At 65.7% G+C, this 55974-nt stretch carries 58 protein-coding genes and 1 pseudogene (1 of these 59 only partly in view); 26 read left to right on the forward strand and 33 right to left on the reverse strand.

Annotated elements, in window-relative coordinates; translation table 11 throughout:
• Nucleotides 1-45 precede the first annotated feature (45 nt).
• A complete protein-coding gene (locus A5651_RS20825; RefSeq protein ID WP_066985359.1) occupies nt 46-927 on the reverse strand; it encodes a LysR family transcriptional regulator in 882 nt (293 codons plus the stop codon).
• Nucleotides 928-1023: 96 nt separating this feature from the next.
• Here A5651_RS20825 and A5651_RS25545 point away from each other — a divergent pair, with 96 nt between their 5' ends.
• From A5651_RS25545 to A5651_RS25550, 3 genes are read left to right on the forward strand one after another with little or no spacing between them, the layout of a single operon-like run.
• Nucleotides 1024-1182: a hypothetical protein gene (locus tag A5651_RS25545; RefSeq protein WP_156663092.1), complete on the forward strand. Its 159-nt coding sequence runs from the start codon at nt 1024-1026 to the stop codon at nt 1180-1182.
• A 2-nt stretch (nt 1183-1184) separates the two neighbouring features.
• Nucleotides 1185-2066 carry an acyl-CoA thioesterase II gene (locus A5651_RS20830; protein WP_066985362.1) on the forward strand — a complete coding sequence of 294 codons (882 nt, stop codon included), beginning with the start codon at nt 1185-1187 and terminating at the stop codon, nt 2064-2066.
• Nucleotides 2053-2205 (forward strand): hypothetical protein, encoded by a 153-nt coding sequence (locus tag A5651_RS25550; RefSeq protein ID WP_156663093.1) that lies wholly within the window; start codon nt 2053-2055, stop codon nt 2203-2205. Before A5651_RS20830 ends, A5651_RS25550 begins: the two co-directional genes overlap by 14 nt.
• Nucleotides 2206-2244: 39 nt before the next feature.
• Here A5651_RS25550 and A5651_RS20835 read toward each other — a convergent pair whose 3' ends face one another.
• Entirely contained in the window at nt 2245-3780 is a 1536-nt protein-coding gene (locus A5651_RS20835) for an FAD-binding protein (RefSeq protein WP_066985365.1), read from the reverse strand.
• Entirely contained in the window at nt 3777-4628 is an 852-nt protein-coding gene (locus tag A5651_RS20840; protein WP_066985368.1) for an SDR family NAD(P)-dependent oxidoreductase, read from the reverse strand. The genes A5651_RS20835 and A5651_RS20840 overlap by 4 nt, the downstream gene beginning before the upstream one ends.
• A gap of 42 nt (nt 4629-4670) precedes the next feature.
• Here A5651_RS20840 and A5651_RS20845 point away from each other — a divergent pair, with 42 nt between their 5' ends.
• Nucleotides 4671-5399: a TVP38/TMEM64 family protein gene (locus tag A5651_RS20845; RefSeq protein ID WP_066985371.1), complete on the forward strand. Its 729-nt coding sequence runs from the start codon at nt 4671-4673 to the stop codon at nt 5397-5399.
• Nucleotides 5400-5426: 27 nt separating this feature from the next.
• A complete protein-coding gene (locus tag A5651_RS20850; protein ID WP_066985374.1) occupies nt 5427-6185 on the forward strand; it encodes an SDR family oxidoreductase in 759 nt (252 codons plus the stop codon).
• Nucleotides 6186-6198: 13 nt separating this feature from the next.
• Here A5651_RS20850 and A5651_RS20855 read toward each other — a convergent pair whose 3' ends face one another.
• The 10 genes from A5651_RS20855 to A5651_RS20900 form a co-directional block, all read right to left on the reverse strand.
• A complete protein-coding gene (locus A5651_RS20855) occupies nt 6199-6510 on the reverse strand; it encodes an STAS domain-containing protein (protein WP_066985377.1) in 312 nt (103 codons plus the stop codon).
• Nucleotides 6510-10670, reverse strand: coding sequence for a SpoIIE family protein phosphatase (locus A5651_RS20860; RefSeq protein ID WP_066985380.1), 4161 nt, complete (start codon nt 10668-10670; stop codon nt 6510-6512). The genes A5651_RS20855 and A5651_RS20860 overlap by 1 nt, the downstream gene beginning before the upstream one ends.
• Nucleotides 10667-11032 (reverse strand): STAS domain-containing protein, encoded by a 366-nt coding sequence (locus A5651_RS20865; RefSeq protein ID WP_082943884.1) that lies wholly within the window; start codon nt 11030-11032, stop codon nt 10667-10669. Before A5651_RS20865 ends, A5651_RS20860 begins: the two co-directional genes overlap by 4 nt.
• Before the next feature lie 99 nt (nt 11033-11131).
• A complete protein-coding gene (locus tag A5651_RS20870; RefSeq protein WP_082943885.1) occupies nt 11132-11812 on the reverse strand; it encodes an ANTAR domain-containing protein in 681 nt (226 codons plus the stop codon).
• Nucleotides 11813-11828: 16 nt separating this feature from the next.
• Nucleotides 11829-12797 (reverse strand): DUF808 domain-containing protein, encoded by a 969-nt coding sequence (locus A5651_RS20875; RefSeq protein ID WP_066985386.1) that lies wholly within the window; start codon nt 12795-12797, stop codon nt 11829-11831.
• A gap of 39 nt (nt 12798-12836) precedes the next feature.
• Nucleotides 12837-13661 (reverse strand): PHB depolymerase family esterase, encoded by an 825-nt coding sequence (locus A5651_RS20880; RefSeq protein WP_231988771.1) that lies wholly within the window; start codon nt 13659-13661, stop codon nt 12837-12839.
• 308 nt (nt 13662-13969) lie between these two features.
• On the reverse strand, nt 13970-15028 hold the full coding sequence (locus A5651_RS20885) for an NAD(P)/FAD-dependent oxidoreductase (protein ID WP_231988772.1): 1059 nt from the start codon (nt 15026-15028) through the stop codon (nt 13970-13972).
• On the reverse strand, nt 15029-16105 hold the full coding sequence (locus A5651_RS20890) for an NAD-dependent epimerase/dehydratase family protein (protein ID WP_066985390.1): 1077 nt from the start codon (nt 16103-16105) through the stop codon (nt 15029-15031).
• Nucleotides 16105-17223, reverse strand: coding sequence for an alpha/beta hydrolase (locus A5651_RS20895; protein ID WP_066985393.1), 1119 nt, complete (start codon nt 17221-17223; stop codon nt 16105-16107). The genes A5651_RS20890 and A5651_RS20895 overlap by 1 nt, the downstream gene beginning before the upstream one ends.
• Before the next feature lie 257 nt (nt 17224-17480).
• Nucleotides 17481-18449 carry a tocopherol cyclase family protein gene (locus tag A5651_RS20900; RefSeq protein WP_066985396.1) on the reverse strand — a complete coding sequence of 323 codons (969 nt, stop codon included), beginning with the start codon at nt 18447-18449 and terminating at the stop codon, nt 17481-17483.
• 136 nt (nt 18450-18585) lie between these two features.
• On the opposite strand from A5651_RS20900, the gene A5651_RS20905 reads away from it, so the two are divergent.
• On the forward strand, nt 18586-18849 hold the full coding sequence (locus A5651_RS20905) for a hypothetical protein (RefSeq protein WP_066985399.1): 264 nt from the start codon (nt 18586-18588) through the stop codon (nt 18847-18849).
• Nucleotides 18850-18902: 53 nt separating this feature from the next.
• On the opposite strand, the gene A5651_RS20910 is transcribed toward A5651_RS20905, so the two are convergent.
• On the reverse strand, nt 18903-19352 hold the full coding sequence (locus tag A5651_RS20910; protein WP_066985402.1) for an STAS domain-containing protein: 450 nt from the start codon (nt 19350-19352) through the stop codon (nt 18903-18905).
• A gap of 167 nt (nt 19353-19519) precedes the next feature.
• A complete protein-coding gene (locus tag A5651_RS20915) occupies nt 19520-19942 on the reverse strand; it encodes a Zn-ribbon domain-containing OB-fold protein (protein ID WP_066985404.1) in 423 nt (140 codons plus the stop codon).
• Nucleotides 19943-20000: 58 nt separating this feature from the next.
• On the opposite strand from A5651_RS20915, the gene A5651_RS20920 reads away from it, so the two are divergent.
• The 3 genes from A5651_RS20920 (at nt 20001) to A5651_RS20930 (ending at nt 22870) form a co-directional block, all read left to right on the forward strand.
• On the forward strand, nt 20001-21191 hold the full coding sequence (locus A5651_RS20920) for a thiolase family protein (protein WP_066985407.1): 1191 nt from the start codon (nt 20001-20003) through the stop codon (nt 21189-21191).
• Nucleotides 21192-21254: 63 nt separating this feature from the next.
• Complete coding sequence (locus A5651_RS20925) at nt 21255-21929, forward strand: TetR/AcrR family transcriptional regulator (protein WP_066985411.1); 675 nt, start codon at nt 21255-21257, stop codon at nt 21927-21929.
• Nucleotides 21930-21931: 2 nt separating this feature from the next.
• The gene (locus A5651_RS20930; RefSeq protein WP_066985547.1) at nt 21932-22870 is read left to right on the forward strand and encodes a R2-like ligand-binding oxidase; all 939 of its coding nucleotides are present in this window, start codon (nt 21932-21934) and stop codon (nt 22868-22870) included.
• Here A5651_RS20930 and A5651_RS20935 read toward each other — a convergent pair.
• Genes A5651_RS20935 through A5651_RS20945 form a run of 3 tightly spaced genes read right to left on the reverse strand, consistent with a single transcriptional unit; the run spans nt 22867 to nt 26127 of the window.
• Complete coding sequence (locus A5651_RS20935) at nt 22867-24201, reverse strand: APC family permease (protein WP_066985414.1); 1335 nt, start codon at nt 24199-24201, stop codon at nt 22867-22869. The genes A5651_RS20930 and A5651_RS20935 overlap by 4 nt on opposite strands.
• A 49-nt stretch (nt 24202-24250) precedes the next feature.
• On the reverse strand, nt 24251-25630 hold the full coding sequence (locus tag A5651_RS20940; protein ID WP_066985416.1) for an MFS transporter: 1380 nt from the start codon (nt 25628-25630) through the stop codon (nt 24251-24253).
• Complete coding sequence (locus tag A5651_RS20945) at nt 25627-26127, reverse strand: DUF2505 domain-containing protein (RefSeq protein WP_066985419.1); 501 nt, start codon at nt 26125-26127, stop codon at nt 25627-25629. The genes A5651_RS20940 and A5651_RS20945 overlap by 4 nt, the downstream gene beginning before the upstream one ends.
• Before the next feature lie 169 nt (nt 26128-26296).
• Between A5651_RS20945 and A5651_RS20950 the strand changes: the two genes are divergently transcribed.
• Nucleotides 26297-26563 (forward strand): YdeI/OmpD-associated family protein, encoded by a 267-nt coding sequence (locus A5651_RS20950; RefSeq protein ID WP_066985423.1) that lies wholly within the window; start codon nt 26297-26299, stop codon nt 26561-26563.
• 70 nt (nt 26564-26633) lie between these two features.
• Entirely contained in the window at nt 26634-27389 is a 756-nt protein-coding gene (locus A5651_RS26460) for an FHA domain-containing protein (RefSeq protein WP_082943887.1), read from the forward strand.
• On the opposite strand, the gene A5651_RS25760 is transcribed toward A5651_RS26460, so the two are convergent.
• A complete protein-coding gene (locus tag A5651_RS25760; protein ID WP_066985430.1) occupies nt 27278-27553 on the reverse strand; it encodes a hypothetical protein in 276 nt (91 codons plus the stop codon). The two genes, A5651_RS26460 and A5651_RS25760, sit on opposite strands and share 112 nt — an antisense overlap.
• Nucleotides 27554-27703: 150 nt before the next feature.
• Between A5651_RS25760 and A5651_RS20965 the strand changes: the two genes are divergently transcribed.
• Entirely contained in the window at nt 27704-28192 is a 489-nt protein-coding gene (locus tag A5651_RS20965; protein WP_066985433.1) for a universal stress protein, read from the forward strand.
• 39 nt (nt 28193-28231) lie between these two features.
• Here A5651_RS20965 and A5651_RS20970 read toward each other — a convergent pair whose 3' ends face one another.
• Entirely contained in the window at nt 28232-29539 is a 1308-nt protein-coding gene (locus A5651_RS20970; protein WP_066985436.1) for a hydroxyacid-oxoacid transhydrogenase, read from the reverse strand.
• 200 nt (nt 29540-29739) lie between these two features.
• Between A5651_RS20970 and A5651_RS20975 the strand changes: the two genes are divergently transcribed.
• Genes A5651_RS20975 through A5651_RS20990 form a run of 4 tightly spaced genes read left to right on the forward strand, consistent with a single transcriptional unit; the run spans nt 29740 to nt 31950 of the window.
• Nucleotides 29740-30192, forward strand: coding sequence for a VOC family protein (locus A5651_RS20975; protein WP_066985439.1), 453 nt, complete (start codon nt 29740-29742; stop codon nt 30190-30192).
• A gap of 10 nt (nt 30193-30202) precedes the next feature.
• Entirely contained in the window at nt 30203-30727 is a 525-nt protein-coding gene (locus A5651_RS20980) for a nuclear transport factor 2 family protein (protein ID WP_066985442.1), read from the forward strand.
• Complete coding sequence (locus A5651_RS20985) at nt 30724-31653, forward strand: NAD(P)-dependent oxidoreductase (protein ID WP_066985446.1); 930 nt, start codon at nt 30724-30726, stop codon at nt 31651-31653. Before A5651_RS20980 ends, A5651_RS20985 begins: the two co-directional genes overlap by 4 nt.
• 6 nt (nt 31654-31659) lie before the next feature.
• Nucleotides 31660-31950 carry a putative quinol monooxygenase gene (locus tag A5651_RS20990; RefSeq protein WP_066985449.1) on the forward strand — a complete coding sequence of 97 codons (291 nt, stop codon included), beginning with the start codon at nt 31660-31662 and terminating at the stop codon, nt 31948-31950.
• A gap of 11 nt (nt 31951-31961) precedes the next feature.
• On the opposite strand, the gene A5651_RS20995 is transcribed toward A5651_RS20990, so the two are convergent.
• Nucleotides 31962-33401 carry a phospholipase D-like domain-containing protein gene (locus A5651_RS20995; RefSeq protein ID WP_066985452.1) on the reverse strand — a complete coding sequence of 480 codons (1440 nt, stop codon included), beginning with the start codon at nt 33399-33401 and terminating at the stop codon, nt 31962-31964.
• 44 nt (nt 33402-33445) lie between these two features.
• Complete coding sequence (locus A5651_RS21000; protein ID WP_066985455.1) at nt 33446-34039, reverse strand: TetR/AcrR family transcriptional regulator; 594 nt, start codon at nt 34037-34039, stop codon at nt 33446-33448.
• A gap of 213 nt (nt 34040-34252) precedes the next feature.
• Here A5651_RS21000 and A5651_RS21005 point away from each other — a divergent pair, with 213 nt between their 5' ends.
• Together A5651_RS21005 and A5651_RS21010 are read left to right on the forward strand one after the other, a co-directional pair.
• Nucleotides 34253-34696 (forward strand): MmpS family protein, encoded by a 444-nt coding sequence (locus tag A5651_RS21005; RefSeq protein ID WP_066985457.1) that lies wholly within the window; start codon nt 34253-34255, stop codon nt 34694-34696.
• Nucleotides 34693-37599, forward strand: a complete 2907-nt coding sequence (locus A5651_RS21010; RefSeq protein ID WP_066985459.1) for an RND family transporter — start codon at nt 34693-34695, stop codon at nt 37597-37599. The genes A5651_RS21005 and A5651_RS21010 overlap by 4 nt, the downstream gene beginning before the upstream one ends.
• On the opposite strand, the gene A5651_RS21015 is transcribed toward A5651_RS21010, so the two are convergent.
• Nucleotides 37584-38162, reverse strand: coding sequence for a TetR family transcriptional regulator (locus A5651_RS21015; protein ID WP_066985461.1), 579 nt, complete (start codon nt 38160-38162; stop codon nt 37584-37586). The two genes, A5651_RS21010 and A5651_RS21015, sit on opposite strands and share 16 nt — an antisense overlap.
• A 222-nt stretch (nt 38163-38384) precedes the next feature.
• On the opposite strand from A5651_RS21015, the gene A5651_RS21020 reads away from it, so the two are divergent.
• Genes A5651_RS21020 through A5651_RS21035 form a run of 4 tightly spaced genes read left to right on the forward strand, consistent with a single transcriptional unit; the run spans nt 38385 to nt 42988 of the window.
• Nucleotides 38385-39251, forward strand: a complete 867-nt coding sequence (locus A5651_RS21020) for an amidohydrolase family protein (protein ID WP_066985550.1) — start codon at nt 38385-38387, stop codon at nt 39249-39251.
• 6 nt (nt 39252-39257) lie between these two features.
• Complete coding sequence (locus A5651_RS21025) at nt 39258-41483, forward strand: acyl-CoA dehydrogenase (protein WP_066985464.1); 2226 nt, start codon at nt 39258-39260, stop codon at nt 41481-41483.
• Nucleotides 41484-41499: 16 nt separating this feature from the next.
• The gene (locus A5651_RS21030) at nt 41500-42693 is read left to right on the forward strand and encodes an amidohydrolase family protein (RefSeq protein ID WP_066985553.1); all 1194 of its coding nucleotides are present in this window, start codon (nt 41500-41502) and stop codon (nt 42691-42693) included.
• A 10-nt stretch (nt 42694-42703) separates the two neighbouring features.
• The gene (locus tag A5651_RS21035) at nt 42704-42988 is read left to right on the forward strand and encodes a hypothetical protein (protein WP_066985467.1); all 285 of its coding nucleotides are present in this window, start codon (nt 42704-42706) and stop codon (nt 42986-42988) included.
• Nucleotides 42989-42997: 9 nt separating this feature from the next.
• Here the strand turns inward: A5651_RS21035 and A5651_RS21040 are convergent, their stop codons facing one another.
• Both A5651_RS21040 and A5651_RS21045 read right to left on the reverse strand, forming a co-directional pair.
• The gene (locus A5651_RS21040; RefSeq protein ID WP_156663095.1) at nt 42998-43414 is read right to left on the reverse strand and encodes a hypothetical protein; all 417 of its coding nucleotides are present in this window, start codon (nt 43412-43414) and stop codon (nt 42998-43000) included.
• Nucleotides 43415-43490: 76 nt separating this feature from the next.
• Entirely contained in the window at nt 43491-44081 is a 591-nt protein-coding gene (locus A5651_RS21045) for a rhodanese-like domain-containing protein (RefSeq protein WP_231988774.1), read from the reverse strand.
• A 200-nt stretch (nt 44082-44281) separates the two neighbouring features.
• On the opposite strand from A5651_RS21045, the pseudogene A5651_RS21050 reads away from it, so the two are divergent.
• A pseudogene (locus A5651_RS21050) lies at nt 44282-44924 on the forward strand (LLM class flavin-dependent oxidoreductase).
• A gap of 46 nt (nt 44925-44970) precedes the next feature.
• On the opposite strand, the gene A5651_RS21055 reads toward A5651_RS21050, so the two are convergent.
• Together A5651_RS21055 and A5651_RS21060 are read right to left on the reverse strand one after the other, a co-directional pair.
• Nucleotides 44971-45705 carry a TIGR02206 family membrane protein gene (locus A5651_RS21055; protein ID WP_066985556.1) on the reverse strand — a complete coding sequence of 245 codons (735 nt, stop codon included), beginning with the start codon at nt 45703-45705 and terminating at the stop codon, nt 44971-44973.
• Between the two features lie 5 nt (nt 45706-45710).
• Nucleotides 45711-47084, reverse strand: coding sequence for a wax ester/triacylglycerol synthase family O-acyltransferase (locus A5651_RS21060; protein WP_066985474.1), 1374 nt, complete (start codon nt 47082-47084; stop codon nt 45711-45713).
• Nucleotides 47085-47240: 156 nt separating this feature from the next.
• On the opposite strand from A5651_RS21060, the gene A5651_RS21065 reads away from it, so the two are divergent.
• Both A5651_RS21065 and A5651_RS21070 read left to right on the forward strand, forming a co-directional pair.
• Complete coding sequence (locus A5651_RS21065; protein WP_066985477.1) at nt 47241-48026, forward strand: SigB/SigF/SigG family RNA polymerase sigma factor; 786 nt, start codon at nt 47241-47243, stop codon at nt 48024-48026.
• 341 nt (nt 48027-48367) lie between these two features.
• Nucleotides 48368-49066 (forward strand): PAS and ANTAR domain-containing protein, encoded by a 699-nt coding sequence (locus A5651_RS21070; RefSeq protein WP_082943889.1) that lies wholly within the window; start codon nt 48368-48370, stop codon nt 49064-49066.
• Between the two features lie 41 nt (nt 49067-49107).
• Here A5651_RS21070 and A5651_RS25050 read toward each other — a convergent pair whose 3' ends face one another.
• The gene (locus A5651_RS25050) at nt 49108-49305 is read right to left on the reverse strand and encodes a hypothetical protein (RefSeq protein WP_156663096.1); all 198 of its coding nucleotides are present in this window, start codon (nt 49303-49305) and stop codon (nt 49108-49110) included.
• Between the two features lie 91 nt (nt 49306-49396).
• On the opposite strand from A5651_RS25050, the gene ponA2 reads away from it, so the two are divergent.
• Nucleotides 49397-51853, forward strand: coding sequence for a transglycosylase/D,D-transpeptidase PonA2 (gene ponA2 / locus A5651_RS21080; RefSeq protein WP_066985483.1), 2457 nt, complete (start codon nt 49397-49399; stop codon nt 51851-51853).
• A 28-nt stretch (nt 51854-51881) separates the two neighbouring features.
• Here the strand turns inward: ponA2 and A5651_RS21085 are convergent, their stop codons facing one another.
• From A5651_RS21085 to A5651_RS21105, 5 genes are all read right to left on the reverse strand, one after another.
• Nucleotides 51882-52538, reverse strand: coding sequence for a L,D-transpeptidase (locus A5651_RS21085; protein WP_231988775.1), 657 nt, complete (start codon nt 52536-52538; stop codon nt 51882-51884).
• 14 nt (nt 52539-52552) lie between these two features.
• Nucleotides 52553-52846 (reverse strand): ANTAR domain-containing protein, encoded by a 294-nt coding sequence (locus A5651_RS21090; RefSeq protein WP_066985486.1) that lies wholly within the window; start codon nt 52844-52846, stop codon nt 52553-52555.
• A 173-nt stretch (nt 52847-53019) separates the two neighbouring features.
• A complete protein-coding gene (locus A5651_RS21095; RefSeq protein WP_082943892.1) occupies nt 53020-54633 on the reverse strand; it encodes a DHA2 family efflux MFS transporter permease subunit in 1614 nt (537 codons plus the stop codon).
• A gap of 68 nt (nt 54634-54701) precedes the next feature.
• Nucleotides 54702-55028, reverse strand: coding sequence for an STAS domain-containing protein (locus tag A5651_RS21100; protein WP_066985491.1), 327 nt, complete (start codon nt 55026-55028; stop codon nt 54702-54704).
• Nucleotides 55028-55974, reverse strand: partial view of a SpoIIE family protein phosphatase gene (locus tag A5651_RS21105; protein WP_082943893.1) — the 3' portion only. It continues 1561 nt past the right edge of the window; only the last 947 of its 2508 coding nucleotides appear in the window; its start codon lies beyond the right edge, outside the window — the gene reads right to left on this strand; its stop codon occupies nt 55028-55030. The genes A5651_RS21100 and A5651_RS21105 overlap by 1 nt, the downstream gene beginning before the upstream one ends.

A 55974-nucleotide genomic window follows, 5' to 3' on the forward strand; every position in this document is an offset into this window, starting at 1 on the left:
TAAGACCGCTCTTCTAATGTGTCCAATGCATGATGTTGGGGTGTTTTATGCGTGTCGTGCATCGCTGAGCAGGAAGGCCGCGAACCGATCGGCGGGCGGGGACAGGGTCCGGCTGCGGTCCCACACCAATCCCACTTCCCGCTTGGCACCGGCGTTAGACAATGGGACATGGACGGTCTTCGCTTGGCGGCCGTCACGCGGAACGGGGATGACGGCCACCCCGAAGCCGGCCGCGACCAGACCTTCGACGGTAGGGATCTCGGTGGCCTCGAACACGATGTCCGGACGGACCCCGTCGTCGGCCAGCAGTTGATCGGTGAGCTGACGCAGACCGGCTTGTTCGGCTAGTGCGATGAACGGCTCCCCCGCCGCCGCTGATAGACGCACCCTGGCCCGGTCTGCGAGGCGGTGACCGCGCGGTACGGCTAAGCACAATTGGTCGACATAGAGCCTGCGCCAGCCGATCCCCGCCATCGCGGGACGTGGCGCGGTGATCGCGACATCGGCCTGTCCGTCGAGTAGTCGACGTGTGATCTCACCAGCAGGACCCTGAAACAAGGAGAACCCGATGGCGGGTGCCGTTTCACGGAAACGTCGAAGCAATTCGGGCACATACCAATTCGCCAACGAGTGCAGAAAGGCGAACCGCACCTGCCCGTTGTCGGGGTCACGCAGAGCGGCGATGCGGTCGGTGGCGGTTTGCATTTCCGCGAGACTGCGCTTGGCGTGCTCCAGCATGATCTGGCCGTAGGCGTTGAGTCGGAGCCTGCGGTGGACTCGATCGAACAGCGGCGTACCGGCTTCGCGTTCGAAACGGGCGAGCGCCCGAGACAACGTCGGCTGGCTGACCGCCAGCTCGGTCGCGGCATCGGTGACGTGTTCGGTCTCAGCGAGCACGACGAACCAGCGCAGTTCCTCGAGGTTCACGGTTCGACCATAACCAAACCGCATGAACTCTCCAGCGGTCCTTGCAATCCAAGCATGACGGCTGCTGACGGTGATCGCGTCGCTACACTTCACTGCATGCTCGCGCGCCGGTTCCCCGATCTGGCCATGTGGATCGAGGGCGCCTACTACCAGGGGATCGACCAGATCGACGACACCGAGGCGCTGATCCGCTACTGGCAGGCCCTTACCAGCGAGCAGCGCAGCGAGAGTTTCCGACTTCGGCGCATCTGGTGAGCATGCCCGACGATCTCGACGGCGCAATTCTGCGCGCGCTCGACAGCCTGCTGCGGTTGCTGCAGCCGGAGCCCTTGGGCCAGGACCGTTTTCGCGTGCACAGCGAGGCCAACCGGTTCGGGCGGGTCTTCGGCGGGCAGATGATCGCCCAGGCCATGCAGGCCGCGGCGGGCACCGTCGTCGACAAACCGCCGCATTCACTGCACGCGTACTTCGTGAAATCGGGCGACCCCGAGCATCCGCTCGACGTGTCGGTCGAGCGGGTCCGAGACGGCCGGTCGATGGCCGCACGCCGCGTCACCGTCACCCAGGCGACAGACACCTTGCTGATCGCAATGGTGTCGTTCCACGACAACCCGCTCGAGCCCGGCCTGGCCGGAGTCGCACCAGCCGGACCGCATCCCGAGCGGCTACCACGCCTGCAGGACTGGGTGGCCAGCGCGCCGCCCGACCTGATCGACCGGGCACGCACCTGGATCAGCAGGCCTCCCCCACTCGACATGCGCATCGCCGAGCCGACGTACTTCTTCGGCGGATCCAGCGCCGACGGACCGCGCTCACATTGGATGCGGTTGCCGCGCAGCATCGGTGACGATCCCGTGCTGCACAGCGTGCTCCTGGCATACGCCAGCGACTACCTCCTGCTCGACATCGCCATGCGTTCGCACCCCGACGACGTCACCGTGGAGTCGTCGATGGCGTTCAGCCTCGACCACACCATCTGGTTGCACCGACCGGTGCGGTTCGAGCAATGGCACAGCCACACAGCCGAATTGGTGTCGATCTCGGGCCACCGCGGGCTGGTGCGCGGTGCGATCCACGACATCGACGGCCACCTCGTGGCCAACACGACCCAGGAGGTGCTCATCCGTGCCAAGTCATGAACCAGCTGGGTATCCGCTGTTCCAGCAGCCGTGGCCGGAGGGCGAATATCGGATATTCCAACTGGGCTTCGTCGTCGACGATCTGCTGGCCGCGGCCTGCCGCCATGCCACTGTGCCGATTTCTGCGTCAGGGTCGTGATTGCCGGCAATGCACTGCCCTGGTGCAGAAGTCGACGAGTTAGGCATGCGCCATGTGCAGGGCTGCGCGATGGCTGAACAGCAGCGAGGCGCCGATCGGGTTGCCCCCGCCGGGATACGACGTACCCGACACCGCGGCCATCGTGTTGCCCGCGGCATAGAGCCCCGGGATCGGCTGATCGTCGGCGTCGAGCACCCGGGCATCGACATCGGTCCGCAGCCCGCCCTTGGTGCCGAGATCCGACAGGCCGAACGCCGCCGCGCGGTAGGGCGGGGTGTCGATAGGCACCAGCGGTGACCCTCCGCCGGTGAACGCGCGGTCGAACGACTCGCGCCCGCGGCCGAAGTCCTCGTCGTCGCCGCGCTGAGCGAAACCGTTGAAACGGCGCACGGTAACCTCCAGATTGGCTGCCGGAACACCGATTTCGGTGGCGAGCCCGGCCAGCGTGTCGGCCTGCCGCCACAGCCCGGCCGACACATAAGAGTCCGTCGGCCAGAACGAGACGTTGGTCGCCATGACCGGCGGTTGTTCGCCGCTGCGGCTGTCGTACACCATCCAGTACCGCCGCCCGACCGTGCCTTCCGCAATCGCGCGGATGATTTCGCGGCCCGCGCGGTCGTAGGCCGCGGACTCGTTGACGAACCGTTGCCCCTCACCATCGACGAAGATGCCTCCGGTGAAGCACAGCGCGAACGTGGCCCGGCCGTCGGGATGGACTAGTCCCGGCGACCACCATGCCTGGTCCATCAGATCGGTGCTCGCGCCGACGGCAATCGCCGCCCGATGCGCCAGGCCGAGGTTGCGCGGCGCCCCCATGGTGTCCAAAGCCGTTCCCGCAACGCCGTATTCGGCCCGCATCTGGTCGTTCTGTTCGAAGCCGCCCGCCGCCAGCAGGACACCACGGCGCGCCCTGATCGATCGCCGATGGCCCTCGCTGTCGACCACCGCGCCGACCACCCGGCCGCCGTCGGTGAGCAGCTCGACGACGCTGGTGTTCAAATGAGCGGTGACCGCCGGATTGTCGGCCATCGCCGAGAGGAACCTGCCGATCAGCGCGCGGCCGCCGGTGAGCAGCTCAGGTTGCGGAGCGCCAAGGCGTTCATGATCCAGCGGTCCGCGCACCAGCCCCTGGAAGCGCCCAAGCCTGTTGTCGGGCACCGCCTTCGACACGATGTGGCGCATACCGTCATTGCGTGCGCCCGGCGCCGAGCTGTAGTAGTCGGGCCACGGCAGGATCTTGAACGCGAAATGCTCGTCACGTTCCAGGTATTCGATCAGCGCCGCGCCGCCGCGCACATAAGTCTCCTGCAGCTGCGCCGGGGTGCGGTCGCCGACGACGGCGCGGTAGTAGCGCAGCGCGTCATCGATCGTGTCGTCGACACCGGCTCGCACCAGGACGGGATTGCAGGGGTACCACATTCCGCCGCCGCCGGAGTAGGCGAACGTGCCGCCGAACTGGCCGGTGGCCTCGACGAGGGCGACCGTAAGGCCCTCCCGCGCTGCGGTATACGCACCTGCGATGCCGCCGCCGCTGCCCGCGACGATGACGTCCACCGTCTCGGAGGGCGCGCTCACAGGTGCTTCGACCTGTTGACGAAACGGCCCTCTCGAGGCGAAAATAGCCAGCCGCCACCGGCTTTCGTGCCGCCGTCGACGGGGATGTTGTGGCCGGTGACGAACGCTGACTGGTCGGACGCGAGAAACAGCGCGACGCGCGCCTGGTCTTCGGGCCAGCCCACCCGGCCGACGGGCGCCCACGACGCCCACAACTCGTCGACGTCGTCGTAGCCGGTCAGATAGTCGACCTGCGGCGTCTGCGCCAGATCGGTGCCGATGCCGTTGACCCGGATGCCGTGCCTTCCGAGGTCGACGGCCAGGCAAGTGGTGAAGTGCGCGGCGGCGGCCTTCATCGCGCCGTAGACAGGGTCTTTGGGGTATCCGCGCATCCCCTCCACCGAATGCACGGTCACGATACTGCCGCGCCGCGCGCTCATCATCGACGGCACGAACGCCCTCGTGACCGCGAAGACGTGACGCAGGTTGATGTCGTACATCTGCTGCCACGATTCGGGTGTCGACTGATGAAAGGCGACCAACGGCCGGTAATCACCGACATTGTTGACAAGCACATCGATACGGCCGTGCTCGCCGAGCACCGCATGCGCCAAGCGCGCCACGTCTTTGTCGGCGGTGACGTCGACGACATGGCAGCGGATCCGTCCGCCTGCGCCGGTCACCTCGTCGCGAATACGGCGGGCGCGGTCCTGATCGATTTCGGCGACTTCGACGAGCGCGCCGTGCTGGGCGAACAGCCGGGCGATGCCTGCGCCGATGCCGTCGCCTCCGCCGGTGATCACCGCCACGCGACCGTCGAGCAGGCGGTTCCAATCACCGATGGGTGGGACGCCCTGCTCAACGGTCATAGCGACGAACGCTACAAGGCGTACGGAAGAATCGGCATTGACATGACCGAAAGCCAGGCCGTGCCCGCCGAGTCGCGACGGCACCACGTCGTGCGGCTCGCCCTGTTCGCCGCGTTTTTGGTGGGGCTGTTCTATCTGGTCGCGGTCACGCGGGTGGTAGACGTTGAGGACGTTCGAAGTACGGTCGCCGCCACGGGACCCGTCGCGCCGCTGACCTATGTGGCGGTCTCGTCGGTGTTCGGCGCCATCTTCGTGCCGGGACCGATCCTTGCGGCCGGCAGCGGCGTGTTGTTCGGGCCCGTGCTCGGGCTGTTCGTGACGCTGGGCGCGACGGTCGGAACAGCGGTCATCACCAGCCTGATCGGACGCCGTGCGGGCCGGCAGAGTGCACGGGGCCTGCTCGGAGCCGACCGCGCCGACCGCCTGGACCAGCTGATCGCACGCCGCGGACTGTGGGCGGTCGTCGGCCAGCGCTTCGTCCCCGGCATTTCCGACGCGCTGGCGTCATACACCTTCGGCGCGTTCGGCGTCCCGGTGTGGCAGATGGCGGTCGGGGCCTTCATCGGGTCGGTGCCGCGGGCGTTCGTGTACACCGCGCTTGGCGCGTCGATCGGGAATCTGTCGTCACCGCTGGCGTACGTCGCCGTGGCGGTCTGGTGCGTGACGGCGGTCGTCGGCGCCTTCGCTACTCACCGGGGTTACCGCCATTGGCGTGGGCGTCGTCGGCATGCGAGTAGCGGACCAGGTACTGTCCCACCAAACGAAGGGTGACCTAACCCCACGGAAGGGCAGTAACCAATGAGTGGTCGATCGACTGGTGCCGAAGGGCTGCGCCTCCTGGTGGTCGGCGCCTCCTCCGGCATAGGCCACGCGGTGGCGGAGGGTGCCGCCGAGCTAGGCGCCAAGGTGGCGGTGGCCGCGCGGCGTACGGACCTGCTGACCAAGCTGGCCGACGCCATCGGTGGTACCGCCTTCGAACTGGACGTCGAGGACACCGCGGCGATCGACAAGGTGGTCGGCGAAGCGGCCGAATCGCTCGGCGGCCTCGACGCCGTGGTCTTCACGAGCACGGTCGTGCCCTTCGCGCACATCGAGGACACCGACGTGACGACGTGGGTGCACGCCTTCGCCGTCAACGCGGTGGGTGCGAACAATGTGCTTCGCGCCGCGCGGCCTCATCTGTCCGAGAACGGCGTGGTGCTGATCGCCTCGAGCCACGACGTCGGTCGCCCCCGGGCGGGGGTCTCGGCATACAGCGCGAGCAAGGCCGCTTTGGACGAGATCCTGCACTCGTGGCGAAGTGAACACCCCGAGCTGTCCATCGTGCGGGTAGGGATCGGGCCGACGGCCGACACCGAGATCCTGCGCGGCGCCGACCGGGATCTGCTGTCGATGCTTTTCAAGTCGTGGGTGGAGCATGGCCAACTGCCAGCACAGATGTCGACGCTGAACGACGTCGCCAATACGTTGGTGTCGCTGGTGATCACCGCTCATGCGAACCCGAGCGTGGTGCCGGAGATCGTCCAGCTGTCACCGCGCATCAGGAAAACTTCCTGAGCCGCATTAGGCTTCAGCCCGCGGGTTCGACGACGGCCATTTCGGTGAGGCCGCTGATCGTCAAGACCGGGATCAGGATCGGGTTGACGATCAAGCGGATGCCCCCGGTGTGGTTGAACAGCGCGTTGATCGCGCAGCTGTCCAGGTAAGCGATGTCGGTGAGGTCGACGGTGAGGCGCGCCCCGTCGGCATCCACATACGCCCATCCCTCGTCGAGCGCACCGGCGAACGAGTCGATGTTGCTGAGGTCGACCTCTCCTGCGGCCGTCAGCACGAACGTGCCGTCATCGCGCCGGTCGGTGGTGATGCTCAGCGGCGTCGCCATCAGGCGATCCTGGCGTGCATGTGAACTGTGGTCCCGGAGTCTCGCGGCAGAATGGTGACATCTTGCATCAGCGCGCGCATGAGCGCGATACCCCGGCCGCGGTGGGTGGCCGCCACCGGCGTTTTCCAGCTCCCGCCATCGCTGACGGTGACGTGCAGCCGATCGGCATAGGCCCTGGCGCGCAGCCTGATGGTGCCCTCCACGAGACGGTGCCCATGCTCGATCGCATTGGAGAGCGCCTCACCGGTGGCGATGAGCACCTTGAGCGATTGATCCGCATCCACCCCCGCTAGGGTCAACCAGCCTTTGAGAGCGGCCCGGGTCGACGCGAGATGACTCGGGTCGGCGGGCAGTTCGAGCTCCAGCGGACCCGGTTGGCGGTACAGCAGAACAGCAACGTCGTCCTGGTAGCCGTCGCCCGGCGCCAGCCCCGACATCACGTGCACGGCAACGTCCTCGAGCCCGCTGTCGCGGTTCTCCTGCACGACGCCTGCGGCGCGAGTGATGCCGATGTCCAACGGCTCGCGCCGGCGCTCGACCAGGCCGTCGGTGTAGAGCAGCAAGGTGGCCCGAGGCGGCAAGATCTCCCGATGCTCCGGCCGGGGCCTGTTCTTGATGGACACGCCGAGAGGGGTGGCGCGGGCCCTGTCGAGGAGGCGCATGGTGCCGTCAGCCAGCACCATGATCGGGGGCGGGTGACCGGCGCTGGAGTACACCAGCTCTCCGCTGTCCGGTGTGAGCACCGCGCAGAAGGCGGTGGTGCATCGCGCGCCTGCCAACCGCTGGGCGAACTGGTCCACAGCGGTCAACGCTGCACTCGGGCTGGGGATGTCCAAAAGCAGTGCCCGGCAAGCGCTTCGGAGCTGACCCATGACCGTTGCAGCCGACAGCCCGTGGCCGACACAGTCGCCGACGATGAGCGCGATGCGGCCGTCGTCGAGGTCGACCACGTCATACCAGTCGCCACCCACCGCAAGCGGACGGGAGGCGGGCTGGTAGCGCACCGCAAAGCCACTGGGCAGTGTCGCTGGACCGAGGATCGCGTTCTGCAGCGCCAGCGCCGTCTCACGCTGCTGGTCGATCTGATGAAGCCGCTGTAGGCCCTGGCTGAGGCGCCCCGCCAAAACGGTGAGCAGCATGCCGTCTTCGGAGGTGAAGGGTCGCTTCTCGGCCAGCTCGATGTTAATCACCATGACCCCGCCGGGATGCTGCAACGCGATACCCGCGAAACCCGGCCGCGTGGCCTCGACTGCCAGCAGGTCACCCTCACTCAACGATCTGATCATCCGCTGCGTGGCCACGGGCAGATCGGCCCATTGCGACGGCTCACCGACGCAAACCATATGCGGCGCAACGGTTTCGGTGCCGCCGTGCGGCAATATGACGGCGATCACCCGGTGCGCCTGCCACAGCCTGTGCAGCTCCTGTGCTGCAGCGCGCACCGCGGCGTCGACGCTGTCGGCTTGCACGAGCCGCTGGCCGAGGGAGGCGAGCGCCGTTTCGCGTTGCACGGTGTAATGCTCGGCGGTCACATCGCGGAATGTGCCGACCGTGACACGGCGACCGGTGTCGGGGTCCTGGGTGTGGTTGAACGTGACCGCAGCCCAAATACGGTGGCCGTCATGGTGATTCATCGGGATCGTATACGTCCCGTGGTCGTCGTTCAGCAACGTCTCGAACGCCGATTCGATCTGCCGGCGCGCCTGCGGGTCGACATCGGCGGACGGCCACCACGGGAACGGCGGCTCGTATGGCAACCCGTCGGGACCGTACCCGATGATTTCGGCGAACGCGGCGTTGATCTCGACGATCGCGCCCTGCTCGTCACACGCGAAGAACGCTTCCTGCAGGGAATCGACAAGCGCTGCGCGCCAACGCGAGTGATGAGTGCGCAGCCGGGCCAGCTCAATGATCGCGCGCGCGCGGGCCAGCAGTTCTGCGGCGGCGAACGGCTTGACCAGGTAGTCGTCGGCGCCGGCTTCCAGCCCTTCGATCGACGCCTCCTGCCCGGCGCGCGCCGACAGCAGCAGCACCGGGACCGCCGCGGTACGGGCATCGGAGCGCAGCGCCGCAACCAACGCCAGCCCGTCCAGACGCGGCATCATCACGTCGCTGATGACCAGGTCGGGGATGTCGGCGCGGACGGCGTCCAACGCCTGCTGGCCATCGGTGGCCGAATCGACGCGGTACCCGGCCGCGCTCAACAGACGTCCGAGGTATTCACGCATATCGGCGTTGTCGTCGGCGATCAGCACCCGCGTCGTCGAATCGGCCGATGCAGCGGCGTTGACCGCGGCGTCGGGCAGCCGGTCCACCGCGACGTGCTGGTTGTCCGCCGCCGGGTCGGCGGGCATCCAGCGCAGCGCCTCCTGGACGAACGGTTCAGCGATGTCTGAAGGGGCGCGGCGGGCTCGCGTCGGGGCGACAGCGTCGGCAGGCAGATGCTCGGCCCCGAACCGCAGTCGAATAGTGAAAGTGGTTCCCTGCCCCTCGACGCTGTCGGCCGTGATGGTGCCGCCGTGCAGACGGACCAGCTCTTCCACTAGGGCCAGGCCGATTCCGCTGCCCTCGTGGGAACGCGCATACGACGACTCGATGCGATGGAACCTCTCGAAGAGCCGGGGCATCTCCTCGGCGGGCACACCGATCCCCGTGTCGGTGACGGTCACCACCGCTTCGTCGCGGTCGCGCCTTACCCGTATGGAGATGGCGCCCTCGAAGGTGAATTTCAGCGCGTTCGACAACAGGTTGAGGACGACCTTCTCCCACATGTCGCGGTCCACGTACACGGGTTCTTCCAGCGCGGGGCAGTCGACGTAGAACTCCAGCCCGGCGCGGTCCACAGCGGACCGGAAAACGCTGGCCAGGTCGGCGGTGACGGCAGCGAGGTCGACCGGCTCGTAGTGCGCCTGCGCACGCCCGGCCTCGATGCGGGAGAAGTCCAGCAGCGTGTTCACCAGCTTGGTCAGCCGCAACCCGTTTCGCCAGACGACGTCGAGGTTCTCGCGCGCCTCATCGTCCATGCCTGCGGTCCTGCCGCGAAGCTCGGCGACCGGGTCGAGGATCAAGGTCAACGGGGTGCGGAACTCGTGGCTGATGTTGGAGAAGAAAATGGTCTTGGCGCGGTCGAGCTCGGCCAGCTCCTCGGCTCGTCTCTGCTGAGCGCGAAAGCTCCTGGCGCTGCCGATCCCGGCGGCGATGTGGGCGGCGACCAGCGTCACCAAGCCGGTGTTTCTCTCGTTGATCGGCCGATACCGGTTCAGCGCGGCGACCAGGAAACCACTGGAGATACCGCCCTGCTCGATCAGCGGCACGACCAGTGCCTTGACGGGCGGTTCGGGCCACGCGCCGGTTGGGAGGTCGGTATATGGGGCGCCCGCAAGGTCCACGAGCACCGATTCACCCCGTGCGGCCCTCGCCACCGGCCACCCTGTCGAGTCGTCAGCGCGCAGGACAGCCGGTGCTGCGGGATGACCAGGGGCGATGCCGCTCATCCCCGCAAGCCGTGCGTCGCCGGCTTCGTCGAAGAGGTACGTCATCGTGAACGGCATGTCGCGCGGGTTCTTCGCGAGCTGACGGTGGGCGAACGCCAGGCTTTCTTCCTCGGTGCGCGCGACGCTGCGGTCGGAGCCGAGGTCGCGCAGCGTCGCCATCCGCCGCTCGCCGATCACCCTCTGCGTGTCCTCGCTGACGACGCACAGCATGCCGACGACGTGACCCTCGTCGTCGCGCAATGGGCTGTATGAGAACGTGTGGTAGGTCTCTTCGGGATAACCGGAGCGCTCGAGAAACAGGAGCAGACCCTCGTCCCAGGTGGCTTGCCCGGTGGAGAGCACCCGATCGATCCGCGGACCGATGTCATCCCAGATCTCCGACCAGACCTCGTTGGCCGGCCGACCGAGGGCCCACGGGTACTTGCGGCCAAGGGTGTCCCGGCGGTAGGCCGCGTTGCAGAAAAACGTGAGTTCCGGTCCCCATGCCATCCACATGGGGAAGCGGGACGACAGCAGGATGCTGACGGTGGTCTGCAGGCTCTGCGGCCAGCCCGACGGGGAACCGAGTGGCGTACCGCCCCAGTCGACCTGCACGAGATCGCGACCGACGTCGGGGTCGGCGCTGAAGACGGCGGCGTGCGAACCGGGTCCGCCGTCGCCGATCATGTTTTGTCGTCAGTTCGGTCGAGCGCCTCGTTCAAGGTCTGGTACGGCCGCAGAACCTTGTCGAGCTTGGTGACCTCGATCGGCATGAGCACCTCGGCGTTACTGGCGACCACGCGGACGGCGACTCCGTCGGCCATCCCCTTCTCGTAACAGCCCAGCACGGCGTTCAGTCCGGCGCTGCCGAAGTACCTCACGGCGCTCAGTTCGAGCACCAGCAGTCGGGCCGGATGTGCAGAGGCCGCGTCGAGCGCAGCCTCGAGATGAGAGATCAATGTGTCGACGGTGCCCGAATCGATCTCGCCGGTTGCCCAGACGACGACGGCCGCGTCGCGCATGTCCTGAGTGACTTCCAATAGCGCCACGCGTCCGTCACCTCCCGCCCTGTGAGGTTTCCAATTTAAGCCAAATGATGCGCTATGGCGGGGCCGAACCTGCAGGTTCTGGAGAAGAAACCGGCGACGCTAACGGTTGCGGGTAGTGCCGACGCGGGTGTGCGCGGTCAGTAGCAGATGGTCGAACTCCCGCTGCAAATTGTCCGGCTGGCAACGCAACGTTTCGAGCTCGGCCACGATCTGGGCGGCAAGCGCCCGCAGTTTGGTGTTCGTCTGCTGCGAGCGCCACAGCAGGATCTCGAACGCCGCGTCGGGGCTGATGCGGTAGACGACCATCAGCGCGCCCTTGGCTTGTTCGATCGCCGCGCGCGCCTCGAAGAGTTCTGGCAGCGATTCGTCGAGTGCCTGTCTGCGGGCGTGACGGAAGGTGTCGGTTAGGTCGACGTAGTAACCCTCACTACCCACCAAGGCGCCGTTGCTGTCCAGCATCCGATCGGCGAGGACCAGCACCGTGTGCTCGTGCCCGGAGGTGTCGATGAACCGGTGGCGGCTGGAGAAGGAGCCGCCGAAGTGAAGCAGATGGTCGAGGAGGTCCTGAACATGCTGGCGGTCGTCGGGGTGCTTGTGGGAGAGCAGCAGCTCGGTGGTCGGAACGACCGTGCCGGGTTCGTAGCCGTGCATCCGGGCGACTTCGTCGGACCATTCCCATCGTTGCCCCACGAACCAGAAACGGAAGCTGCCCACGTTGAGGTTGGGTCCGATGCCTGCGGGCACCTCGGGTTCCCGGCGGGCCGAATCCGGCTTGGTCATACGTAGGATTGTTGCATCAGTTCACTTGCCGCGAGCGCCCTTTGACGCGGTGCAGCAGATGCATGATGCCCACGAGCGCGGCACCGACGATCAGACCGATCACCGCCGATGCCGCGGTGTTGACCAGCCACGCGAGCACACCACCGACCGCCTCGACGGTGTGATGCACCTTCTCCTCCGTGTGGTGGATCAGCCCATACGGGGTGTGCCAGCCGAGCTCGTCGGACCCGACGAGCAGGATGTGTCCGCCGACCCACAACATCGCGATCGTTCCGATGGTCGAGAGGGCCGAGAGCAGCTTCGGCATCCCCCGGACGAGCCCGCGTCCGACCCGCTGCGCCAGCCGTGGCGAGCGTTGGGTGAGGCTCAGCCCGACGTCGTCCATCTTCACGATCGCGGCGACGACCCCGTACACCACCGCGGTGATGACCACGGCAACGATCGCGAGAATGATCAGCCGCGGCAAAAAAGCCTGGTCGGCGACCTCGTTGAGGGCGATCACCATGATCTCGGCCGACAACACGAAATCTGTCCGGACCGCTCCGGTGACCATGAACTTCTCGGCGTCGGCGCCCCTCTCGGCGACGGGCGCGGCGCCGTGCGGGCCGTAGCCGTGTTCGCCGCCTCGATTGAGAAGCGCCTCCACGACCTTCTCGGCGCCCTCATAGCAGAGGTAGGCCCCGCCCAGCATCAGGATGGGCGTCAACAGCCACGGGACGAACTGACTCAGCAGCAACGCCGCGGGCAGGATGAACAGCAACTTGTTGCGCAGCGACCCGACCGCGATCCGCTTGATGATCGGCAGCTCGCGGTCGGCTGCGATACCGCGGACGTATTGCGGGGTCACCGCGGTGTCGTCGATCACCACGCCCGCCGCTTTGGCCGTCGCGCGGCCCGTCGCGGTTCCGATGTCGTCGACCGAGGCCGCCGCCAGCTTCGCAATCGCCGCAACGTCGTCCAGGAGCCCGAACAGGCCGCCGCTCATCGCGTCTCCCTCATCGCGTTGGAGACTACCGCGACGGGCTCACCTGGCATGCGCGGCGAAAAACTGTGCGCTGGCCTCCGAAGCCCCGCCGAACCACTCATGGCCGCCGCCGTCCACCGCGACGAACACCACCTCGGTGCCGTCGGCGCAACCCGATGACGTGAAGCGGTGCGCCGCGGCGCCGACCGTGTCTTCGACGGGTGCGCCAGGGCAGCGATCGACGTCGCGCCACCGCGCGGCCATCGCCGGGGGCGCCACGATGTCGCTGGGGCCGCCGCGCCCGACCATTCCGCCGCCGCTGTAGGGCACCACCGGATCGACGACGCCATGCGTCTCGAGAACGGAGACCGGCCGCGACGGCGCACACGGAACCGCCGACCCCAACGAGCCCGCGACGGGCGCGATCGCGGCGACCACGTCGGCGCGCTCACAAGCCAGCCGGGTGGCCATGAAAGCGCCCGCCGACATACCCGTCGCGAAGACATGCCCTGGGGCGATGCCGTAGTCGTGTGTGAGCCGGTCGGCAAGCGCGGCGAGGAAGCCGACGTCGTCCACACCCTGACGGTCGGGCATCGAGGCGCCGCGTCCGTCGGCCCAGCTGAGGTCGATGCCGTCGGGGTATACCACGGCGAACCCGAACCGGTCGGCGACGGCGTTGTAGTTGGTCACAGCGGCCTGCACGCTTCCGGTCTGTCCGGCGCCGTGCAGGTTGATGACGAGACCGGCCGGATGGGCGACACCGGCCGGCACGTGCACCTCATAGCTGCGCTGCATCCCGGCGAACGACAGCATCCCTGCGGTGTTGATGGCAGGGGTCGCCGAGGCCTCACCACCGCTGTAGAAAACACAGCTCGCTGCCGCCAAAACCGCGGACGATACGCGCAGAAGGCCGGCCAGCACGGGCGTGAGTATCCGCACGCGGGGTGGCGTGGAGATGAACGGCGGGTGCCCAATGTCACACCGCGAGGTGGCGAACCGACGCATAAGTGTCCCCCGGCCGTGGCATAGACGAACGAGCCCTTATATGTCTACTCCCGGGAGAGAGATGTCGAGGTACCTCTACGTAATCGGCGGCTTCAGCTCCCGGCGGCGCCGGCTGGTGGTCGCCAGATAATGCGCGACGTCCTGGGCGACCCGAGAGGCCTGTAAGCGAAACGATTGCAGGGGCCCAATCAATGGTTCCTCGTAGCCGAGGAACCACAATCCCGGTGCGGCACACGGCGATCCGTTGACGAGTGGATGGCCGGTCGGGTCGAGCACACCGAGGTGGCCCACCAACGGCTCCAGGCCCTGACGGTACCCCGTCGCGGCGATGACGACATGCGGCTCATTGCCGTCCCGTCGCTCAGGACGACGCGGGCGCCGTCGAGAGCTGTTACGGCGTCCACGATCTCGATAGCCCCTGCTTCGACGCGACGAACCAACTCGTCGCCGATCGTCGGAACGTGGCCGTCGTCGAGCAGGGCCGTGTAGATGCCCTGTTCCGGCACAGGGAGTCCCGTTTCGCGGCGGTTGCCGAACCATGCCCGCTGCGCCAACGCGGCGGCGTTGTCGAGCATTGGCACCGGCAGTCGGCTGAAGACCGCAGCGAAGGCGTCGACGGGGACACCGACGACTGCGCGCGGAACGAGGTGCGGGGGTCGTCGGATCGCCATTCGGACGCTTCGGGCCACTCCGCCGCTCAATTGCACTGCAATATCGGTGGCCGAATTGCCAGAGCCCACCACGAGGACGTCCCGTTCGGCGAAAGGCCAAGGATTGCGGTAATCGGCCGAATGCAGAAGCTCGCCACGAAACGTCTCGATTCCGGGCCATGACGGCATCATCGGTGTGTGGTAGTTGCCGGTGGCGACGATCGCCGCCTCCGCGGTGATCGAGTCGCCGTCGGTGACGACCTGCCATCCCTCGCCGTGGCTGTTGAGTCGGCCGACGGTTACCCCGAGCCGCAGGCGCAGCTTCTGACGCCGCACGTAGTCGTCAAAGTAGTTGACCATGTCATCGCGCTTAGGCCAGCGTCCGTGACGACGGGGAATGCGTTGCCCCGGCAAGTGGGACCAGAAGCCGCACGTGTTCAACCGAAAGCCGTCGTATCGGTTGCGCCAGGCAGCCACCGGCGCGGTTGCCCGATCGACGATGAGTGCGTCGATGCCCTGCTCGTGTTTGAGCTGGCGCGCGAGAGCTAGGCCGCACGGCCCTGCGCCGACGATCACTACCCGTTCCGCAGCCCCCATTTACGGCAGGCGTCTCGTTGTCATCAGTCCTTGGGTGACGTCGCGCCACAGCTGTTCGAGCATCGATCGGCGACGCAGTGGCGCGCTGTCTCCGTGCGCCTGCTGCCCCACACCCTCGATGACATCAGCGAGTGCCGCAACAGAGGACCGTTGCGGATTCCAGCCCAGCTCGTTCTTCGCGCGCGTGCAGTCAAGCAGGGGCACGCTGAATGCCATGTCCAACCAGCCGCGGTCGATGGGCTGCAACCGGGCTCGCCAGCTCACATCGACGAGCATGCCCAACACGCCGGCCGGAACATGAATCGACTTCGCCTTCAGGATGCCGGCGACATCGTCGCGGCCTACTGGCGGTTCTGCGGCCAGATTGAACGGTCCCACCGCCCGCCGCTCGATCGCGGAAGCGAACGCGTCGGCGACGTCATCGGCATGGATCAGGGGGATGCACAAGCGGCGATCCAATGGCAGCAGAGGCAATATCGGCACCGCGAGCATCGGTACGTATCCAGGCAGCGCGTAGCGCATTAAGCCGCTGGCCGCGGCGCGCTGCACGATGAAGCCGGGGCGCATTCGGGCGATGGGTATGCCCGCGTCGCCGTGTTCGCGTTCGTAGTCGTCCAGCAACGCCTCGGCCGCCGCTTTGTTTCGGCTGTACGGCGAAGAAGGGATGCCTGCCGTCGACCACGACTCGTCGACGCGTTCGCCGTACCTGCCCGCCGCATAGGCGCCTACTGACGACATGTGCAGCAGCTGCCCTACCGATGCGGCGTGGGCGGCCTTCACTACAGCCGATGTACCGCCGACGCCCTGGCGAGCGAGATACTCGGTGTTGCGAGTGGGTTGGAACCCCCAAGCCAGGTGCACGACGGCATCGACGCCGTCGAAGATTTCTTCCAACGAGTTCTCTGCGCCGAGTTCGGCCAGGTCGAGCTGGTGCCATTTGACGCGGGCGTAGACACCGGTGGCTCGCGGCGGCCGCCGTACGACACCGATCAATTCGTGACCGGAGCCGGGTTCGGTCAACCGGCGCAGCAGCGCTGTGCCGACGTTGCCGGAGGCTCCCGTGACGGCGATGCGCATCAGACAGCCGTGGCCGATCGGCTCTCGGCACGGCGAGCTTTCACCTCGTCGAGGAAGTTGGACACCTCGACGGCGCAGCGCCGGGCGTGTGACGTGTCGACAAGGTCGAATGCGTGCCCCGCTCGCGGAATTTCGCAGTAGACAACACCATTGCGCGATGTGGACTCCAATGCCGCACGGAACTGGCGCGCTTCGTGCACCGGAATGATGGCGTCATGGGTACCGTGGATGAGGAAGAACGGCGGTGCGTCCGCATGGATACGCGCAAGCGGAGAAGCTGCCGAGTAGACGTCAGGATGACGGGACTGTTTGCGCCCCACGACAACTCGCTCGAGGAAGCCCTGGAAGTTCCTGCGTGTCGGAGTCGAGCGGTCCTCCCAGTCGTATCGACCGTAGATGCTGACGACCGCATCGACTGACGTGTCCGCGTCATCGGCGAGTTCGCCGCGGAACCGCTCATCGCCCGGTGTCAGACCAGCGAGCGAAGCCAAATGGCCACCCGCCGAACACCCCGCGACCGCGACGAAGCGCGGGTCCCCGCCGTATTGTGCGATGTTTGCGCGTGCCCAGGCGATCGCAGCATTCACGTCGGCGATATGACGCGGCCACCGGTGGACCGGCGACACCCGGTAGTCGATCGTCAAGCACACCCACCCTTGCTTCACGAGGTGCGACAGCAAGGTGTGGCCCTGCAACACACGGGTGCCTTGCACCCATGCCCCGCCAGGCACAAATAACAGCACCGGCGCGTTCGGCGGGAGGTCAGGTCGACGCCAGACGTCGAGCAGCTGAGCCCGATGGCTTCCGTATTGGATGGCGCTGCGGTACAGACAGCGTCGCCGCTGGGCACCCGCACGCACAAACGGCGGGATTCGGCGTGCTGTTGCAGACACCGGGCCGGGCTCTACCAGCGGTTCGACCGAGTCAGCCGCGGCAGTGACATCAGCCGAACCGGAGCGGCGGCTGATGGCTGCACGCACGGCCGCGGGCGCGTAGTGCCGACCGTACAAGGCCATCGCGGCGAGGCCGGCAAAGGGCTCCAGGTGCCTGCCAACGACGGGCAGCGACGCGTACAGCCTGGTGGAGGCCAACAGCAACTGCTGCGGATGAATCGGCATCGGTCTTCCTTATGAGATGGGATTACCGCGCCGACTGGCTGCAGCGCCTGGGTGGAGATACCCGCAGTCGGCGAAGGGAAACCAGTCGGCGACCGATAATCTCTTTGCTCTGGTCAGCCCCGGGTGTCACTCGCCGTTGTGAGCGCGCTTAACGCTCAGCCTGCCGGGCCGTGGAAAATGTTGCGGCGGTTAACATTCGGCGCCGACGCTCGTCACGACGACGCGGGGGCGCGGCTCGGACCGCCGCGGTCCGGTCCTCAAGCGGGGCGGCTGCCGATCTCCAGTCCGGCCAGTGGTGACGTGCCCTCGAAGATGACGCGGCCCCACTCGCGGACCGTACAACGCAGTGTCCCGTCCAGATATTCGTAATCGCTGTCGATGTTGCGGCGCTCGGCAGGCAGGGGCACGGGAAGCACGTGCGGGCCGGCATCGGTGCCGCGCCCGTCCAACACGACGTGAAACCGCGCGGTACGGGCATCAACCCGCCACCGAAGGCCGTCGCACGAACTCGACACCCAGGCCGGCGGCGTGAGTCGAAGCACCCGATCGCCGAGCCGCACAACGACTCCGGAGACGTCACGCTTGAAGGGCCCCAACTCCAGGAGGCCACCGGAGAAGGCCACGCAGACGTCGCCGTCGTCGAAGTCGTGCGCTTGACCCCACCACCACCGCTCAGGGAAGCCGGCACCCCAGTTCCGTTCGCAGTACAGCGTGGCGTCGGTGAACGTCTCATGAACGTCCCCACAGGTGACGACGCCGGATGCGCGGCCGCCCAACCGGTAGGGATGCCAGTACTGGTTCAGAAACGGCACCGACGAGGCGAATCCGCCGCCGCCGAATGCCAAGGGCCACCTGAACTCATCCTCGAAGGTCAGGTCGACTTCGCAGTCCCCCACCGCCATTCGGAGCCGGTCTTCGCTCGCGTCGATGAAGTCGGCTCCCGCATTTGCGATCACCGAGAACTGTTCGCGGTCCGTACTGACGTCGTCGATGGCAGCGGAGCGCACTATGCCACCGGGGTGGACGGCTATGGCGGCCGTCGCCCAGTCACCATCGCGGTGCCGGTTCGCGCTGCACAATGCGACGACGACCCGTGCGTCGACCGGATCGGAGAGCCGCCAGAACCAGCCCTCCATTTCGGTGCCGTGTGAGGGCACAGGATCTCCGAACGGCACATCGGCGCCGCTGCGCCGGTAGATCGATACCAACGATTCGATGAAGCCCACTGCGTCACACTGTCACGGCGGCCGACCCCGAGACCACCGTCACCGCCACTTGTTGGGATCGGTAGCGGACCGCGCCGGATGTACTTGCGCCATGACGACGCCAACGGGGCGACGTATGACGACAAGGAAACCAGCAATGAGCATCATCCCGTCCCGCATCCAGGACCAGGTCAGCCGGGTCGACCGCACCCGCAGCCTGGTGATCGGAATTTCCGCCGGCCTCACCGCACTGTGGTCGCTGTACCGGGTCTTCTGGCTGATCTACGCGGCCACTGTGCTGTCCAGCGTCGGCGGCTCAGGCATCTCGCTGGTGTTCCCGCTGGTGCTGTGGGGTGCTGTTGCGGTCGCCGCCGGCACGGTGTCGGCCGTCTTCCTGCTGCGCTACTCCAAGCAACCCTGAGCCCTCCGCCCACCGGAAAGCCCCGTTAGCTGCGGGGCTTTCTTTGTCGGAACTCAGCAGCGCAATTTGTCGGCGGCGACGCGTGGCGGATCGTGCGGGGTCGCGCCATCCCGGTTCAAGTGGTCCAACGCGTCGTCGACAGACTCTGAAGCGGGCAGATGACGCCCCATATCGACCACGTCGATCAACCGACGAAGCATCCCGCACGGCACCAGGACCCATGCCCGGCCCGACGTACGGCATCTGGCGTCAAAGTCAATCAGCACTCGAAGTCCTTGAATGCCAACAAATTCCAGACCGCTGACGTCAACGACGATGCGGTCGCTACCGGCAACGAAATCCTGCAGAACAGTGGTTACGAAGTCGGCGTTGGATGCGTCGACGTCGCCGGTGACCGCGACGATGGTACTTGCCCCTCGCGATTCGACCGCGATGGCAGCGCTTCGCCGGTCGATGTACGCAGTGAACTGCGCCTGACCTCGGACGTTGTCAATGACGGTCATGTCTACCTTCGGTAGTGTGCACACCGGAGACGTGCAGCATCGAGCTGCACATTCCGATGTGGGTGGCCTGCTTTGGTTACGTACAGGCTGTGAACTCAACCGCTGCCCCAAGGCTACCTCAGCTTTGCATTCGACACCGGTCGAGCGCAACAACAGCTCTCTGATACCTAACGCGGTGCGAACAGTGGCACAAAGACATCCTCGCCGTTGAGCTCGTGCCGTTCGAAACGAACCTCGACGGGTAGGCCGACATATACCGAATCCGGTTCGCAGTCGACGATATTCGTCGCTATTCGCAGGTCGTCTTGTTCGTCGAGCGTGACGATGACGATCACGTAGGGCACCGGCACAGCCGGGTTGAACGGCTGATGGTTCACCGTGTAGGTGAAAACAGTCCCCTTCCCCGATACAGGGCGGGCGTCCAGCTCGTCATCACAGACGGGACAATCCTTCTGCGGAGGAACCATCCACTTCCCACACCGTGAGCACCACGGGATGTGCAGCCTGCCGTCGCGTCCCCCGGTCCAGAACGCCCGGTTGTGTTCGTTGAGCGCAGGCAGCATCCGGGCGGGTGCGGCATCGGGCGCCATACCGAGCAAAGTACAGTCCGATCGACTGTCATTGCAAAAATAGACATTCGGGAGGGCGATGGGCCACTTCGAGAAGGACGCGATCATCAGCGGCCTCGGCATCTCCCGAATCGGACGCCGCACCGGCATCCCGGGCATCGAGTTGACAATGGAGGCTGTTCGCGCCGCGATCAACGATGCCGGCCTGGGGCCAGACGACATCGACGGAATTGCGACGTTTGGCGACACGCCACCCGCCGAAGTGCTTACCGCGCTGGGCATTCAAGCAGCCGACCGCACCACGGGTTTCGACACCGGCGGTGTTTTCATCCCCGTCATGTCGGCGCTGCGCGCCGTGGCGGAGCGGCAATCACGCCACGTACTGGTCTACCGCACCGTCGCGATGCTGGGCGGGGCGATGAACCAGGAGGCGTCGCCGCTGCTCAGTCCGCTGGCCTCGCCACCCGTCGAACCACGCGCCGCAGGGACACGCCGCAAGATCAAGCCGTTCGAGGACATCGACGAACTGATTGCTGCGCACTCCTACTCGGCCGCCAACTGGCTGGCCATGCACTGCAGGCGGCACATGGCGCTCTACGGAACGACCAAGGAGCAATTGGGCTGGCTGGCCATCAACAGCAGGCGCAACGCCGCGCTGAATCCTCAAGCGGCATATCGTGATCCGATGACAATGGACGACTACCTGGCGGCGCGTCCGGTGTCGACGCCGTTCGGGCTTTTCGACTGCGACGTTCCGATCGACGGTTCCGTCGCGCTGGTCGTTTCGCACGCGGACTATGCGGCCGACTGCCCGAACCGCGCGGTCGCGGTGGAGGCGATCGGCGGGGCATACGGCTCGGGCGGATGGTTCCACCGCGACGACTTCCCGAAGATGGCCTCGGCGGAAGCGGCTGCCGAGATGTGGTCACGCACCGACCTGAGCCCGTCAGATGTGGACGTGGCCGAGTTGTACGACGGGTTCACGTTCCTGACGTTCGGCTGGCTGGAGGCGCTGGGTTTCTGCGGCGATGGTGAAGCAGGGCCATTTGTCGAGGGCGCCACGAGAATCGCACTCGACGGGGAGCTGCCGTTGAACACCTACGGGGGCCAGCTGTCTGCGGGCCGGATGCACGGCTACTGGCTGCTGCACGAGGCGTGCCTGCAGCTGCGGGGACAGGCCGGTGCCCGACAGCTGGCGCGGCGGCCCGAGGTCGCCGTTGCGGCGGCTGGAGGCGGACCGATCGCCGGCGCGATGGTGCTGACCAGCTGAACTCTTGACGGTGACGTAGCTCACAGTAGTATGACCAGTGGTCATCGACCCTGGGAGGCCGCGATGCCGACAGTGACATGGGCCCGCCTCAATCCGAGCAGGCGCGCCGCGGTCATAGCAGCCGCCGAGGCGGAGTTCAGTGCCCACGGGTTCTCGCGGGGCAGCCTGAATGTCATCGCGCGGCGCGCCGGGGTGGCCAAGGGCAGCCTGTTCCAGTACTTCGCGGACAAGCGCGACCTGTTCTCCTACGTCGCCGACGTGGGCAGTCAGCGGGTGCGCTCGTACATGGAGGACCGCATCCGAGAACTCGATCCGAGTCGACCGTTCTTCGAATTCCTGACCGATCTGCTCGATGCGTGGGTGGCCTATTACGCCGACCATCCCGATGACCGTGCACTGCACGCCGCGGCGAGCCTCGAAGTCGACACCGATGCCCGCGTCAGCGTGCGCACGGTCATCCACCGCCACTACTTGGAAGTCCTGCGGCCGCTTGTCCGCGATGCCCACGCGCGAGGCGATCTGCGCAAGGATTCCGACACCGACGCGCTGCTGTCGCTGCTGCTGATGATCTTCCCTCACATGGCGTTGGCGCCGTACGTACGCGGTATGGACCCCATCCTCGGACTCGACGACCCGACGCCGGAGCAGCCGGCGCTCGCGGTGCGCCGACTCGTCGCCGTGCTCGCCGACGCCTTTTCCCCCAGCCCCGCCCTATTGATCAAGGAGGTCACATCATGACACTGACACGCACACGTTCGGCATCACTTGCCGAGGGCGGCCTCAATTGGGATAGTTTGCCGCTCAAGCTATTTGCTGGCGGAAACGCCAAGTTCTGGGATCCCGCCGATATCGACTTCTCGCGCGACCGGGCCGACTGGGAAGCGCTCACGGACCTCGAGCGGGAATGGGCCACGCGGCTGTGCGCGCAGTTCATCGCCGGCGAAGAGGCCGTCACGCAGGATATCCAGCCGTTCATGGCGGCGATGCGCGCCGAGGGACGGCTTGGCGATGAGATGTACCTGACGCAGTTCGCATTCGAGGAGGCCAAGCACACGCAGGTGTTCCGGCTGTGGCTCGATGCCGTCGGCATGACCGACGATCTGCAGGTCTTCCTCGAAGACCTGCCCACCTACCGGACGATCTTCTACGAGGAGCTTCCGGAATCCCTCGACAGGTTGGCCACCGACCCGTCACCGGCCGCTCAGGTGCGCGCATCAGCCACCTACAACCATGTCATCGAGGGGATGATGGCCTTGACGGGATACTATGCGTGGCACCGGATTTGCGTGGACAACAACATTCTGCCGGGGATGCAGGAGCTGGTGCGGCGCATCAGTGACGACGAGCGGCGGCACATGGCCTGGGGCACCTTCACCTGCCGACGGCACGTCGCCGCCGACGACTCCAACTGGGCGGTGTTCGAGGAGCGGATGAACCAGCTGATTCCGATGGCGCTACAGAACACCGACGACGCGTACGACCTCTACGACGAGATCCCGTTTGGCCTCGAAAAGGAAGAGATGCAGCAGTACGCCACCGACAAGGGCATGCGTCGGTTCGGCACCATAAGCAGTGCGCGGGGACGCCCGCTGAAAGAGATCGACATCGACTACTCACCACTGCAGCTGGAAGACACGTTCGCCGACGAGGACGCCAAGGCCCTGGCGGCCTCTGCTTAGACCGGCGCGTCGGCGTGTGACTCGTCGCGTGATTCGCGGCGCGTCGCCGCGCGCGCGAGCAGATACAGCACGGCGCCGACCGCCAGCAGTGCGGCGGCGAACAGCCAGACGCTGGCGGTCTGCTGGGTCAACAGCAACAGACACGACGCGACCCCCAGCACCGGCACCGCGCTCCAGACCCGGAAGTGCGAGTGGCTGACAGTGTCACGGCGCAGCACCAGCACCGCCACGTTCGTCGAGATGAACACAAACAGCAACAGCAGCACCACCGTCTCCGCCAGCGTCGACAGGTCGCCCGCGAGCGTGAGCAGCATCGCCACCGTCGTGGTTGCCACGATCGCCACCCACGGTGTGCGGCGCTGCGGCAGTACATTCGCTAAAACAGTTGGCAGCAAGCCGTTTTCGGCCATGCCGTAGGTGAGCCTGCTCGCCATGATCATGGTGAGCAGTGCGCCGTTGGCCACCGCCACCAGCGCGATGACGCTGAACAACCAGTCCGGCACGCCGACACCCGATGCGGACACAACGGACAACAGTGGCCCCGACGATTCCGACAGCTCGGCGGGCTGCAGTGCCGTGGCGCTGGCGATGCCGACCAGCGTGTAGAGCACGCCTGCGGTGATCAATGCGCCGAAAAGTGCTGTGGGATAGACCTTGCTCGGGTTCCGGATCTCCTCGGCCACGTTGGCTGACGTCTCGAAACCGACGAACGAGTAGTAGGCGACGATCGCACCGCCGAGGATCGCCAGCGCCGGGGTCGCGCCCTCGGGAAACTGCGTGATCCGGCTGATATCGCCGCGGCCACCCCCGACCATGACTGCCACCGCCACGATCACAATCAACAGGCCGCTGAGTTCGATGACAGTCATCACGACGTTGCTCTTGACCGATTCGCTGATGCCGCGCGCATTCAGACACGCCACCAGCGCCAGGAATCCAATCGCGGCGGGGATGGCCGGAATGTCGACGAAGGTGCCCAAATAGTCCCCCGCGAACGCCAGCGCGAGGCCAGCCGCGCTCGTCACGCCCGCGGCCAGCATGCAGAACCCGACGAGGAACGACAGCACCGGGCGCCGATACGCCCGTTCGGCGAAGACGGCGGCACCACCTGCCCGTGGGTACTTGGTGACCAGCTCGGCGTAGGACCCCGCGGTCAAGAGCGCCAGCAACAGAGCGGTGAGCAGCGGCGCCCAGAGCACCCCACCGACGTCCTCGGACAGCACACCCATCAGCGCATAAATGCCGGCGCCGAGGACGTCGCCGAGGATGAACAGAAACAGCAGCGGCCCGGTGATGTTGCGTTTGAGCTTGCTGTCCTGCGGTGCTGTCATGCACCCCTGTTACCCAGAGGTGGACGCGGCCATGCCTTCGTCATCCCAGCTACTGCCGTTGCACCTGCTCGAGCGCAAGACCGGTGCTGCGAGGACCGAGCAGCCCGACGTCCAGGCACAGCAGCACGATGAGCGCGGCTGAGCCGGAGAACACCGCCACCGGTCCGAGTGCCGCCAGCGCGGGCACGGCCACGAACGGCATCACCGTCGAGGTCGCACGCGACAGCGAGTAGCACATGCCGCTTGCCGTGCTACGGATGGCGGTCGGGAAGATTTCGGCCTGATAAATGTGGAAGCCGTTGGAGAAGACGTTCGACACGGCCGTCAGCAAGAAGCCGGCGATGACGATCACCGCGACGTTGGTCGAAGCCGCGAATACGATGCCGCACAAACCGATTCCGATTGCCGAAGCAATGACCAGATGCTTGCGCTCAAAGCACTCGACCAGAGGGATCGAGATCAGCGAGCCCAGCGGGTAGCCGGCGAACGCCAGCGCCGCATAGCCAAGCGATTCGGTCACCTCGAATCCCTTGCTCACCAACACCAACGGCGCCAGGGTGCCGAAGCCGTAGTAGGCAACCGTCTGCAGCACCTGGAAGATGATCAGCATCACCGTCCGCTTGCGGTAGTCGCGAAACGCGATCGTCAGCACCTCCCGGACAGTCGGCGCCTCGTCGCCCGGTGGCGAAGCCGCTGCAGCGCTTGCGTATACGATATCCGGCTCATTCGGCGCGGCCTTGGCAGCCACGTAGGCGACGACTTCGCGCGCCTCGGCGTCACGGCCGCGGCTTTCCAGCCACCGCGGTGACTCCGGTAGCAGTGTGCGAACGGCCATGACGAAGACCGCGCCGAGCCCGCCGAACAACAGCAGCCAACGCCATCCGGCGATGCCGAACATCTCGTTGCGAGCGACGAGTTTGCCGCCAAGCAGGGCGGCCAGCGGAACTCCGAGGAAGCCGATCGTGTAGGCCCACGCCGTCATTCGGCCGCGATGCTCGGCGGGAATTAACTCGGCCAGATACGTATCGACCAAAACAAGCTCTGCGCCCAAGCCGATTCCGGCGATGACTCGCAGCACAAGGAACGTCTCGATGTTGGGCGAGAAGGCAGCGGCGAACGAGAACACCGAGTAGACAACGAGATTGAGGATGAAGACCCAGCGTCGGCCGAGCCGGTCCGCAGCGACGGAAAGCACGTTGGCGCCGATGAACATGCCCGCGAATCCGGCCGCGATCACCAACGACTTGCCGAGCGTGCCCAGTCCCCATTCCTTGGCGAGAACGGGTGCCAGCACGCCGCCGAGGAAAACCTCGTAGAGGTCGAAGAAGGTGCCGATTCCGACCAGCACCACCAGACGCACATGCCAACGGCTGACCGGAAGCCGCTCCAGCACCGACGACACCTCGGTCACCGCCCTCGGCGCGATCATGCGTGCTGTGCGAGCCACTCGTCGGTGAAGCGCAGCATGGCCCCGGTCTCGTCAACCATCTTGCGGCCCATCAACGTCTCGATCTGGCCGCCGACGAACGGCACCCGGACGCGCACGGTAGCGGTGCAATCCAACCGCGGCCCGTTGTGGGCGGGCGCCATCCGCACGGTGGCAAGCCCCGATCCCGGCATCCCGTGGGCCATGATGCTCACTTCTCCGCACGCCACGTCCCCGCACAGATCCCACGTCTCGCTCTGCGCGAGTTCCAGCTCCATGGGATAGAGCTTGGCCAGTACTCCGGGCAGCAAGCTGGCGCGCAAGTCGCGGACGGTCACTACCCGCACCGATCCGGCGGACTGAACGTCGATGGAGTCCAGCCGGCCGGCGCCGCCAAAGGCTGCCAGTCGCGCGAGCCAGTACTTCTCCGACGAGAACGCCGAGAGGATCTGTGCGGTGCTGACCGACGATCCGACAGAAAAGTCGAATGACCGAGGCATAGCCGCAGACTGTAGGGAAACACCCGATTCCTCGGCGCCGTTTTCGCCCTAATGTGCTCTGCGGAGTCCCAACGGTCCGCGACTCTTGCAGTTCAGCAGAGAGCTGTAGTCGGCCCGCCACCTACACCGTGGCGGGCCGGCCCGCATCTGCGCGATTTACCCTTGTGCGGTGAGCGGCCAAACGATTCCCGGCGGAGTGGTGCACAAGCTTCCTGCAGACCTGCGGAAGGCGCTGATCGGCAACACAACAGCACTCGCTGCGTGGAAGGACATCACTCCGCTGGCGCGCAACGAATTCATCTGCTGGGTCGAGGACGCCAAGCAGGACAAGACGCGGGAACGGCGCATCCGCCGCACCCAGGAGGAACTCGAAGAAGGCAAGCGCCGGCCGTGCTGCTGGCCCGGATGCAAGCACCGCGAGCGCACAGGCAGATAAACCGCCCGCGGCGGTGCGGACCGAAAACTACGCTGCTCGGGTGGCCAGTCCGACGACCCAGCTACCGCCGATGATCACCGTCTGTTGCGGTGTCGTCCGACGCACATTCCCTGCGGGCCGCGACATCGTAGTGGGCCGCGACGTCCGCGCAGACCTACGCATTCCGCACCCGGCGATCTCGCGCGCACACACGATCCTGCGCCACGCCGACGGGCAGTGGACCGCGGTGGACAATGACAGCCGCAACGGGATGTTCGTCGGCCCGGAGAAGACGATGTCGGTGCCCCTGCACGACCGCACCACCATCCACCTCGGCAACCCCGAGGGCCCCCGGCTGACGGTCGAGCTTGGTCCTCCGGCCGACGAACGGCCGACGGTAGAGACGAAGCAGCCGGTGCGGACGCGAGGAGCGGAAGAATACCCAGCGCGCCGGCTCACGATCGGCCGCGCGGCCGACGCCGACATCGGCATCTCCGACATGCTCGCCTCGCGTCATCACGCCACCCTGGTCACCACCCAAGCGGGCGTGCAGATTCACGACGCACACAGCGTCAACGGGACGTTCGTATCTCCCGAATCTCATTCCCGCCGTTCAGGATCCGCTGTGGGAGCACCGCGGGGCGGTGTGGCTCCTCGACATGGCGATGCTGGCGTTGCTCGCGGTGGTGTTCGCCGGCTTCGTCCGGTGGCGACTGCGGCGAAGGGCCTAACGGTTCAGTCGTCGTCGCCGACGACCCGCAGCTCGGGCCGTCCCTGCGGCCGGGGGCGGTCATCGGGCGCCGGTCCGTCAGCCGGTCGACGGAGATCGCCGGCCACGTCCTGGTAATCCCACACCAAGTCTTTCGCTTCTCGCTGAACACGGCCGAGCGCCACCGACACTGCGCCGACGATCCTCCGCAGGTGCAGCACCGTGGCGTGAACCGCCTCATGGAAGGCATCGGTTCCTCGCGCCAGCGCGGCGTCCGCCTTACGGCCCCATTCGGCAAACATCGATCCTCCTAGTCGGATGTGGGTAACATTCTCCGCCACCCGAGGGCGTCTACCAATAGCGCACCTTCACGCGTAGTTGCCAATCCGCCCCGCTGCTCGATGCGCCGGGGTTACCGTCCTGTAGACGTGACGGAGAGTTCAGGAGACGGCGTGAACGGATATCGCACCGTGGTCGTCGGGACCGACGGCTCTGAGTCGTCGATGCGTGCAGTCGAGCGAGCGGGTGAGGTCGCCGCCCAGGAGAGTGCGAAGCTGATCATCGCCACCGCACATATCGAAAGCGTCGAGAAGGGCAGCTGGTCGCGAGCACCTGCGCATGACCACGTTTCGGACCCCCGCGCCGCGGACGTCCTCGGCACCGAAGGCTACATGCTGCACGGCAGTGCTCCCGTATACAGCATTCTCCGCGAGGCGCACGACAAGGCGAAAAACGCGGGCGCCCAAGACATCGAGGAGCGGGCGATTCCGGGTGCGCCTGTGCCCGCACTGGTGAAGCTTGTGAAGGAAGTGAACGCAGATCTGCTCGTCGTCGGAGACGTGGGTCTGGATTCCGTCGCCGGACGACTGCTCGGGTCGGTGCCGGCGGAAGTCGCCCGTAAGGCGCGGATCGACATATTGATCGTGCACACGGCCGACTGAGGTGGCTCACTGTGAGTCGGCGCTGGCAATGGACCACACTCACCAATAGCGCAGTGCACCGGCGAACATCTGCTGCAACGACGCTTTGTCGGTGTCGATCGGAGCGTTCTGCAGGAGGCGCTGCTGTGGCCACGCGCCGTCAGCCAACGCGGTACAGTCCGCCTCGGCGTAGCCGACTGCGGCCAACCCGTTAGGGATGCCCACCGCGCGCATGATTTGGATGAGGTCGGCCGCAAGAAGCTCTCCCGCCTCCTGCGGGCCGGCATCCCCGACCTCCGCGCCGAGGTGGCCGGCGGCGTCGAGGTGCCGCTGCGGGTCGCAAGAGGCGGTGACGCGGAATACCGATGGAGCGTTGAGGATCACCGACATGCCATGGGGCACAATCGCTTCCGATCCGGGATATCCTTCGGCATGGTAGCCGCGCACCTGCCCGGCCACCGCGTAGGACATCGCATGCGGAATGTGCACTCCGGCGTTGCCGAACGCTATCCCCGCCAGCGTGGCCGCCCACATGGTCTGCTCACGCGCTTCCCGGTCAGACGCGTCGCGCACGGCTCGTTCCAGGTACCGGCCGAGCAGTCGCAGGGCTTCGCGGCTGCCCAGGTCGCTCCACGGGTTGGCGCCCTGGCTCATGGGCCGCTGGCTCGGCCGCTCGGGAGCGGGGCGGGCGACGTACGGGCGTGCGGTGAACGATTCCAACGCATGCGAAAGCACATCGAGTCCGGAGCAGGCCACGACCTGGGCGGGCAGGGTGTCGGTGACGTCGGCGTCGACGAGCGCTTCGGTGGGACGAAGCGCCGGTGCGGCGATGCCGGTCTTCGCCGACATCGACACCAGGTCGAAGATCGCGATACCCGTCACCTCGCTGCCGGTGCCCGACGTCGTCGGGCAGGCGATATGGGGGCGAAGCGGTCCGGGCACCCGCGCACCCTGGCCGATGGGCGCGTTGACGTATGTCAGGAAGTCGGCGGGGTGGGTGGCATAGAGGTTTGCGGCCTTGGCGGTATCCATCACCGAGCCGCCGCCGACGGACACGTATCCGTCGGGCTTGACGTCAACCGCGAATTCCGCCGCCCGCGAGAACGACTCGTCGGTGGGCTCCACCCGCACCGCGGCGTAGGAAACGACGTCGATGCCCGCCGACCGCAGCGAACGCTGCGCCGTGTCGAAGACCTCCAGCCGGGCCACGGTGGGGTCGGAGAACAGGGCGACGCGGGTCATGCCGAGCGCCGCGGCCCGGTCGCCGAGTTCTTTAAGACAACCCCGGCCGAAGGTGATCCTGGAGGCATCGACGGTGAACGCCGTGTCCAGTCCATCACCGGCGGGTTGATAGTGACAGCAGCTCATCGAGCCTCCCCGTTGCCTACCCGCGAGCTTATAGCAGCGTGATTCCGGGCCGCACCGATGATCAAATCGATACGCATGCAGGGCTTTTCGCCGTCCCCGCCCGGATCTGGTGAAAACCACTCCCCGTGCTGGGCAGTCGCTTAGCATGACGGGTGTCGGGAGAACGCGCCCAGACGTCTGACATATAACGAGGTGTCGACTTGCCGAATCAACTCCACCACGTCGTCATGCGCAGTCACTCGGCGGAGGTGTTCATCCGGTTCCTCACCGATGTGGTCGGCATGGAGATCCAGACCCAGTTTCATGTTCCCGGCGAGGTGCTGGAGACGACGCTGGGCTGGCCGCCGTCGGACGGCGCGGAGATGACGATGCTCGGCAGCGGCGACGCGGGCCTGGTCGAGGTACTCGACGTTCCCGAGCATCTACGCGATGTCGCCCCCGAAGGCCTCGCCGCGCTGTCGTTTCTGGCCGACGATTACCACGCGGTGCAGGACCGGGCCCGGGACATGGCTGATGACGTCACCGTGCTCTTCGGCGACGTGCCGGGGGTAAACCTGTTCTTCTGCACCATGGGCGGCGTACCCATCGAGTTCATGGGCGGCTATGACGCCGACAGCGTTCCCGAGACCGTGGCAACGGGCGACAGCAGCTGAGCGTCGACCGGTGGAAGACGCCGCGGCCCTGCTCGAGATCGAGGCCATCAAGCAACTCAAGGCGAGGTACTGCCGTTACCTCGACGCCAAGGATTGGGACGCATGGCGCGAGCTTTTCGCCGACGGCTTCACCAGCGTGATCGCTGGCGCGGGCGGCAGGCAGACGGTCGGCGCGGACGAGTTCGTGGTGTATGTCCGGCAGACCTTGGGCCGGGCGTCGCAACCCACCGTGCACCGGGTCTACGCCCCCGAGATCACCCTGACCTCGTCGACGACGGCGACCGGGGTGTGGGCGTTCGACGATGTGGTGCGCCTGATTCCGGCAGTGACACTGCACGGCTACGGCCACTACCACGAAACATACGACAAGAGCGACGGGCAGTGGCGCATCAAGACGTCCACCGTGACCAGGTTGCGCGAAGACATCGGCGCCCCGCTCCCCCAAGGCATCTCCACGCGGCTACGGATGGCGGCGGCGAAGCTCGCGCGCCGCACGTCACACGTAATGGACCATTACCGAAAGAGGTTGAGATGACCAAACTCTCGGGACGGCGCATTCTCGTCACGGGCGCCAGCGGGGTGGTGGCCCACCCGGTAGCCGTCGAACTGGCCAAGGATAACGAGGTCTTCGCCGTCGCCAGGTTCTCCGATCCGAAGCAGAGCCGAAGCCTTGAAGAAGCTGGTGTGCAACCGATCTTGTTCGACCTCGCCAACCCCGATCTGTCGCCGCTACCGGAATCGGTGGATGTCGTCGTCAACTACGCGGTGCTACCCCCCACGCACAAGGACGCCTACGAGGTCAATGCCGCCGCCGCCGGCCGGCTGGCCCGGCGTTACCGCGACAGCGAGGCCTTCGTGCACGGCAGCACCGGATCCCTCTACGCCTATCAGGGTGAACGCCCGCTGCGCGAGGACGATGCCTACGGCCTCCATTCCTCAGCGGAAAACTACGCGGCAAGCAAGATCGCGGCGGAGTTCCTGCTGAAGCACGTGAGCGTGGATTACCAACTGCCAGTGGTGATTGTGCGGATCTTCTCCTTCTACGGTCCGCGAGGCGGCGGCGTCACGCAACGAATCGATCAGATCATGCGCGGTGAGCCGGTGAGCGTGTATCCCGGGGTGCGCAACGTGCACACTCCCCTCTACGAGGACGACTACGTCGAGAAGACCATCACTGCGGCGGGCATCGCCAAGGTCGGCGCGGAGGTCGTCAACGTCGGGGGAACCGAGGCGGTGACCACGCAGGAGTACTGCCGGATGGCCGGCGAGATCCTTGGCAAGGAACCGGTATTCACCGAAAACAGCAAGGCATGGCCGATCTGGGCGGACACCACCAAGATGGTCGAGTTGCTCGGGCCGACCAAGGTCACCGTCCGCGAGGGAGTGCGCCGGACCATCGAAGCGGCGCAGCACCGACTCAGCACGGCCCACCACGTCATCGGTGAACCGGCGAAGGTCTAGGCGACGATGATCACCTTCATCGCGCACTTCACGGTGCCGCCCGAGAATGCGTCGGCCTTCCAGAAACTGCTGACCTATGTAGCCGCGCAATCGAATTCGGAGCCCGGCGTCGTCTACTACGGTTTCGCCAAGAGCGTCGATGCCGCCGATGTCTATTCGGTCGTCGAGGTCTACCGGGATCAGGACGCGGTCGCATCACACGGGCAGACCGAGTGGGTCACCGAGTCGGTGCCCAAGTTCCTCACCCTCATCGAGGGCATGCCAGAGATCAAGCAGTACGTCAACCCCTTGACGTGACGGCGCATGCCTCAGCCGCGTAGCCCTTCGAAGAACCGCTGAAAGCTACGGCTCAGCGACCGTGGTACATGGTCGGGATCCATCAGCTCCTGCTCGGCCAGAGGGCTGGCCTCGCCGGCGATCGTGTTCCTGCTGAAGGGTTTGAGCGTCTTGCCGTCGCCGCGAAGATCTTCCACGGCCTTGTGCAAGGAGTCACGCCCATCGAGCTTCTCGACCGGCACGCCCAAGTGCTCGGAAACCAGTTCATTTCGGACGTAGGTAATTTGGCGGCGCAGCTTGTCATCGCCGTCTGGGCGCGCCTCGACGGCCACATCGCACTCGCTGTCAAAGCCCATCGAGCGGTTGTTGAGGTTGGATGAGCCGATCCTCAGCAGCCGATCGTCGATGACCATCACCTTCGAATGCACGTAGATCGCGTCGCCGCCGTCGGTCACCGGGTAATAGACGCCCAGCCGGCCGTGATCGTCTGCCTCCCAGAGCAGTTGGATGAGCCGATGACGGGCGCCGTCCATGGTCTCGCGCTCGAGGCGGTTGTTGCCGCGGCGGGGTATGACGATGACTATTTCGGGTCCCTCGGGCTCCTTGAGTCGGTCGGCCAGCGCTTCGACGATGCGCCACGCCGCCAGGTACTGGTTCTCCAGGTAGATCGTGCGGCGTGCGCCCGCGATCGCCGCGAGGTTGAGCGCCTCCACCTCGCGGACTTCCTCCCGACCGTCGAGCTCGGGCAGGGTACGGGAGATTCCGATCTCGACATTGCGCAGCGTAGGCTCGAGTTTGACCGGCCACGCTATGTGCTTGGCAGCCACCGGTTTCAACGTCTTGGTTGTCGCTGTGCCCCACCGCTGCCGGGCTATCTCGCCGAGGGCCGACGCAGCGTCACCGTCCACCGCGGTGGCGACTTCATGACGCGGGCCGTAGGAGCGCCCGACGGTCCTGCGGCCCCGGCTGTCGTGCTCGTGCGCGCGGGTGTCCCATCGGTCGACGGTGAGGTCGAGTCCGCCGCAGAACGCCACGGAGTCGTCGATGACGGCGATCTTCTGGTGGTGCACGGCGCCGGTGGGGCGTGCGCCGTCGATGGCGAAGTGCATTCGCTTGCTGCTGATCTGGTTCACCAGTGCGACGGGGGTGACGCCGTACCAAATCCCGTCGAGGGCGGGCAGCAGCCGCAGGTTGGACTTCAGCAGGTAAACCTCGAGCGTCGGCCGCTTCCACAACATCCAATACAGAAAGGCGCCCAGCTGGTTCGGCCCGGCCAAGGTCTTGCCCCGTCGCTCGAACGTCATCCTGGCGTCGAGATCCCAGCCGATCAGCATGATCCGATGACGGGCCCTCAGCATGGCCGACTTGACGTGCTTGAAGTAGTCGGCGGCATCGATGATGCAGGCGAACTGGTCGGCGTGCGCCGTCCGCCAGCACGTCTGGCCGGGACTCAGCAATCGGTCGTCACCCATACTGGCTTGTTAGTACCCATTTCGGGGCGCGACGGATCGAGCGGCTACCCAGGCCACAGCGCGACCATCAGCCGCTGAGTGGTTTCCAGCAGCAGCCGGTGAAGTTCTTCGTCGGGCACGTCGGCCAAGTGCGGATTGATCGCGGTGCCGTAAATGCCGGCGGTGATGATCGATGTGGCCACCCTCGTCTCGTCGTCGGGCGCCGGACCGGTCAGCAGAGCATCCAGACCGTCGATGGCCGCGGCGAATTCGTTGCGCGCGCGGATCAGCTCGTCGACGGCGGGATCGCCGAAGAACACCGCCGTCAGATCGCGATTGCGCACAGCCAGTTCCACAAGACCGCTGACCGCTACATCCCGCCGGGCCGCGACGGAACCCACCGCCTCGGCGATCTTGACCAGCCGGGCGATGTCGTCGAACACTGGGTTCATCAGCGCTGAGACGATGTCTTCCTTGGTGTGAAACTGGTAGTACACCGACGCCTTGGCCACGCCGACTCGGTCGGCGATCATCTGTAGGGACGTGCCGCTGACACCGTGCTCGGCGAACAGTTCGAGGGCCGCGCTCAGGACCCGGTCGCGAACCGGCCCGCGAGGCGCTTCCAACTTCGATGCCAACTTCGACGCCAACCTCGTCATTGGCCGTCCCTTCTTGCCGCGGTGGCGCTGACCGTACCCCCTTTTCGTGGCTTCCGATCCTAAACGCGCGCCGTCGACGGATCGCCCGAAAACCAGCCATGTGGCCGATATAACACACCGCTTGGCTAAGTGATATCAGCCATACGGCTTGTTCTTACTTAGCCGACCGGATAAGTTTCCGTTGATTCAGGTGGCGGCGAAAGGACAGGTGTGATGAGCGCGAACTCGCCACTGTCCCTCATCAAGAAGACGTGGTTGCCGCTGTTGATCGTCATCGTTGTCGCCATCGCCGGCATGGTCGTCTACCGGACGCGGACATTCTTCGGGGCCGAGGGCGTCACGGTCACCCCGCGCAACTTCGCGGACGACCCCGAACCGTTCGACCCGAAGGTGGTTAAGTACGAGATCTTCGGCACGGGGACATACGCCGACGTGAACTATCTCGACCTCGACGCGAAACCGCAGCGCGTCGACGGCGTCCCCCTTCCGTGGTCGCTGACATTGCAGACGACGGATCCGTCGGCCGCGCCGAACATCGTCGCCCAGGGCGACGGTTCCTCGATCACGTGCAGGATCACGGTCGATGACGAGGTCAAAGACGAAAGGACGTCCAGCGGCTTGAACGCACAGACCTTCTGCTTTGTGAAGTCCGCATGAGCACACCGACGACCGACGCGCCCACCGACGCGTTCCCGCCCGCCAGACACGCTGCGCGACCGATGATCCCGCGGATCATCCGCACCATGGCAGTGCCGATCATTCTCGGCTGGATCGCCCTCATCGCCGTCGTCAACGTCGTTGTCCCCCAGCTCGAAACCGTCGGCCAGATGCGCGCGGTGTCGATGAGCCCGAACGACGCGCCGTCGATGATCTCGATGAAGAAGGTCGGCGAGCTGTTCAAGGAGGGCGACTCCGACAGCTCGGCGATGATCATGCTCGAGGGTCAGGAGCCGCTGCGCGATGACGCGCACGCCTTCTACGACGAGATGGTCAAGCGGCTTGAAGCCGATGACAAGCATGTGCAGTCGGTGCAGGACTTCTGGGGCGACCCGCTGACCGCGCCCGGTGCCCAGAGCAACGACGGGAAGGCCGCCTACGTCCAGGCCAAGCTGGCCGGCAACCAGGGTGAGGCGCTGGCCAACGAGTCGGTTGAGGCGGTGCAGCACATCGTCGAGAGCATGGACAAGCCGCCCGGCCTCAAGGTGTTTGTGACCGGTCCCGCGGCGCTGGCGGCCGATCAGCACATCGCAGGCGACCGCAGCATGCAGCTGATCGAGGCGGTGACCTTCTCGGTCATCATCATCATGTTGCTTCTCGTCTACCGCTCGATGGTCACGGTCGTGATCGTCCTGGCGATGGTGGTCTTCGAACTGGCCGCCTCCCGCGGGGTGGTCGCGTTTCTCGGCTATCACGACATCATCGGCCTGTCGACGTTCGCCACCAACCTCTTGGTGACCCTGGCTATCGCCGCCGCCACCGACTACGCCATCTTCCTGATCGGCCGATATCAGGAAGCCCGTTCGATGGGTGAGGACCGAGAACAGGCCTACTACACGATGTTCGAGGGCACCGCCCATGTCGTGCTCGGCTCCGGGCTGACCATCGCAGGCGCCACCTTCTGCCTCCATTTCACTCGGCTGCCGTACTTCCAGACCCTGGGCGTGCCGCTGGCGATCGGCATGGTCGTGACCGTGTTCGCCGCCCTGACGCTCGGGCCCGCCCTGATCTCGGTGCTCAGCCGGTTCGGGAAGACGCTGGAACCCAAGCGCGCGTTGCGCACCAGTGGCTGGCGCAAGGTCGGCGCGGTCGTCGTGCGCTGGCCCGGCGCGATCCTGGTGGCGACCATCGCGCTGTCCTTGATCGGCTTGCTGACCTTGCCCGGCTACAAGACCAACTACAACGACCGCAGTTACCTGCCAACGGATCTGCCGGCCAACGAGGGCTACGCCGCCGCCGACCGGCACTTCTCGCAGGCGCGGATGAACCCGGAACTGCTGATGGTTGAAAGCGACCACGATCTCCGCAACTCCGCCGACTTTCTGGTGATCGACAAGATCGCCAAGGCGATCTTCCGCGTCGAAGGCATCTCCCGGGTGCAGGCCATCACCCGCCCCGACGGTAAGCCGATTCAGCACACGTCGATCCCGTTCCAGATCAGCATGCAGGGCACCACCCAGCAGCTGAACCAGAAGTACATGCAGGACCGGATGGCCGACATGCTCGTGCAGGCCGACGAGATGCAGAAGACCATCGACACCATGACGCGAATGTCGAACCTCACCCAGGAGATGGCCGACACCACACACAACATGGTGGTCAAGATGAAGGACATGACCGCCGATGTGGCCGAATTGCGGGACAACATAGCCGATTTCGATGATTTCTTCCGGCCGATCCGCAATTACCTGTACTGGGAACCGCACTGCTACAACATCCCGCTATGCCAGTCGCTGCGGTCCATCTTCGATGCGCTCGACGGCGTCGACGTGATGACCGACGACATCCAGCATCTGATTCCAGAGATGGAACGGCTGGATTCCCTCATGCCGCAGATGGTGGCGATGATGCCCGAGATGATCGAGACGATGAGGTCGATGAAGGGCATGATGCTGACGATGTATGCCTCACAAAAGGGCATGCAGGATCAAATGGCTGCGCAACAAGAGAATTCGTCGGCCATGGGCGACGCCTTCGACGCCTCGATGAACGACGACTCGTTCTATCTTCCCCCGGAAGTCTTCGACAACCCTGACTTCAAGCGCGGCATGAAGCAGTTCCTGTCGCCCGACGGTCACGCCGTCCGGTTCATCATCAGCCACGACGGAGACCCCCTCTCCCCCGAAGGCATCGCGCGCATCAACGCGATCAAGAAGGCGGCCAAGGAGGCGATCAAGGGCACCCCATTGGAGGGATCAACGATTTACCTCGGTGGCACGGCGGCGACATTCAAGGACCTATCCGACGGCAACACCTATGACCTACTGATCGCCGCGGTCGCCGCGCTGGCCCTGATCTTCATCATCATGCTGATCATCACGCGCAGCATCGTGGCCTCTGCGGTGATCGTCGGCACGGTGGTGCTGTCGCTCGGTGCATCGTTCGGGCTTTCGGTGCTGATCTGGCAGCACCTGATCGGCACCGAACTGCACTGGATGGTGCTGGCGATGTCGGTCATCATCCTGTTGGCCGTCGGCGCGGACTACAACCTGTTGCTGGTGTCCCGCTTCAAGGAGGAGATCCACGCCGGCCTGCGCACCGGGATCATTCGCGCGATGGGCGGCACCGGCTCGGTGGTGACCTCGGCGGGCCTGGTGTTCGCGTTCACGATGATCTCGATGGCGGTCAGCGAGCTCACGGTGATCGGGCAGGTGGGCACCACGATCGGCCTCGGCCTGCTGTTCGACACACTGGTCATCCGATCGTTCATGACACCTTCGATCGCAGCGCTGATGGGCAAGTGGTTCTGGTGGCCGATGCGGGTGCGCGAGCGACCCATCCCGTCTCCGTGGCCGTCGCAACAGACCACCGCACCGGAACTGTCTGCTCAGACCGCTCGCTGAGTTGCTGCCCCGATCAGCGCCCGCGCGACCCACTCGACCCGCATCAGCGATTCATCCAAACTCAGCGCCCCGGTCAGCACAGCGGTCAGAGCGCTGGTGAGCGCGGCGTTGAGGCCGAAGCTGACGTCCGGAATGCGTTCGGGATCAATGCCTTCGAGCAAGCGGTCGAACATTTCGACGTTGGTGCGGCCCATGCGGTCGATTGCCGCTTTCGCCTCGGGATCGGTGGAGGTCATCGCAGACAGCATCAGCGTGGTCATCTGCGGATTGCGGTGGAAGGCGCGCTGAGCACGCCGCAGGTAGTCGAGGATGCCGGGCAGCGGTCCCTCGTCGGCCGGGCCACCCGCCGCAAGGACGCGTCGGGTCAGTCGTTTCTGCCAGTCCTCCAGGGCAGCGGCCAGCAGACGCTCCTTCGAGCTGAAGTAGCGGTAGAGGGTCGCCAGCGCGACTCCTGAACGGTGCGCCACGTCGCGCATCTGCACCGCGTCCGCGCCGACCTCGGCGATCAAGCCGATCACCGCCTCGATGATCTTGGCCCGGCGCGCCAGTTGGCCGCTGGTCATATCCGCCATCGCGACGCTGTCGGAGTACGTGGGGACGTCGGCTCTGGTAACGACGGCCTCCCCTCGAGAACTGGGTTCTTCTACGCTGTTAGCGCTCAGCCCAGCTTGCTAGCGTTATCCCAGCTAGCCGAACTGCTGCCATCTTGACATAGGTAGAACGGTGTTTCAATAATGGCGGCGGTGACGATCGCGTCCCGCATCATCCGACGATCGGAGGAAGCCATGGCCGGACCCGTCGGGCTGCCGGTGATCGACACCATGATCGGCTTTCCGCACGAGGGCTCTGCCCAGTACGACTTCATCCGTCGCCAGACCAAGGACCTTGAGTCCAAGGAGAAGTTCGAGTTCCCCGTCGAGTACATGTTCAAGGACGTGCCCGCGGGCCTGCCCACCGACGATCCGGTATCGCTGGTGCTGCAGCAGATGGACCGGTTCGGCATCGAGAAGGCCATGATCGGCGTCGGCGAGCCATCAGCGGAATTGGCGCTCAAAACGTTTCCGGACCGCTTCATCCCCTCCGGCGCGATCGCCGACCCCAACGACGTGATGGGTTCCGTGAACGCTATTCGCCGCGAATACGAGCAGTACGGCATCCGCGCGACGTCGGTCTTTCCCGCAGGCACCTTCCCCCAGGTACCGATCGACGACCCGAAGATGTACCCGATCTACGCCACCTGCGTGGAGCTGGGAATCCCCATCTTCGTCTGTGCCGGCGTGCCCGGGCCGCGAATTCCCTTCCGGCCGCAGGAGGTTTCGCGGATCGACGTCGTGATGTTCGACTTCCCCGATCTGGTGTTCGTCACCCGCCACGGATGCGAACCGTGGGAGGACCTCGCGGTCAAGCTGATGCTGAAGTGGCCGAACCTGTACTACTCCACCTCGGCCTTCGCCCCGAAGTACTACCCAAAGGCGATCATCGACTACGCCAACTCGCGCGGCGCCGACAAGGTGCTCTATGCCGGTTACTTCCCGATGGGGCTGTCGCTCGAACGCATCTTCAGCGAGTTGCCCAACGTCCCGCTGAAGGACGAGGTGTGGCCGAAGTTCCTGTACGGCAACGCGGCCCGGATCCTCGGTCTGGAGGCCTGACGCTTCATGGTCCTGGCGATCACCACCGAGCAGGAACACCTCGCCGACGCCGTCAGCCGCTTCGCGTCGCGGCACGCGCCCATCGAGAAGATGAGGGCGTCGTTCGACTCCCTCGCAGCGGGCGAGGTGCCGTCCTGGTGGAACGACCTCACGGCCAGCGGTTTTCACGCGGTGCACCTCGCAGAGGCGGTGGGCGGCCAGGGCGGCACGGTTGCCGACCTGGGCTGCGTCATCGAAGCAGCAGCGGCGGCGTTGCTGCCGGGCCCCCTGCTGAGCACCGTGATCGCCAGTGCCGTGGCGGCGCTCGCCGACGAGTCCGGTGCAGCGCTGACCGCCGCCCTGGCCGGCGGCGCCACCGCCGCGGTTGTGCTGCCGGAACACTCCGATGTTCGCGCCCACCGCCACGCCGACGGCTGGCGGCTCAGCGGATCATCCGCGTCCACGCTCGGACTCTGTGCCGCACAACACGTTCTGCTGGCCGCACACACCGACGGCACCGACATGTGGTTCGCGCTGGAGACATCCGGCGCCGACGAGGCCGGCTTATCGATCGCCCAGCAGCGCGGCACCGACCTGAGCACCGATGTCGGCACGCTGACCCTGTCCGACTACGCCGTCGACCCGAGCGCGGAGCTGACCGGCGTCTGCACCTACCGCGCCCGGTGCACGGTGGCAGCGCTGACTGCGTGCGCCTCGGCAGGCACGGTGCGCCGATGTGCCGACGCCGCAACGGAATACATCCGCACCCGCGAACAGTTCGGCCGTCCCGTCGGCGCATTCCAGGCGCTGCAACACAAGGCGGCGGTGCTGCGGGTGAACGCCGAACTCGCGGCGGCCGCGGCGTGGGATGCGGTGCGGGCCTACTACGAACCCGTCGAACAACACCGGTTCGCCGCAGGCTCAGCCGCGCTCATGGCCGTCGCGGTCGGCCCCGATCTGGTACTCGATGCACTGCTGATGTTCGGTGCCATCGGCTACACGTGGGAGCATGACGCCCACCTGTACTGGCGGCGCGCCATCAGCCTGGCCGCCTCACTGGGCCCCACAACGCGGTGGAACCGCGACGTCGGGCAGCTGGCCCGTACCGTGAAACGGTCCACGGCGCTGAACCTGGGCGACATCGAATCCGAGTTCCGGGCGTCGGTCTCGGTGACCCTCGACAAGGCAGGCGCCCTGACCAACGCCCAGCCCTCCGACGATGCGCGCGCTCCCGGTCTTGCCACCGGCGCCCAGCGCGACATGCTGGCCGAGGCGGGTCTGGTGGCACCGCATCTGCCGCCCCCGTGGGGGCTCGGCGCCACTGCGGTGCAGCAGGTGATCATCAACGAGGAATTCGACAAGCGGCCAGACGTGATCAAGCCGTCGCTCGGCATTGCCGAGTGGATCCTGCCGACGATCCTGACCAGCGGCTCCGATCAGCAGCGCGAGCGGTTCGCGTGGCCGATCCTGCGCGGTACCCAACGCTGGTGCCAGCTGTTCAGCGAACCGGCCGCGGGCTCGGATTTGGCGGCGCTGAGCACGCGCGCCCGCAAGGTCGACGGCGGCTGGGTGATCAACGGCCATAAGATCTGGACCTCGCAGGCCGACCGTGCACAGTTCGGTGCCCTGCTGGCGCGCACCGACCCGGACGCGTCCAAGCACCGCGGGATCAGCTACTTCCTCGTCGACATGGCGTCGCCGGGAATCACTGTCGAGCCGATCAAGCAGGCCAGCGGACACCTCGACTTCAACGAGGTGTTCTTGGCCGACGTCTTCGTCCCGGACGACATGATGGTCGGAAGCCCCGGTGACGGTTGGGATTTGGCGGTGGCCACCATGGCCGTCGAACGGACCGCGATCGGCAACTACGTCAACATCGACCGGTCGGGCGCGCTTCGGTACATCGCCGGCATCGACAGCCCCGATCAGGACGCGGCGCTACGGGCGCTCGGCGACGTCGAGGCGTACACCGCCGCCATCAAGGCGATGGTGCTGCGCGAAACACTGCGGCTGGCAGAGGGTCAGGCGGCAGGCCCGACCTCGAGCATCGCCAAGTATGCGATGGTGATGCTGCTGCGCCGCGCATCGACGGCGACGCTCGGCCTCACGGGCGGCATCGCGATGCTCGAAGAATCCGATCCCGCCGTCGTCCGGCCGTACTTCGACATGCCATCCGAACTCATCGGCGGCGGCACCGCCGAAATACAGCTGACGATCATCGCGTCGATGATCCTCGGTCTGCCGCGCAACTAGAGAGGACGTGACCATCATGGCGACCGAACTGGGGTTCACCTTCTTCGACTGTGACAACCACTATTACGAGGCGCTGGATGCGTTCACCCGGCACATCGAACCGCAGTTCAAGAAGCGGGCCATCCAGTGGGCGCAGATCGACGGCAAGCAGCGGCTGATCGTCGGCGGCAAGGTCAACCGATTCATTCCGAACCCGACGTTCGACCCGGTCGGCAAACCGGGTGCGCTCGACGAGTACTTCCGTGGCCGAAACCCCAGAGGCGCAGACCTAAACGCACTGTTCGGTGATCTCGAGCCCATCCCGGCGGCCTACCGCGACCGCGATGCCCGCCTGGCGCTCATGGATGAGCAGGGCATGGCCGGCTGCATCATGCTTCCGACGCTTGGCGTCGGGATGGAGCAGGCCCTGCTTCCCGACCTCGACGCGGTGGTCGCCACGTTCCGCGCGTTCAACCGCTGGATGGAAGAGGATTGGGGATTCGCTTACCAGGAACGCATTTTCGCCGCGCCCTACATCACGCTGTGTAAGCCCGACAACGCTGTAGCCGAACTCGAATGGGCACTGGAACGCGACGCCCGATTCATCGTCATGATCCCAGGGCCCATCTCAACCGACGTCGGGATGCGCGCCCCCGGCGACCCGATGTTCGACGACTTTTGGCGGCTGGCCAACGATTCGGGCATCACCGTCTGCTATCACTCCGGTGAGACCTACTACTCGAAGTTCATGCCAGCCTGGGGTGAGCCGGACTACATGATGAGTTTCCAAGCGCTGCTTGGCTTCCGGTCGTTGTTCTCCGGTGACGCGCTGCAGGACACATTCGCCAACCATCTGCACAACGGGCTGTTCCTGCGGTTCCCCAACCTGAGGATGGCCTCCATCGAAAGTGGTTCGGCGTGGGTGTTCCACCTCTTCGAGAAGCTGACGAAGTCCTACGGCCAGATCCCGTTCATCTACCAGGAGGACCCGCGTGAGACGTTCAAGCGCCACGTCTGGGTGTCGCCGTTCTACGAGGACGAACTGGCGAGCCTGTTGAAGCTGTTGGGTGCCAACCGCATCATCATGGGTTCGGACTTCCCGCATGTCGAAGGTTTGGCCGAACCCGCGTCCTACCTCAAAGACCTCGAGAACTTCGACTACACGCCCGAGCAGAGCCGAACCGTCATGCGCGACAATGGTCTCCGGCTGTCCATCCGCCGGCCGGCCTGACCGTCAGGCCGTGAAGGTCGAGAAATCCAGCCTGGTCGCCATGCTGCTGGAGGTCGGCGAAAAGAACGCCGCGGTGCTTCTCGCCCGTTCCGGGCTACCCGACGAGATCCACACCGGCCAGGACCTCGACGCCCTGTTGGCGTTCGGGCTCGAGCGTGAACAGCTCGAGGAGGTGGCACGGTTGGCGGTCGGCGCCATCGAGCCGGACGACGTCAACACCCGTCGCCGCCGCGGTGAGTTGGAAAAGACCATCTCCGGCCGGTGGGCCGACCTCGTCGATCGGTGGGTGACGTAGCCTTGAGCGTCACACAGGCGTCAACGTGAACGTGGTGTTGCCAACTGGTCCCGCCTCGCAGGGATTCGGGCCGTTGAGCGTGTACAAGCCGTTCGTACCGTCGAGGTTGAACGTGTAGCGCGCGGTGATGTCGACGGCACGTCCGTCGGCACATGTGGCACCGCCCGGCACGAACTGGTCCAACACATACTGCGCGCCTTGAATTCTGGCCTGCCCCTGATCGGTATTGGTGTCGAGATTGAACAAGCTGATGCAGCCCGGCCCGCAGTCGTCGACTCGGAGCCTGACGTCGGTGGTGACACCGTTGGCCATCACGCTCCGGTAGAGATAGATCCCGGGTGTCAGGTCGGCGTTCGCAGGCGCCGCCCCCATGAGGCCCACTGCGGGCAGAGCTATTAGAGCTGCACCGATGATGAACCGTGTCATCGCATCCCTTTCCGTCACCCGGTCGTTGCAGCAAATACTCCCGCATCGGTGGCCGGTCGGAGGTGAGAATGGGGAATCAGCTTGCCGTCCTGCTGTCTCGGGAGGCCCCGAGCTTGGTCAGGATCGCGGCAGTGTCAGGCGTCGCGCCCCGGTTGTAAGGCAGTTTCGACAACAGGGACGCCATCGCGCAGGTATTGCTCACCGCCGCGTAGGTCAAGCCGCCACCGATGGCGGCCGCCACCCATTTGAGCTTCGGCACCGCGACGCTGCCCAGGATCGACGACAGCACAACCGATCCCGCCACCAAACGCACCTGCCGCTCGAGGTCCCACCGTTCGACCCCGCGGTTCAGTTCGAAACCTTGGCCCTCCCAACCGGCAACACCGTGGTCGAGGACGCGACCGCCGGTGAGACCTGCACCGCGTAGCAGCTGATCGGCCTTCGCCGCGCGTTGACCGGTGCGGCGCACCAGCACCACGTCGCGATCTCGGCCGAGCCGCGATGCGACCTCCGATTGGTTCTTCTCCACGACGTCCAGCGGCACATTGACAGCGCCCGCAATATGGGACGTCTCGAACTCCGCCGGGGTCCGCACATCGATCACCCGCGGTGGCGCGGATGACGTGAGCAACGCCCGGAGTTCCTCTGAGGTAATGCGATTGGCCACTGCAGAATTCACTGACACCGATGCCTCCTGACTTTCTCGACCGACCTCGTGTCCCTACCCCGTTCGGCGCGATGTCGGCCGTGTTTTGCTCACGCTGATTCCTCGCCAGGCTGGCCAGCGGTCACGACGCGTCGTCCGGAATAAACCGTGCACCTTCGAACTTGGCTCAGGAGTCGTCCCTCCCCGCTTCAGGAGCTGTCATGACTGGTCCCGTTCGCGTTGCCGTTCAGATTCAGCCCGGCGGCACGCCCGATTACCGCACATGGCGCGACGCCGTCCTGGCCGCCGAAGATCTCGGCGTCGACGTGATCTTCGGTTATGACCACTTCCACCGCCCGGCAATGCGGGGCATCGTCGACGGTAAGCCGATCCTCAAAGACGAGCAGCCCGATGTCGCCAACTTCGAGGGTTGGACGGCGCTCGCGTCGTGGGGTGAGATCACCTCACACCTTCAGCTCTCGCTTCGATCCGTTCGATGAAAGCCTCGTCCGCATCGAGAACCGGCTCGCCGCGCTTATCCCGCCACCCCTGCGCAGAATCCCGATCCTGATCGGCGGCACGGGGCCGAAGCGCTCGCTGCCCGCCGTTGCGAGGCACGCCGACATCTGGCACGCGTTCCAGGATCTCGACGCTTTTCGAAGGTCGAGCGACCGCGTCGTCGATTGGCGGCGACATTCGGCCGCAACGGTGCCGACATCGAGCGCTCGACGCTCTGGGAGAACGCGCAGAGCGCCGACGCCTTCCGCGAAGCAGGTGTCACACTATTCCAGGTCGAGCTCACGTCCGACGACGGCTACTACGTCACCTCTCAAACAGGTGATCACTTGGCGGGACAACGGGTGACGACGACGCAGTTGTCGAAAGACGTTGTGGCAGTGGTTCGAGTCGGTCAACTACGCGCGACCAGAACCGCCTCGTCGACATGCCGTCGCCGACGCTCCCACGGCCAGGTCATCAAGGCCCACACCACCAAAACAATCACCATTTCGGCTAGCACATATATCGGCCAGGGCCCCAAGATGTCGAGTGCTGACGCGGTGGCTGGCTTTCTGTTCAGGTATCCGTAGTTCGTGCCCGCAATCACGTTGAAGACGAAGGTGAATGCCACCCACCCGAGGGTCACGAGTACGGCGAAGCGGTAGTCGCGCCATCGCGGCCGGTTCCGCTGACCCCAGGTGAGATATATCGCCGACCACACGACCAGCACGTGCAGCGTGAAGAACGTCAGGAAGAGGTGGCTCGGGAAGTCGGGTGCCCCCTCCTGCGGTGTCCCGATGTCGGGTGTGATCAACGCCTGGGAGCTCAGCAGCAGACCCCAGTAGTAGGCGAGCGCGAAGGCCCAATGCCGTTGCGACCACAACGCATAGGCCGCCGTGACTTCGGCGATGTCGCACAGCTGCAGCGGTATGGAGGTCTGAATGTCGAAACGGATCAGCTTGTACACCAAAGCCACAACGAAAGCGGCCACAATGGCCACCGCCAGGACACGGGCGAGAATGCGGGCTTGCGACGGGTCCTGCCGTCGTCCGACCACGATGAGAAGTGCGGCGCCGACGACGAAGATCGCCAGCACTACAAGGTGCGATGGACCGTAAGCCACGAATTCCCGCTGCGCAGAGACCATCTCGATCAACTCCCGTTCCCGCCGACTCCGACGGCCTTCTCCAGGTCGGCCAACGAGTCCTCGAGGTGGACCAGAAGCCTCTGCAGATGTGGCACGCTGCGGCGGCAGCCCACCAAGCCGAAGTCGAGGTTGTCGGCGTTGTTGGTCAGCGTGATGTTGAGCGCCTGGCCGTCGAGGGCGATCGACAGCGGGTAAGCGCCGTCGAGGCGGGCCCCTCGCCAGTACAGCGGCTCACGTGCACCGGGCACGTTGGAAATCACGATATTGAACGGCGGCGGCGCCGATGCGACGAAGCCGGGCACCAGCGCCAGGGCGATGCCCGACATCAAAAATGCCGACAGTGCGAGCGCCTGCGTGCGCGGCAGCTCGGCGAAGACCTTCTTGTTGTCGCGCATCGAGGCGTTGATCGCCTCGAGTCGCGCGGCGGGGTCGGTAGCATCGGTGCCAAGGTTGCAGAGGATGGTGCCCACCATGTTGCCGCCCACGTCTTGTTCCGCCTGCGAGCGCAGGCTGACCGGAACCATCGCCACCAAAGGTGTGGCCGGCAGCGCGTCTTGCTCAATGAGGTAGGCCCGCAGCGCTCCTGAGCACATGGCCAGCACCACGTCGTTGACGGTGACGCCGGAAGCGGACTTGATGGCGCGGATGCGGCTCAGTGGCCACGACTGTGCGGCCACCCGACGCGCACCCCCGATCGGGACATTGAACATCGTCTTGGGTGCGCGAAACGGAAGCGTCAGTTGCTGTTCCAGCAGGGCGGCCCGGGCTACCGACAGCGTGGAGGGAGCCAGCGACGCGATCGACCCGACCGCGCCCGTGAGCGACTGCAGCATCGAGGACCCCGGCTGCTTGCCACCGCGCTTCGGAGCCAGCGCCCATGGCACCCGCACGTCCCCGTCGTCGGGGTCGGTGGTCATGGACCGCATCGTCAAGCGCTGCGCGGAGATACCGTCCAGCAGGGAATGGTGGATTTTGGTGTAGATCGCGAACCGTCCGTCGTCGAGGCCCTCGACCAGGTTCGCCTCCCAGAGAGGCCGGTGCCGGTCGAGAAGGGTGCCGTGCAGCCGCGACGTCAGCTCGAGCAACTCGCGGATGCGCCCGGGACGCGGCAAGGCCGACCGGCGTAGGTGGTAGTCGATGTCGACGTCGTCGTCGAAGGCCCAGGCGAGGTTGGCGATGCCGCCGAGAAACTTGCCGGGGTGTTTCCTGAACGTCGGCTGGAACTCGTCGTTCTCGACGATCGTCTCGTGCAACTCACGAACAAAGTCGGGGCCGCTGCCCTCGGGCGGCTCGAAGAGCTGAAGACCTCCGACGTGCATGGGGTGTTCACGGGATTCGCCCACGAGGAACATCGCATCGGTCGGCGAGATGAACTTCATCGCCCGACGGTACCGCCGATTGACAATGCTTTGCAGCGAAGATGCCGGCAAAGGGGCGTAGTGTTGAACTAATCAAACCGCGGGGTCGCCGAACTCCTGCGGGTCTCAGGTTCAGCTCCGAGCCGTATTAACAAGCGGCGCGGCGAAGGGCTGCCTATGACCGAACGATCACGCTCTGAATACTCCGATGTGACGGACATGTTCCGCCACCTCCGCACCTTCAACGCGCAGTCGCCGGAGTACCGGCACCAGCGGGAACTGATCATCGAGCAGTGCCTACCGCTGGCCAACCACATCGCACGGCGGTTCAGCAGCCGTGGTGAACCGTACGACGATCTTGTTCAAGTCGCCCGGGTGGGTCTGATGAACGCGGTGAACCGGTTCGACGCAGACAACGGAGCCGAGTTCCTGGCGTTCGCCGTGCCGACCATGATGGGAGAGGTGCGCAGGCATTTTCGCGATCACGGTTGGTCGGTGAAGGTTTCGCGGCGGCTAAAAGAGCTCAACGCGCAGCTCCGCAAGGCCCGCGAGGAGCTCTCTCAACAGCTCAACCGCGCCCCGACCTCCAGCGAACTTGCCACTCACCTCGGTGTCGACAGAGAAGAGATCGTGCAGGCATTGATCGCATCGAGCGCCTACAGCACCTTGTCGTCGGATGCACCGCTCGGAGCGGACGATGACTCCGAAAGAAAAACGGTCTCAGGCACTTTCGGCGATGTCGACGCCAACTATGAGAAGGTTCTCGACGTCGAAACCGTCCGCCCGCTGATCGCGGCCTTGCCCGAACGTCAGCAGCTCGTGCTCCGACTTCGGTTCTTCGAGAACATGACCCAGACCCAGATCGGGGAACGGCTCGGCATCTCCCAGATGCATGTGTCGCGACTGCTGTCGCGATCGTTGGCGACGTTGCGCAGACAAGCCCTGGTACCCGAGCCGGTCTGATCTGCGTCGCTAACAATTCGGGTTCGGTCCTGTCACGGGCGGTGTCGGAGACGATCCGTTGTGAAGAATCGATGGGATGGTGCCGCTGCTGCTGATCGCGACTGTGGCGGTCGCGTCCGCATCTCTCGGGTGGGCGCTGGCAAGCCGGAGGCAGCGACGAGCACGCGGTCCCTTTCTGCTCGGCTTCTGCTGCGGGGTGATCGCGGGCGGGATCCTGCGAAAAAGGTTCCGCCGCATGGCACTCGTCGACGGCGTGCGGGCGATGGTCGCCCGCCGCGGGCTTCGCGTCAGCTGGCAGAGCCTGCCGAAACACTGCTGGCGCGGTGGCCATGTGATAGGCAATGACCGTGAATCGTGGTCGAAGCCATCAGCCGGAATCCGAAACCGGCACGGACGGACTTGCCGCGGGCATTCTGGACAAGGCGCTGCTTGGCGGTCCGCCCCAGCGCGTCGGGCGATTTGAGTACAACTACAACACCGATACCTGGACGTGGTCCGACGCGGTTGCCCGGATGCACGGCTATGAGCCCGGTGAGGTCCAGCCGACCACCGAACTCGTTCTGAGCCACAAGCACCCTGACGACCTCGCCGAGGTGAAGGCGCTACTGAAACGCTCGTCGGCGCCGTTCAGCAGCCGCCATCGGATCCGGACGACGTCGGGTGAGATCCGCCGCGTGGTGGTCGTCGGCGAGATTGTCACCAACGACACCGGCGACGTCAGTGCGACGCGCGGGTTTTATGTCGATGTCACCGAGGCGTTCAGGGACGACGTTCAGGACGAGCTCGGTGATGAGCTCGACGCTATCGTCGCCCATCGCGCGGTCATCGAGCAGGCCAAGGGCATGCTCATGCTGCTCTACCACATCAGCCCCGACGCCGCCTTCGACATACTGCGGTGGCGCTCTCAAGAGACGAATATGAAGCTCAATGCCATCGCGACCGAGGTGGCCACCACGCTGCCGTCACTGGTCGACACGCCCAACGCAATGCGGGGACCGGTCGACCACTTCTTGATGACCCTGGCGGGGCCTGACTCTTAGCGGTTGGAAGACAACAACGAGATCCGCCCGGACCGTGACTATCAGGTGGTCGCCGTCGTGCTGGTGCCGTTGTCGCAGGTGATCCTCCCGTTCCAGTCGCGGAACTGCGGGGCGGCCCGAACGATCGTCAGGTCGTACTCCCAGTTGGCGGGCAGCGCGAAGGGCTGCCACTCGTTGGTGCCGGGTCCGTGCGAATAATGCTCATGGTTGTGCGCAGCGCTTGACCAGGTAGTCGCCACGAAGGCGGAATCCGGAGACAAAACGGCACGGTTTTTCATCGGTCAGGCAAGTTTGCGGGGCCCACGGAACGGCCCCGTTTACCCTGGGGGCATGCCGGAGCCTCAACCGGTCCTGGGGGTTGTTCGCAAGTTGGCAGGTTGCTGCCTGCTGGCGGGCGTCCTCGTGGCCGCCTTCATGTTCCCGGTCGTCGGCAGCATCGGGCTGTTCTCGAACCGCGCCTCCGAAGTCGTCGCCGGCGGCTCCGCGCAACTTCTCGAGGGCGAAGTCCCGCAGGTCACGACCATGGTCGACGCCGCGGGGACCCCCATTGCCTGGCTGTACACGCAGCGCCGTTGGGAGGTGCCGACCGACCAGATCGCCAACACCATGAAGCTGGCGATCGTCTCGATCGAGGACAAGCGGTTCACCGAGCACAGTGGGGTGGACTGGCAGGGCACGATGACCGGCGTGTCGGGCTACTTGTCGGGCAACATCGCCACCCGCGGCGGCTCGACCATCGAGCAGCAATACGTGAAGAACTATCAGCTGCTGGTGACGGCGCAGACCGACGCCGAAAGGCGGGCGGCTACCGCCCTGACGCCGGCGCGCAAGCTGCGGGAAATACGGATGGCGCTGACGCTGGACAAGTCACTGCCAAAGTCGGAGATCCTGACCCGGTACCTCAACCTGGTGTTTTTCGGCAACGGCGCATTCGGCATTCAGGATGCCGCGCAGACGTACTTCGGCGTCGACGCCTCCCGGCTGAACTGGCAGCAGGCCGCGCTGCTGGCGGGAATGGTGCGCTCCACGAGTGAGCTCGACCCCTACACCCATCCCGAGGCCGCACTGGAGCGGCGAAACGTCGTGTTGGACACGATGATCGAGAATATTCCGGACCAAGCTGACGCGTTGCGCGCCGCCAAGGCCGCGCCGCTGGGCGTACTCCCCCAGCCGAAGCAACTTCCGTCCGGGTGCATCTCGGCCCGCGACAACGGGTTCTTCTGCGACTACGTGCTCGACTACCTCTCCCACTCCGGCATCAGCCGTGAACAGGTTGCCCGCGGCGGGTACCTGATCCGCACCACGTTGGATCCCAAGGTGCAGGCTTCCGTCAAATCGGCGATCAATAAATTCGCGAGCCCGACGCTCGACGGAATAGCCAGCGTGATGAACGTGATCAAGCCCGGCAAGGACAGCCATCGGGTCCTGGCGATGGCGAGCAACCGGGCGTACGGCCTCAACGGCGATGCGTATGAGACGGTGCAGCAGCAGCCGTTTTCCCTGGTCGGCGACGGCGGCGGGTCGGTGTTCAAAGTCTTCACGACCGCTGCCGCGCTCGATATGGGTATGGGCATCAATGCTCAGTTGCAGGTGCCTGGATTTTTTCAGGCCAAAGGGATGGGCAGCAGCGATACCCCGGGCTGCCCCAAGGAGACCTGGTGTGTGAAGAACGCGGGCAACTACCGCGGGTCGATGAATGTCACCGATGCTCTGGCGACCTCGCCGAACACTGCGTTCGCGAAGTTGATCCAACAGGTGGGCGTGCCGCGCGCGGTGGATATGGCGGTCCGGCTGGGTCTGCGGTCCTACGCCGTTCCCGGAACGGCGCGGGCCTACGACCCGGGCAGCAACGAAAGCCTGGCCGACTTCATAAAGCGACAGAACACCGGCTCGTTCACGCTGGGCCCCTACCAGTTCAATGCACTCGAGCTGGCCAACGTTGCGGCGACTCTGGCCTCCGGCGGCGTGTGGTGCCCGCCCACCCCGATCGACAAGATCTTCGATCGCCACGGAAAGGAAATATCGTTCGAGAATCAGCCGTGTGACCAGGCAGTCCCCGAAGGGCTCGCCAACACGTTCGCCAACGCGCTGAGCAAAGACAGCCAGAGCCCAGGCACCGCGGCCGGCGCCGCCAGCTCGGCGGGCTGGAACCTGCCGGTGTCGGCCAAGACCGGTACCACCGAATCCCACCGATCATCGGCGTTCCTCGGCTTCACGAACCAATACGCGGGGGCCAACTACATCTTCGCCGATAACAGCGACCCGTCCGGAATCTGCTCATTCCCCTTGCGCGTCTGCGGCAATGGCGACCTGTACGGCGGCAACGAACCCGCGCGCACTTGGTTCGAAGCGATGAAGCCGATCGCCAACGACTTCGGCGAAATCCACCTTCCGCCAACGGATCCGATCTATGTCGACGGTGCGCCGGGCGGCCGGGTGCCGAATGTATCGGGGCTCAAACTGGATGAGGCGCGTCAGCGTCTCAAGGACGCGGGCTTCCAGGTCGCCGACCAGACCTCATGGGTGAACAGTGGAGCGTCTAGCGGCACGGTTGTCGGGACCAACCCGAGTGGTCAAACCTTCCCGGGGTCGATAATCACGATCAACGTCAGCAACGGGGTACCGCCCGCACCGCCTCCCGTCGAGCGCGCGCCGGAACCACCACCCGGAGGTCCCCCGCCCGAGGTAGGTACCACGGTGGTGGAGATTCCCGGCCTGCCGCCGATCACCGTCCCGCTGCTGGGACCGCCGCCGGCCGGGCCGGAAGAACCACCGCCGCCGCCGTGACCCGCGGGCCGGTCACCCCGCGGGCCGGTCACGATGCCGATGCGGCCGCGGTCGGCGTCCCCACGCCGATGGTGATGCGCGGGGACGCGGCAGGGTTGAGCCACTTCAACAGGGAACGCATCTCGTCGCGGCCGACGGCCACGCACCCCCAGGTCGGGCTGCCATCGGTCACGTGCAGGAAGATCCCCGACACCCGTCCCGGTATGCGCTGGGGGTTCACCGCAATGTTGACCGCGTAGTCGTACACGGGACCGGAGTCGTAGAGGTTCTCCGCGATTGACGAGGGGCTGCGCGAGCCGCGTACATGAGTGTTATAGGTGGGCGATCCGGCCTCCTCGTCCCACCAGTCCTGGTTCGTCGCCTGGAAGTACGGCATCGCGGTGCCCGGATTGGGTTGACGTCCAAAGGCTTGATCGAATGCGAACGTTCCCACGGGAGTCCGGTGGACGCCATCAGCGGGTGCGCCGACGCCGAGCTCGCCGACCTTGGCGACCGTCGGTCCCAGGACCACCTTCCACTGCTGGCCGGCCCGCTGGAAGGCGGTGAGCGTTCCCGTGGTCGCGTTGGCCTTCGGAACGCCGACGACAATCCACTGCGCGGCTTGGCCTGCGCTGGCCGCAGGGTCCGCCGTTGCCGGCACAGCCAGCGCCAGGCTCAGCAGCGCCACCAGTGCTGAGAGCCTCACCTCGCCAGGCACTTTCAACAGCGCGCCACCGCGGGCGCGGCGAGCAGCCGGCCCCATTCCCGGCGCGCGGCCGACTGCGCGGCGTCGACGGCCTCTGGTGATGAGGTGCCGCCGCAGGTCAGATTCACCAACCCCCACGCCATGTCGCAGATGGAAACCCGGTGACGTTGCGCCGCGCAGAGCAGCTCGTCGAACGCTGCGTCCGAACGGCACCGTCGAAGCCCGATCAAGATTCCAAGGGCCGTGTCGAGCATCCGCCCGCCTTGCGGATCCGGCGAAATTTGGGAGGGCACCCACTGGGCTGCCATATCTTTCCTATCGCTTTGATTGTGCGCGCCCATGCGTGAGACCGACGTGCCGGGACAGTGCTCAACCCATTTTGGGTCAGCTCACCGTCGCAGCCAGACGGTTGAACGCATCGATACCCAGCCGTGATCGGTCTGCGACAGCACCGTGGCTATGTCACCTTGTTCGAAGGCGATCACCCGATCGCTGCTGGGGCGCTTTGGCTTTCACGGACGGGCGCCTTCGGCAGGAAGGCCGCGGGGAGGTAAGCCAACGCGATCAGTACCGTCGAGATGACGAAAACCAGGGTGTAGGCATGGGAAAGGTCGTGTGCTACACGCTCTGCGAAGCCGGGCGAAAGCACCTCCGGCGGTAGGGCGGCGGGGTTCACCGGCGTCCCATTCGTGCGGGCCGATTCTTCAAGCGCCGCAGCCTTGCCGGCGGCCGCCAGCGCGTCACTCCGGGAGATCTGACTCGTCAAGATCACCGACATCACCGCCGTGCCGATGGAGCCGGCGACTCGCTGGTTGACGTTCATCAGCGTCGAGCCGCGGGCGACCTGCTCGGGTCGCAGGGTCTGCACGGCCGCGCCGGAGAGCGGCATCATCGTGCAGCCCATCCCCAAACCGAATACCACAAGTCCCGTCACCAGCACCGGGAAGTAGGCGTCCTGCTGCCAGCTGCCGTAAGCGAATGTGCCCATCCCGGCGCACATCAGCGTGATCCCGACGAGGACGATTTTTCCCGGGCCCTGCCGATCCATCATGCGACCGGCGATCGGCATGGTGATCATTGCCCCGAGCCCCTGAGGGACGATATGAACAGCGGACTGGAACGGCGTCTGATGAAAGACCTGCTGAAAATAGCTCGGCAACAACAGGATTGCGCCGAAGAAGGCGGCGGCGAAAACCAGCATGGCGGCGTTTGCAATCGCCATCACCCGGTCTTTGAACAACCGCAGGTCGATCAGCGGATGGGCGGCCCGCCGCAGCGCATGCGCGACGAAACCCGCGACGAGAACCACGCCGATCGTCGCGGGTATCCATACGTGCCGGTCGGTCACGTGGGGGTGTTCAGGCAGCGACGAGACCCCGTACAGGAAGCTCGCCAGGCCCGGTGACAGCAGCAGCATGCCGATGAAGTCGAAGGACTCCGACGGCGACGGACGGTCTTTGGCGAAGATGACGGCCGCTAATAGGGCTGAGACGATTCCGATCGGCACGTTGATCAGGAAGATCCATTGCCATCCGTGCGAGTCGATGAGCCAGCCGCCCAGGATCGGGCCGCCGACCGGCCCCAGCAGCATCGGAATCCCCAACACCGCCATCAATCGCCCGAGGCGTCGGGGGCCGGCCTCACGGGTCAGAATCGTGAACGTCAACGGCATGAGCATGCCGCCGCCCAGCCCTTGGATGACGCGATACGCGATCAGCTGCGTGACGTCGCCGGCCATCGCGCACAGCAGGGAGCCTGCGGTGAACAACACGATGGAGCCGATGAAAAGCCTTTTGGTTCCGAAGCGATCCGCCGCCCAGCCCGTCAGCGGAATGACGGCAGCCAGCGCGAGCGTGTAACCGGTCGCCGTCCACGCCACGACCGCTTGAGATGAGTGGAACTCGCTGATGAACGTGCGCTGCGCGACGTTGACGACGGTGGTATCGAGGATCGTCATGATGGCGGCCAGCACGCAGACGCTGGTGATCTTCAGAAGCCCAGCGTCGAGACGATCCGGATACTCGTCGCCGCCCCGAGGCGCATCCGGCCCGGCGCCGGGGCCGCGCGGCACTGGGTTGTCGACGCGATGCACCACGAGCGTCCTCCTGAAGAACAGCTAGACCCGCTAAAGATTCCCGGCTCAGGAGGCGTTCAAACAGGCCGTCAGGGGACGTCGGCTTCTGCGGCCGCCGCGGGTTCGATCGTGGTCAGTTCAGCCAGGCCGCTAATGGTGAAGATGGACATCAAATGCGGATGGGCGATGATGCGAATGTGCTCGGCATGTAGATACAAGGCGTTCACGGCGGCGCTGTCCAGATAGCCGAGAGCACTGAGGTCGACGGTGAGCGTCTTGCCTGCGGCCTGGTCGATGGCATCCTGTAGCGCGTCGCGGAATGGGTCGATATTGCTCAAATCCACTTCGCCGACTGCGGTCAGCACGATTTCGCCGTCGTTGCGGCGCACAGTGCCTAGTTCGAGCGGCGTAGACATCAGGTGATCCTTGCGGCTAGGTGGACCGTGGTCCCGGTGGCCTCAGGAGTGACCGTGACGTCGTGCATGAGCCCTCGCATGAGCGGAAGTCCTCGGCCGCGGCGGACATCTTTTGGCCCGGGAGGCTTCCACGAGCCCGTATCGGCGATCTTCAGCTGTACTTGGTCGACCTGCACGGTCGCTTCCACAGTGATCACGCCTTCCGGATTATCGCGGTGGCCGTGCTCGATGGCGTTCGCAACGGCTTCGCCAGCCGCTACGAGCAGGTTCATGGTCTGATCGGCGTCCACGTGAGCCCGGGTCAACCAGCTGCGCAGAGCGGCTCGGGTCGGTGCAAGGTTACGAACGTCGGCCGGGAATTTCAGCTCGAGCGGGGCCGGCTGCCGGTACAGCAGCAGGACAACGTCGTCCTGATAGCCGCCGCTCGGCGCAAGATCGGACATCATCTGATCGGCCAAGTCGTCCAGCGCCAAGGCGCGGCCGTCCCGAACGTGCCCGACAACGCGAGAGATGCCCTGCTCGAGGGCGCTCTGCCGGCGTTCGACCAAACCGTCGGTATAGAGCACCAGAGTCCCACGCGGCGGGATGGTGACTCGCGCTTCGGGACGCGGCCAGTTCGGTCGTATTCCCAAGGCGATGGTGTGGCCGCCGTCGAGCATCTCGGTGGCACCGTCGGAATGAACGAGGACGGGCGGTGGATGGCCGGCGCTGGAATACACGACTTCCCCGGTGTCCGGATCGAGAATTGCGCAGACGGCGGTAGTGCATTGGGCGCCGGGCAGACGCGCGGCAAAACGGTCCATACTTGCCAGAGCTGCTGCTGGGCTGGGGTTGTCGAACAGTAGCGCGCGACAGGCACTACGCACCTGTCCCATCACGGTGGCGGCGGCAAGATCGTGGCCGACGCAATCGCCGACCACAAGTGCGACGCGCCCGTCGTCGAGAT

The sequence above is a fragment of the Mycobacterium sp. 1274761.0 genome (genome assembly GCF_001668615.1).
In the GTDB taxonomy this organism is placed as follows: domain Bacteria; phylum Actinomycetota; class Actinomycetes; order Mycobacteriales; family Mycobacteriaceae; genus Mycobacterium.

Bases quoted from the DNA above. Each gene is read 5' to 3' on its own strand.
- A5651_RS20830 (WP_066985362.1), top strand. From the start codon at position 1,185: ATGCCCGACGATCTCGACGGCGCAATTCTGCGCGCGCTCGACAGCCTG.
- A5651_RS20875 (WP_066985386.1), bottom strand. From the start codon at position 12,797: ATGAGCGGCGGCCTGTTCGGGCTCCTGGACGACGTTGCGGCGATTGCG.
- A5651_RS21025 (WP_066985464.1), top strand. From the start codon at position 39,258: ATGGTCCTGGCGATCACCACCGAGCAGGAACACCTCGCCGACGCCGTC.
- A5651_RS20990 (WP_066985449.1), top strand. From the start codon at position 31,660: ATGATCACCTTCATCGCGCACTTCACGGTGCCGCCCGAGAATGCGTCG.
- A5651_RS21010 (WP_066985459.1), top strand. From the start codon at position 34,693: ATGAGCACACCGACGACCGACGCGCCCACCGACGCGTTCCCGCCCGCC.
- ponA2 (WP_066985483.1), top strand. From the start codon at position 49,397: ATGCCGGAGCCTCAACCGGTCCTGGGGGTTGTTCGCAAGTTGGCAGGT.
- A5651_RS20910 (WP_066985402.1), bottom strand. From the start codon at position 19,352: ATGACCGTCATTGACAACGTCCGAGGTCAGGCGCAGTTCACTGCGTAC.
- A5651_RS21060 (WP_066985474.1), bottom strand. From the start codon at position 47,084: ATGAAGTTCATCTCGCCGACCGATGCGATGTTCCTCGTGGGCGAATCC.
- A5651_RS20860 (WP_066985380.1), bottom strand. From the start codon at position 10,670: ATGATCGGCGACGGCGGACCCGGTTCGCACGCCGCCGTCTTCAGCGCC.
- A5651_RS21040 (WP_156663095.1), bottom strand. From the start codon at position 43,414: ATGACACGGTTCATCATCGGTGCAGCTCTAATAGCTCTGCCCGCAGTG.
- A5651_RS20945 (WP_066985419.1), bottom strand. From the start codon at position 26,127: ATGCCTCGGTCATTCGACTTTTCTGTCGGATCGTCGGTCAGCACCGCA.
- A5651_RS20985 (WP_066985446.1), top strand. From the start codon at position 30,724: ATGACCAAACTCTCGGGACGGCGCATTCTCGTCACGGGCGCCAGCGGG.
- A5651_RS21000 (WP_066985455.1), bottom strand. From the start codon at position 34,039: ATGACGAGGTTGGCGTCGAAGTTGGCATCGAAGTTGGAAGCGCCTCGC.
- A5651_RS20845 (WP_066985371.1), top strand. From the start codon at position 4,671: ATGACCGAAAGCCAGGCCGTGCCCGCCGAGTCGCGACGGCACCACGTC.
- A5651_RS20895 (WP_066985393.1), bottom strand. From the start codon at position 17,223: ATGCCGATTCATCCGCAGCAGTTGCTGTTGGCCTCCACCAGGCTGTAC.
- A5651_RS21020 (WP_066985550.1), top strand. From the start codon at position 38,385: ATGGCCGGACCCGTCGGGCTGCCGGTGATCGACACCATGATCGGCTTT.
- A5651_RS21070 (WP_082943889.1), top strand. From the start codon at position 48,368: ATGACCGTGAATCGTGGTCGAAGCCATCAGCCGGAATCCGAAACCGGC.
- A5651_RS20915 (WP_066985404.1), bottom strand. From the start codon at position 19,942: ATGGCGCCCGATGCCGCACCCGCCCGGATGCTGCCTGCGCTCAACGAA.
- A5651_RS20905 (WP_066985399.1), top strand. From the start codon at position 18,586: ATGAGCATCATCCCGTCCCGCATCCAGGACCAGGTCAGCCGGGTCGAC.
- A5651_RS20885 (WP_231988772.1), bottom strand. From the start codon at position 15,028: ATGGGGGCTGCGGAACGGGTAGTGATCGTCGGCGCAGGGCCGTGCGGC.
- A5651_RS20870 (WP_082943885.1), bottom strand. From the start codon at position 11,812: ATGACCAAGCCGGATTCGGCCCGCCGGGAACCCGAGGTGCCCGCAGGC.
- A5651_RS21005 (WP_066985457.1), top strand. From the start codon at position 34,253: ATGAGCGCGAACTCGCCACTGTCCCTCATCAAGAAGACGTGGTTGCCG.
- A5651_RS26460 (WP_082943887.1), top strand. From the start codon at position 26,634: ATGATCACCGTCTGTTGCGGTGTCGTCCGACGCACATTCCCTGCGGGC.
- A5651_RS20850 (WP_066985374.1), top strand. From the start codon at position 5,427: ATGAGTGGTCGATCGACTGGTGCCGAAGGGCTGCGCCTCCTGGTGGTC.
- A5651_RS25760 (WP_066985430.1), bottom strand. From the start codon at position 27,553: ATGTTTGCCGAATGGGGCCGTAAGGCGGACGCCGCGCTGGCGCGAGGA.
- A5651_RS20890 (WP_066985390.1), bottom strand. From the start codon at position 16,105: ATGCGCATCGCCGTCACGGGAGCCTCCGGCAACGTCGGCACAGCGCTG.
- A5651_RS21090 (WP_066985486.1), bottom strand. From the start codon at position 52,846: ATGGCAGCCCAGTGGGTGCCCTCCCAAATTTCGCCGGATCCGCAAGGC.
- A5651_RS21015 (WP_066985461.1), bottom strand. From the start codon at position 38,162: ATGACCAGCGGCCAACTGGCGCGCCGGGCCAAGATCATCGAGGCGGTG.
- A5651_RS20840 (WP_066985368.1), bottom strand. From the start codon at position 4,628: ATGACCGTTGAGCAGGGCGTCCCACCCATCGGTGATTGGAACCGCCTG.
- A5651_RS20970 (WP_066985436.1), bottom strand. From the start codon at position 29,539: ATGAGCTGCTGTCACTATCAACCCGCCGGTGATGGACTGGACACGGCG.
- A5651_RS21055 (WP_066985556.1), bottom strand. From the start codon at position 45,705: ATGGTCTCTGCGCAGCGGGAATTCGTGGCTTACGGTCCATCGCACCTT.
- A5651_RS21030 (WP_066985553.1), top strand. From the start codon at position 41,500: ATGGCGACCGAACTGGGGTTCACCTTCTTCGACTGTGACAACCACTAT.
- A5651_RS21100 (WP_066985491.1), bottom strand. From the start codon at position 55,028: ATGTCTACGCCGCTCGAACTAGGCACTGTGCGCCGCAACGACGGCGAA.
- A5651_RS20935 (WP_066985414.1), bottom strand. From the start codon at position 24,201: ATGACAGCACCGCAGGACAGCAAGCTCAAACGCAACATCACCGGGCCG.
- A5651_RS20995 (WP_066985452.1), bottom strand. From the start codon at position 33,401: ATGGGTGACGACCGATTGCTGAGTCCCGGCCAGACGTGCTGGCGGACG.
- A5651_RS20925 (WP_066985411.1), top strand. From the start codon at position 21,255: ATGCCGACAGTGACATGGGCCCGCCTCAATCCGAGCAGGCGCGCCGCG.
- A5651_RS20940 (WP_066985416.1), bottom strand. From the start codon at position 25,630: ATGATCGCGCCGAGGGCGGTGACCGAGGTGTCGTCGGTGCTGGAGCGG.
- A5651_RS20920 (WP_066985407.1), top strand. From the start codon at position 20,001: ATGGGCCACTTCGAGAAGGACGCGATCATCAGCGGCCTCGGCATCTCC.
- A5651_RS25545 (WP_156663092.1), top strand. From the start codon at position 1,024: ATGCTCGCGCGCCGGTTCCCCGATCTGGCCATGTGGATCGAGGGCGCC.
- A5651_RS21065 (WP_066985477.1), top strand. From the start codon at position 47,241: ATGACCGAACGATCACGCTCTGAATACTCCGATGTGACGGACATGTTC.
- A5651_RS20855 (WP_066985377.1), bottom strand. From the start codon at position 6,510: ATGGCGACGCCGCTGAGCATCACCACCGACCGGCGCGATGACGGCACG.